At 74.2% G+C, this 57,671-nt stretch carries 49 protein-coding genes and 1 pseudogene (1 of these 50 cut by a window edge); 38 read left to right on the forward strand and 12 right to left on the reverse strand.

Going from position 1 to position 57,671, the window contains the following annotated elements:
* Positions 1–166 precede the first annotated feature (166 nt).
* From ACH4E8_RS13125 to ACH4E8_RS13135, 3 genes are all read left to right on the forward strand, one after another.
* Complete coding sequence (locus ACH4E8_RS13125; protein WP_398447385.1) at positions 167–1,033, forward strand: F510_1955 family glycosylhydrolase; 867 nt, start codon at positions 167–169, stop codon at positions 1,031–1,033.
* 130 nt (positions 1,034–1,163) lie between these two features.
* A complete protein-coding gene (locus ACH4E8_RS13130) occupies positions 1,164–2,102 on the forward strand; it encodes a hypothetical protein (RefSeq protein ID WP_398447387.1) in 939 nt (312 codons plus the stop codon).
* Between the two features lie 183 nt (positions 2,103–2,285).
* Positions 2,286–3,521 (forward strand): LuxR C-terminal-related transcriptional regulator, encoded by a 1,236-nt coding sequence (locus ACH4E8_RS13135; protein ID WP_398447389.1) that lies wholly within the window; start codon positions 2,286–2,288, stop codon positions 3,519–3,521.
* 100 nt (positions 3,522–3,621) lie between these two features.
* Here ACH4E8_RS13135 and ACH4E8_RS13140 read toward each other — a convergent pair whose 3' ends face one another.
* Positions 3,622–5,841: an NADP-dependent isocitrate dehydrogenase gene (locus tag ACH4E8_RS13140; RefSeq protein ID WP_398447391.1), complete on the reverse strand. Its 2,220-nt coding sequence runs from the start codon at positions 5,839–5,841 to the stop codon at positions 3,622–3,624.
* A 234-nt stretch (positions 5,842–6,075) separates the two neighbouring features.
* On the opposite strand from ACH4E8_RS13140, the gene ACH4E8_RS13145 reads away from it, so the two are divergent.
* From ACH4E8_RS13145 to ACH4E8_RS13305, 33 genes are all read left to right on the forward strand, one after another.
* Positions 6,076–6,891 carry an SAM-dependent methyltransferase gene (locus ACH4E8_RS13145; protein ID WP_398447393.1) on the forward strand — a complete coding sequence of 272 codons (816 nt, stop codon included), beginning with the start codon at positions 6,076–6,078 and terminating at the stop codon, positions 6,889–6,891.
* A gap of 238 nt (positions 6,892–7,129) precedes the next feature.
* Positions 7,130–8,329, forward strand: a complete 1,200-nt coding sequence (locus tag ACH4E8_RS13150; protein ID WP_398447395.1) for an alpha/beta hydrolase family protein — start codon at positions 7,130–7,132, stop codon at positions 8,327–8,329.
* 306 nt (positions 8,330–8,635) lie between these two features.
* Positions 8,636–9,814, forward strand: a complete 1,179-nt coding sequence (locus ACH4E8_RS13155) for a chitinase (RefSeq protein WP_398447397.1) — start codon at positions 8,636–8,638, stop codon at positions 9,812–9,814.
* 149 nt (positions 9,815–9,963) lie between these two features.
* Positions 9,964–10,314, forward strand: coding sequence for an NADH-quinone oxidoreductase subunit A (locus ACH4E8_RS13160; protein WP_398447399.1), 351 nt, complete (start codon positions 9,964–9,966; stop codon positions 10,312–10,314).
* Complete coding sequence (locus ACH4E8_RS13165) at positions 10,305–11,435, forward strand: hypothetical protein (RefSeq protein ID WP_398447401.1); 1,131 nt, start codon at positions 10,305–10,307, stop codon at positions 11,433–11,435. Before ACH4E8_RS13160 ends, ACH4E8_RS13165 begins: the two co-directional genes overlap by 10 nt.
* Positions 11,428–12,357 carry an NADH-quinone oxidoreductase subunit H gene (locus tag ACH4E8_RS13170; protein ID WP_398447403.1) on the forward strand — a complete coding sequence of 310 codons (930 nt, stop codon included), beginning with the start codon at positions 11,428–11,430 and terminating at the stop codon, positions 12,355–12,357. The genes ACH4E8_RS13165 and ACH4E8_RS13170 overlap by 8 nt, the downstream gene beginning before the upstream one ends.
* 49 nt (positions 12,358–12,406) lie before the next feature.
* Positions 12,407–12,967 carry an NADH-quinone oxidoreductase subunit J gene (locus ACH4E8_RS13175; RefSeq protein ID WP_398447405.1) on the forward strand — a complete coding sequence of 187 codons (561 nt, stop codon included), beginning with the start codon at positions 12,407–12,409 and terminating at the stop codon, positions 12,965–12,967.
* Positions 12,964–13,269 carry an NADH-quinone oxidoreductase subunit NuoK gene (locus tag ACH4E8_RS13180; RefSeq protein ID WP_398447407.1) on the forward strand — a complete coding sequence of 102 codons (306 nt, stop codon included), beginning with the start codon at positions 12,964–12,966 and terminating at the stop codon, positions 13,267–13,269. The genes ACH4E8_RS13175 and ACH4E8_RS13180 overlap by 4 nt, the downstream gene beginning before the upstream one ends.
* Positions 13,266–15,125 carry a proton-conducting transporter membrane subunit gene (locus ACH4E8_RS13185; RefSeq protein ID WP_398447409.1) on the forward strand — a complete coding sequence of 620 codons (1,860 nt, stop codon included), beginning with the start codon at positions 13,266–13,268 and terminating at the stop codon, positions 15,123–15,125. Before ACH4E8_RS13180 ends, ACH4E8_RS13185 begins: the two co-directional genes overlap by 4 nt.
* A gap of 5 nt (positions 15,126–15,130) precedes the next feature.
* The gene (locus tag ACH4E8_RS13190; protein ID WP_398447411.1) at positions 15,131–16,636 is read left to right on the forward strand and encodes a NuoM family protein; all 1,506 of its coding nucleotides are present in this window, start codon (positions 15,131–15,133) and stop codon (positions 16,634–16,636) included.
* Positions 16,637–16,677: 41 nt separating this feature from the next.
* On the forward strand, positions 16,678–18,078 hold the full coding sequence (locus ACH4E8_RS13195; protein WP_398448284.1) for an NADH-quinone oxidoreductase subunit N: 1,401 nt from the start codon (positions 16,678–16,680) through the stop codon (positions 18,076–18,078).
* Between the two features lie 435 nt (positions 18,079–18,513).
* On the forward strand, positions 18,514–19,167 hold the full coding sequence (locus tag ACH4E8_RS13200) for a hypothetical protein (protein ID WP_398448286.1): 654 nt from the start codon (positions 18,514–18,516) through the stop codon (positions 19,165–19,167).
* Complete coding sequence (locus tag ACH4E8_RS13205) at positions 19,049–19,990, forward strand: zinc-binding dehydrogenase (protein WP_398448287.1); 942 nt, start codon at positions 19,049–19,051, stop codon at positions 19,988–19,990. Before ACH4E8_RS13200 ends, ACH4E8_RS13205 begins: the two co-directional genes overlap by 119 nt.
* Positions 19,991–20,100: 110 nt before the next feature.
* A complete protein-coding gene (locus ACH4E8_RS13210; RefSeq protein WP_398447413.1) occupies positions 20,101–21,123 on the forward strand; it encodes a polyphosphate kinase 2 family protein in 1,023 nt (340 codons plus the stop codon).
* A complete protein-coding gene (locus tag ACH4E8_RS13215; protein WP_398447415.1) occupies positions 21,110–23,857 on the forward strand; it encodes a cation-translocating P-type ATPase in 2,748 nt (915 codons plus the stop codon). The genes ACH4E8_RS13210 and ACH4E8_RS13215 overlap by 14 nt, the downstream gene beginning before the upstream one ends.
* Before the next feature lie 616 nt (positions 23,858–24,473).
* Complete coding sequence (locus ACH4E8_RS13220) at positions 24,474–25,553, forward strand: hydrogenase expression protein HypE (protein WP_398447417.1); 1,080 nt, start codon at positions 24,474–24,476, stop codon at positions 25,551–25,553.
* Positions 25,554–25,615: 62 nt separating this feature from the next.
* Positions 25,616–27,400 carry a nickel-dependent hydrogenase large subunit gene (locus ACH4E8_RS13225; protein ID WP_398447419.1) on the forward strand — a complete coding sequence of 595 codons (1,785 nt, stop codon included), beginning with the start codon at positions 25,616–25,618 and terminating at the stop codon, positions 27,398–27,400.
* Complete coding sequence (locus ACH4E8_RS13230) at positions 27,397–27,891, forward strand: thioredoxin (protein ID WP_398447421.1); 495 nt, start codon at positions 27,397–27,399, stop codon at positions 27,889–27,891. The genes ACH4E8_RS13225 and ACH4E8_RS13230 overlap by 4 nt, the downstream gene beginning before the upstream one ends.
* A complete protein-coding gene (locus ACH4E8_RS13235) occupies positions 27,888–28,556 on the forward strand; it encodes a DUF5947 family protein (RefSeq protein WP_398447423.1) in 669 nt (222 codons plus the stop codon). The genes ACH4E8_RS13230 and ACH4E8_RS13235 overlap by 4 nt, the downstream gene beginning before the upstream one ends.
* The gene (locus ACH4E8_RS13240; RefSeq protein ID WP_398447425.1) at positions 28,553–29,233 is read left to right on the forward strand and encodes a DUF6084 family protein; all 681 of its coding nucleotides are present in this window, start codon (positions 28,553–28,555) and stop codon (positions 29,231–29,233) included. Before ACH4E8_RS13235 ends, ACH4E8_RS13240 begins: the two co-directional genes overlap by 4 nt.
* Complete coding sequence (locus tag ACH4E8_RS13245) at positions 29,230–30,684, forward strand: hypothetical protein (protein WP_398447427.1); 1,455 nt, start codon at positions 29,230–29,232, stop codon at positions 30,682–30,684. The genes ACH4E8_RS13240 and ACH4E8_RS13245 overlap by 4 nt, the downstream gene beginning before the upstream one ends.
* Positions 30,681–31,334: a hydrogenase maturation protease gene (locus ACH4E8_RS13250; protein WP_398447429.1), complete on the forward strand. Its 654-nt coding sequence runs from the start codon at positions 30,681–30,683 to the stop codon at positions 31,332–31,334. Before ACH4E8_RS13245 ends, ACH4E8_RS13250 begins: the two co-directional genes overlap by 4 nt.
* Positions 31,328–31,432 carry a DUF6893 family small protein gene (locus tag ACH4E8_RS13255; RefSeq protein WP_398447431.1) on the forward strand — a complete coding sequence of 35 codons (105 nt, stop codon included), beginning with the start codon at positions 31,328–31,330 and terminating at the stop codon, positions 31,430–31,432. The genes ACH4E8_RS13250 and ACH4E8_RS13255 overlap by 7 nt, the downstream gene beginning before the upstream one ends.
* A gap of 238 nt (positions 31,433–31,670) precedes the next feature.
* The gene (locus tag ACH4E8_RS13260) at positions 31,671–32,042 is read left to right on the forward strand and encodes a hydrogenase maturation nickel metallochaperone HypA (protein WP_398447433.1); all 372 of its coding nucleotides are present in this window, start codon (positions 31,671–31,673) and stop codon (positions 32,040–32,042) included.
* A gap of 27 nt (positions 32,043–32,069) precedes the next feature.
* Positions 32,070–32,954, forward strand: a complete 885-nt coding sequence (gene hypB, locus ACH4E8_RS13265) for a hydrogenase nickel incorporation protein HypB (protein WP_398447435.1) — start codon at positions 32,070–32,072, stop codon at positions 32,952–32,954.
* The gene (gene hypF / locus ACH4E8_RS13270) at positions 32,951–35,374 is read left to right on the forward strand and encodes a carbamoyltransferase HypF (RefSeq protein ID WP_398447437.1); all 2,424 of its coding nucleotides are present in this window, start codon (positions 32,951–32,953) and stop codon (positions 35,372–35,374) included. Before hypB ends, hypF begins: the two co-directional genes overlap by 4 nt.
* Positions 35,347–35,658, forward strand: coding sequence for a HypC/HybG/HupF family hydrogenase formation chaperone (locus ACH4E8_RS13275; protein ID WP_398447439.1), 312 nt, complete (start codon positions 35,347–35,349; stop codon positions 35,656–35,658). Before hypF ends, ACH4E8_RS13275 begins: the two co-directional genes overlap by 28 nt.
* Positions 35,655–36,779 carry a hydrogenase formation protein HypD gene (gene hypD, locus ACH4E8_RS13280; protein WP_398447441.1) on the forward strand — a complete coding sequence of 375 codons (1,125 nt, stop codon included), beginning with the start codon at positions 35,655–35,657 and terminating at the stop codon, positions 36,777–36,779. Before ACH4E8_RS13275 ends, hypD begins: the two co-directional genes overlap by 4 nt.
* On the forward strand, positions 36,772–37,845 hold the full coding sequence (gene hypE, locus ACH4E8_RS13285) for a hydrogenase expression/formation protein HypE (RefSeq protein WP_398447443.1): 1,074 nt from the start codon (positions 36,772–36,774) through the stop codon (positions 37,843–37,845). The genes hypD and hypE overlap by 8 nt, the downstream gene beginning before the upstream one ends.
* A gap of 47 nt (positions 37,846–37,892) precedes the next feature.
* A complete protein-coding gene (locus tag ACH4E8_RS13290) occupies positions 37,893–38,345 on the forward strand; it encodes a hypothetical protein (RefSeq protein WP_398447445.1) in 453 nt (150 codons plus the stop codon).
* Entirely contained in the window at positions 38,342–39,334 is a 993-nt protein-coding gene (locus ACH4E8_RS13295) for an ABC transporter ATP-binding protein (RefSeq protein ID WP_398447447.1), read from the forward strand. Before ACH4E8_RS13290 ends, ACH4E8_RS13295 begins: the two co-directional genes overlap by 4 nt.
* 4 nt (positions 39,335–39,338) lie before the next feature.
* Positions 39,339–40,190: an ABC transporter permease gene (locus ACH4E8_RS13300; RefSeq protein ID WP_398447449.1), complete on the forward strand. Its 852-nt coding sequence runs from the start codon at positions 39,339–39,341 to the stop codon at positions 40,188–40,190.
* A 275-nt stretch (positions 40,191–40,465) separates the two neighbouring features.
* A complete protein-coding gene (locus ACH4E8_RS13305) occupies positions 40,466–44,074 on the forward strand; it encodes a S8 family serine peptidase (RefSeq protein WP_398447451.1) in 3,609 nt (1,202 codons plus the stop codon).
* Between the two features lie 56 nt (positions 44,075–44,130).
* On the opposite strand, the gene ACH4E8_RS13310 is transcribed toward ACH4E8_RS13305, so the two are convergent.
* Together ACH4E8_RS13310 and ACH4E8_RS13315 are read right to left on the reverse strand one after the other, a co-directional pair.
* Positions 44,131–44,358, reverse strand: coding sequence for a hypothetical protein (locus tag ACH4E8_RS13310; RefSeq protein ID WP_398447453.1), 228 nt, complete (start codon positions 44,356–44,358; stop codon positions 44,131–44,133).
* Between the two features lie 290 nt (positions 44,359–44,648).
* Positions 44,649–45,221 carry a DUF4291 domain-containing protein gene (locus ACH4E8_RS13315; protein WP_398447455.1) on the reverse strand — a complete coding sequence of 191 codons (573 nt, stop codon included), beginning with the start codon at positions 45,219–45,221 and terminating at the stop codon, positions 44,649–44,651.
* A gap of 152 nt (positions 45,222–45,373) precedes the next feature.
* On the opposite strand from ACH4E8_RS13315, the gene ACH4E8_RS13320 reads away from it, so the two are divergent.
* Complete coding sequence (locus ACH4E8_RS13320) at positions 45,374–46,651, forward strand: SLC13 family permease (protein WP_398447457.1); 1,278 nt, start codon at positions 45,374–45,376, stop codon at positions 46,649–46,651.
* A gap of 30 nt (positions 46,652–46,681) precedes the next feature.
* A complete protein-coding gene (locus ACH4E8_RS13325; RefSeq protein ID WP_398447459.1) occupies positions 46,682–47,209 on the forward strand; it encodes a universal stress protein in 528 nt (175 codons plus the stop codon).
* Here the strand turns inward: ACH4E8_RS13325 and ACH4E8_RS13330 are convergent.
* The 9 genes and pseudogenes from ACH4E8_RS13330 to ACH4E8_RS13370 form a co-directional block, all read right to left on the reverse strand.
* On the reverse strand, positions 47,196–48,959 hold the full coding sequence (locus ACH4E8_RS13330) for an ABC transporter ATP-binding protein (RefSeq protein ID WP_398447461.1): 1,764 nt from the start codon (positions 48,957–48,959) through the stop codon (positions 47,196–47,198). The two genes, ACH4E8_RS13325 and ACH4E8_RS13330, sit on opposite strands and share 14 nt — an antisense overlap.
* Entirely contained in the window at positions 48,956–50,677 is a 1,722-nt protein-coding gene (locus ACH4E8_RS13335) for an ABC transporter ATP-binding protein/permease (RefSeq protein ID WP_398447463.1), read from the reverse strand. The genes ACH4E8_RS13330 and ACH4E8_RS13335 overlap by 4 nt, the downstream gene beginning before the upstream one ends.
* Positions 50,674–52,008 carry a nitroreductase gene (locus tag ACH4E8_RS13340; protein WP_398447464.1) on the reverse strand — a complete coding sequence of 445 codons (1,335 nt, stop codon included), beginning with the start codon at positions 52,006–52,008 and terminating at the stop codon, positions 50,674–50,676. Before ACH4E8_RS13340 ends, ACH4E8_RS13335 begins: the two co-directional genes overlap by 4 nt.
* Positions 52,009–52,018: 10 nt before the next feature.
* Positions 52,019–53,404 (reverse strand): YcaO-like family protein, encoded by a 1,386-nt coding sequence (locus ACH4E8_RS13345; protein WP_398447466.1) that lies wholly within the window; start codon positions 53,402–53,404, stop codon positions 52,019–52,021.
* Positions 53,401–54,948 carry a CocE/NonD family hydrolase gene (locus ACH4E8_RS13350; RefSeq protein ID WP_398447468.1) on the reverse strand — a complete coding sequence of 516 codons (1,548 nt, stop codon included), beginning with the start codon at positions 54,946–54,948 and terminating at the stop codon, positions 53,401–53,403. Before ACH4E8_RS13350 ends, ACH4E8_RS13345 begins: the two co-directional genes overlap by 4 nt.
* Positions 54,948–55,817 (reverse strand): hypothetical protein, encoded by an 870-nt coding sequence (locus tag ACH4E8_RS13355; protein WP_398447470.1) that lies wholly within the window; start codon positions 55,815–55,817, stop codon positions 54,948–54,950. The genes ACH4E8_RS13350 and ACH4E8_RS13355 overlap by 1 nt, the downstream gene beginning before the upstream one ends.
* A 193-nt stretch (positions 55,818–56,010) precedes the next feature.
* A complete protein-coding gene (amiA, locus tag ACH4E8_RS13360; protein ID WP_398447472.1) occupies positions 56,011–56,169 on the reverse strand; it encodes a streptamidine family RiPP in 159 nt (52 codons plus the stop codon).
* Positions 56,170–56,225: 56 nt separating this feature from the next.
* Positions 56,226–57,096: pseudogene (locus ACH4E8_RS13365) on the reverse strand (ABC transporter ATP-binding protein).
* A 68-nt stretch (positions 57,097–57,164) separates the two neighbouring features.
* Positions 57,165–57,671, reverse strand: partial view of a FecCD family ABC transporter permease gene (locus ACH4E8_RS13370; RefSeq protein WP_398447474.1) — the 3' portion only. It continues 498 nt past the right edge of the window; 507 of the gene's 1,005 nt are visible here — the last part of the coding sequence; its start codon lies off the right edge, out of view; it ends in the stop codon at positions 57,165–57,167.

Genomic DNA, 57,671 nt, shown 5'->3' on the forward strand with positions numbered 1-57,671 from the left:
GGGGCGGCCGGTGTTGGTCTCGACATCATCCCTCTTACGGGGGGGGGGGGGGGGCGGCGGGGGGGGGGGGGGGGGGGGGCGCCGGGGGGGCGCCCCCCCCCCCCCCCCGCCGACGGGCGCCCCTCCCCCTTCCTCCTCCCGCACTCCACAACTTGATCAGGACCCCATGAAGAAGCGCCTCATCGCCCTGTCCGCGTCCACCCTCGCCCTCGCCCTGACGCTCACCGCCTGCGGCGGCGACGGCGACGACGGCGGGAAGTCCGCCGCGTCCGTCGACATCAGCCACATCCACGGCGTCGGCGTCCACCCCACCGACGGCAAGCTCTACGTCGCCACGCACAACGGCGTGTACACCCCGGGCGACAAGAACGCGCCCGTCCTCGTGGGCGACCGCAAGGACGACTTCATGGGGTTCACCATCACCGGCGACGGCGCGTTCCTCGCCAGCGGGCACCCCGCGCCCGGCCGGGACGCCCCCGCCAACCTCGGTCTGATCGAGAGCGCCGACACCGGCAAGACCTGGAAGGACAGGTCCCTCACCGGCGAGGTCGACTTCCACTCCCTCGAATACGCGCACTCCACCATCTACGGCTACGACAGCACCAACGGACTGCTGCGCGTCAGCAAGGACGGCTCCACCTGGGAGACCCGGAGCGAGCTGAAGGCGCTCGACCTCGCCGTCAGCCCCACCGACCCCGAAACCGTCCTCGCCACCACCGAGTCCGGGGTCGTCCGCAGCACCGACGGCGGAATGACCTTCGGGCCCGGAGCCGAGCCGGTGATGGCGTTCCTGTCGTGGTCGGACGCGAAGGCGCTGTACGGCATCGACCCCGCGGGCAAGATCAGCGTCAGCCCCGACGGCGGAAAGACCTGGAAGCAGACGGGCACGGCGCCGGGCGGCCAGCCGCAGGCGCTGACCGCGATCGGCGCGCAGCGGCTGATCGCGGCGACCGGCGACGGCGTGTACGAGTCGCAGGACGGCGGCGCCACCTTCACCAAGCGCCTCGACGTCACGTCGGGTGGCGGGCACTGAGCAGGGGCCCGAGACGGGGCGTCGGACGGGCCGCGCGGATGCGGGGCGGTTGCGCCGGGCGTTGACTGGGAGCGTGGCGCCCCTCGCCCGTCGCACCCCCGGCGCCCGCTTCGAAGGATGACGACCCAAGGTGGCCGAACCGGAGCTCGACCTGCCGCGCTCGCTGCTCCGGGCGGGTCTCGCCGACCCCGAGCACCTGCCCGAGCACCTGGCCCGGTTCGCGCTGCGACACATGGGGCCGGTCGCGGACCGCGCGGTGGCCAGGACCCGGGAGCAGCACCCCGGGGCCGATCCGGCGGAGCTGCGCGCCCTCGTCGTGGCGCGCGGCCGGCGCAACACCGTCACCGAGGGCGCCTTCGTCGGCGGGCCCTTCCTGCTGCTGATCCCGGTGGCGTTCTGCGCGGCGCTGCTGAACCAGGCCCGTACGGTGCTGGAACTGGCCGGTCTCGACGGTCGGGACCCGACGTCGCCCGAGCGGGCGGCGGAGCTGCTGGTGCTGATGGGGGTGCACCCGGACACCGCGAGCGCGCGCACCGCGCTGGCGGCCCCGGCCTCGGCGCGGGCGGGGGCCCGCCGGGCGGTGCTGCGGCCGGGGGCGCTGTGGCGCCTCACGGTGCGCATGGCCCGACTGCTCGGGCTGCTCGACCCGCCGGGCGAGGACGGTCACCAGCGGGTCCGGTGGCGCCAGTGGGCCGTGGTCCTCACACGGTCGGTGACGGTGGGGCTGGTGTTCGTGGTGGGGCTGGTGGCGCCGTTGGTCTGGTTGCCGTACATGGCGGTGTCGTACCACGCGGCGACCGGACGGCTCACCGACCGGGCCGCGCTCTTCTACTTCAGGGAGCCGGCGCCGCAGCGGCGGGGCGACCGCAGCGTGCCGGGGCTCGCCCTCTCGTACGTCAAGGCGCTGGGCTCGATGGCGCTGCCGGTCCTGGCGACGTTCCTCGTGCTGGTGGCGGGGGTGCGCATCGAGCACTCCCGGTGGCCGGTGGTGACCATGGCGCTGGTGCTGCTCTCGGTGGCCACCGGGGCGTTCTGGCAGGCGCGCCGGGGACGGGCGCGCGGGAAGTGAGTGCGCGACGCCCGGCACGGCGCACGCGCTGGGCGCGGGTCCGCACCCGGCCCCCGACGCGTGCGGACCCGCCGAGGGCGGTCCGTCAACTGCGGTGTGCCCCGCCCACGCGAGTACCAAAGTATGCGTGGATCCGTCCGGTTCCCATCCCCGGGATCTGGGGGTACGTCCTAGCCTGCGCGGGTGACCTCGGCTCCCCGCCCCCAACGTGCCGCCGCCCCCGATCCCGCGGTGGCACGGCGCTCGCTCCTCGGCTCCCTCGACCGGTCGTTGCGCGCCCTCGGCCCCGGCTCCGAGGGCGGCGCACCGGTCTTCCTCGACGTGTTGCGGGCCGCCGCAGGAGCGCTGCTGCACGCCGTACCGGCGGACGTGTGGTGCGCCGTGGCCCTCGACCCCGCGACGCTCCTCGACACCGGCGGGTTGCACGAGCACGGGTTCCCGCAGAGCGTGATGCCGCGCCTCTTCGAGATCGAGCACGCCGATCAGGCGGGGGTGGACAACGTCCGGGCGCTGGCCCGCCGCAGCGCCCCGGCCAGTCTCCTGAGCGCCTCCATGCAGGGCCGGGTGACGCGCAGCGTGTACTGGCGGGACGTCCTGCGTCCGGTGGGGCTCGCGGACGAATTGCGGGTGGTGCTGCGGGACGGCGCGCGCACCTGGGGCCTGTTCGTGCTGTGCCGGGGCGCCGACGCACCGCCCTTCACGGCCGCCGAAGTCCGGCTGGCGTCGGCGGTCAGCGCACCGGTCACGGTCGCGCTGCGTCGCTCCCTGCTGCTGACGGGGATCGACCGCGCGGACGTTCCGGACGCGGCGGGGCTGTTGGTGGTCGACGACGCGGGGCGCACCCGGCTGTGCACGGCCACCGCCGAGCGCTGGCTCGCGCTGATCCAGGAGGCCCATCCGCCGCCGGGGCAGCGCTTCCCGTACGCCCTGACGGCGCTGGTCAACCGGGCCCGTACGGCGGGGCTCGGAGTGCAAGTGCGGTCCCGGGCCATCAGTCTGACCGGACACTGGGTCACGCTCAGCGCCTGGCGCGAAGCGTCGTACGACGCCGGGCGCGAGGCGGACGCGGCCGACGGCGAAGCCCTGACCTACGTGTCGCTGGCCGCCAGCCATCCGCGGGAGCTCACGGCCATCGTGCTCGACGCGTACGGACTGACGCCGCGGGAGCGCCAGGTCGCCCAGCACGTGCTCCTCGGCCACTCGACGGCCGAGATGTCGGCCCGGCTGCACATCGCCGAGTACACCGTCCAGGACCATCTGCGGAAGGTCTTCGACAAGGCGGGGGTGCGCAGCCGCCGGGACTTCAGCGGGGAGCTGTTCCAACGCTGCTACCTGCCGCGGCTGGACGACCCGCCGCTGACCACGGACGGTCGGATGCGCGAGGACGACGGGTACGGGCGCGGGGCGCCGGGGGCGTGAACGGGTCCGCCCCGCCTCCGGCAACGGGCTGCCGGGGGCGGGGCGGGGACGTGCACGGGGAGGGACCGCGGGGCGCGCCCCGCGGTCCCGTCACCGATCGTCAGCCGAGGGCCGCGATCGCCTCGTTGAAGGTCCGGGACGGACGCATCACGGCCGCCGCCTTCGCCGGGTCGGGCTGGTAGTAGCCGCCGATGTCCACCGACGCGCCCTGGACGCCGAGCAGCTCGGAGACGATGGTCTCCTCCTGCTCGGACAGCGTCTTGGCGAGCGCCGCGAACGCCTCCGCGAGCTGCGCGTCGTCGGTCTGCTGGGCCAGCTCCTGCGCCCAGTACAGCGACAGGTAGAAGTGGCTGCCGCGGTTGTCGATGCCGCCGACGCGGCGGGTCGGCGACTTGTCCTCGTTGAGGAAGGTGCCGGTGGCCCGGTCCAGGGTCTCGGCGAGCACCTTCGCACGGGCGTTGCCCGTCGAGGTGGCCAGGTGCTCGAAGCTGACCGCGAGGGCCAGGAACTCGCCCAGGCTGTCCCAGCGGAGGTAGTTCTCCTTGACGAGCTGCTGGACGTGCTTGGGCGCGGAGCCGCCGGCGCCGGTCTCGAAGAGGCCGCCGCCCGCCATCAGCGGGACGACCGACAGCATCTTGGCGCTGGTGCCCAGCTCCAGGATGGGGAACAGGTCGGTCAGGTAGTCGCGCAGCACGTTGCCGGTGACGGAGATGGTGTCCTCGCCGCGGCGGATGCGCTCCAGGGAGTAGCTCGTCGCGTCGACCGGCGCCAGGATCTCGATGGTGAGCCCGTCGGTGTCGTGCTCCGGCAGGTACTGCTTGACCTTCTCGATGAGCTGCGCGTCGTGGGCGCGGCCCTCGTCCAGCCAGAAGACGGCCGGGACGCCGGTGGCACGGGCGCGGGTGACGGCGAGCTTGACCCAGTCCTGGATCGGCAGGTCCTTGGTCTGGCACATCCGGAAGACGTCGCCGGCGGCGACCGGCTGCTCCAGGACCGCGTTGCCGGCGGCGTCGACGACGCGCACGGTGCCGGCGGAGGCGACCTCGAAGGTCTTGTCGTGGCTGCCGTACTCCTCGGCCTTCTGGGCCATCAGGCCGACGTTCGGCACGGAGCCCATGGTGGCGGGGTCGAAGGCGCCGTTGGCCCGGCAGTCGTCGATGACGACCTGGTAGACGCCGGCGTAGCTGCTGTCCGGGAGGACGGCGAGGGTGTCGGCCTCCTGGCCGTCGGGGCCCCACATGTGGCCGGAGGTGCGGATCATCGCCGGCATGGAGGCGTCCACGATGACGTCGCTGGGCACGTGGAGGTTGGTGATGCCGCGGTCCGAGTCGACCATGGCCAGCTCGGGGCCGGCGGCGATCTCGGCGTCGAAGGACGCCTTGATCGCGGCGCCCTCCGGCAGCGACTCCAGGCCCTTGAAGATGGTGCCGAGGCCGTCGTTCGGGCTCAGGCCGGCTGCGGCGAGGGCGGCGCCGTGCTCCGCGAAGGTGTTCGGGAAGAAGGCGCGCAGCACGTGGCCGAAGACGATCGGGTCGGAGACCTTCATCATCGTGGCCTTGAGGTGCACGGAGAAGAGGACGTCCTCGGCCTTGGCGCGGGCGACCTGGGCCGTGAGGAACTCGCGCAGCGCCGCGACCCGCATCACGGAGGCGTCGACGACCTCACCGGCGAGCACGGGGACCGACTCGCGCAGCACGGTGGTGGTGCCGTCCTCGCCGACCAGCTCGATGCGGAGCGAGCCCGCCTCGGCGACGACGGCGGACTTCTCCGTGGAGCGGAAGTCGTCGGCGGTCATGTGCGCGACGTTGGTCTTCGACTCCGCGGACCAGGCGCCCATGCGGTGCGGGTGGGCCTTGGCGTAGTTCTTCACCGACGCGGGGGCGCGACGGTCGGAGTTGCCCTCGCGCAGCACCGGGTTCACGGCGCTGCCCTTGACCTTGTCGTAACGGGCGCGTACGTCGCGCTCCTCGTCGGTCTTGGGGTCGTCCGGGTAGTCGGGGAGGGCGTAGCCCTTCTCCTGGAGCTCGGCGACCGCGGCCTTGAGCTGCGGGATCGAGGCGGAGATGTTCGGCAGCTTGATGATGTTGGCGTCCGGCGTCTTGGCCAGCTCGCCCAGCTCGGCGAGGGCGTCCTCGATCCGCTGGCCCTCCTCCAGGTGCTCCGGGAAGTGGGCGATGATGCGGCCCGCCAGGGAGATGTCACGGCTCTCCACGGCGACCCCGGCGGTGGCGGCGTACGCCTTGATCACCGGCAGGAACGAATACGTCGCCAAGGCCGGGGCCTCGTCGGTGTGCGTGTAGATGATCGTTGAATCAGTCACCGGGTGCTCCGCTCCACTCCACGTCTGCAACATTGCTCGATGTCAAGATATCCGATTGCTCGACGTCAAGATATCTGGTGGTCGGCCACCTCCCGACGGGCCCCCGCCATCCGACCCCAGCAGGCCCCTGCCCTGCATGCGGCGGAGCAAGACGTGAGCTGGGTCTCCCGATGGAGATAGCTTCATGGTTCACTGATCAAGAAAAGCTTTTGGCTCGCTGCAGGAGGCGCTTCCATGCCCGACCGTGACCCCCGGTTCGCTTCCACCGCCGACGTGCGCGCCCGAATTGACACGGGTAAGCCGCACTCGGCCCGCTTCTGGAACTACTTCGTGGGCGGCAAGGACAACTACGAGGTGGACCGGGAGATCGGGGACCACATCAAGCAGATCTTCCCGGGTCTGGTGGACGTGGCGCGCACCAGCCGGCACTTCCTGGGGCGCGCGGTGCGCCATCTGGCGACGGAGCAGGGCGTCCGCAACTTCCTCGACATCGGCACCGGGCTGCCGACCGCCGACAACACCCACGAGGTCGCACAGCGCGTCGCGCCGGACGCGCACATCGTCTACGTCGACAACGACCCGCTCGTCCTCGCGCACGCCCGCGCGCTGCTGACCAGCACGCCGGAGGGGAAGACGGCGTACATCGACGCGGACCTGTACTCGCCGGAGAAGATCCTCCAGGAGGCGGGCGGCACCCTGGACCTCTCGCAGCCGGTGGCGCTGATGCTCCTCAACGTGCTCGGGCACGTCGCCGACCACGAGCGCGCCAAGGAGCTGGTGTCGTCGTTGATGGCGGGCCTGCCGTCCGGCAGCTTCCTGGTGATCAGCGACTCGACCTCCACCAGCGACGGCATGGTCGCCGCGTCGAAGGCGTACAACGACAGCGGGGCGGTGCCCTACTACGTGCGCAGCGTGGCGGAGATCGCCGGTTTCTTCGACGGCCTGGAGCTGGTGGAGCCGGGAGTCGCCCAGGTCACCCGCTGGCGGGCGGAGGAGGGCGCGGCGCCCGAGGACGTGGACGCGTACTGCGGAGTGGCCCGCAAGCCGTAATCGCAGCCTCAACGCCCGTACGCCGGGCGGAACTTCTTCGCGGGCCGTAGCCTTTGAGGCGACGGCCCGCGAGCCGTACACCCTCCGTCCTTGCGCATCCGCCCACGGTTGGCCATGGGGCACGGCCACAACCACCCACGGTCGTACGCCGCCCTCCCCCAGCACCTCCGGAAGATGCACGAAGCGACCTCCCACGGTCTGACGCGGAGCGGGAGTTGGACGGCCTAGCGTCTATCGCATGATGCGACTCACCCGCACCGCCACGGCGGTCGCCCTCGCCTTGAGCCTCGCGCTGCCGGTCGCGGTGGCGTCCTCGGCGTCCGCCGCCGATGCGCCGCCTGCCGCCCCGGCGGCGGAGGCCCCCCGCAAGCAGGCCCTGCAACTGCCGCGCCCCACCGGTCAGTACGGGGTCGGCAGCTCCGTCTTCCACCTCGTCGACCGCTCCCGCAAGGACCCGTGGGTGCCGACGGCCGACGGGCGCGAGTTGATGGTGACGATGCACTATCCCGCGGCGCGCCGGGGCGGTGGCGGCGCCCCCGCCCGGTATGCGACCACGGCGGAGGCCAAGGCCCTGATCGAGGGGTTCGGGGTCCGGGGAGTGCCGCCGGAGGTGTTGAGCGCGACGCGTACGCACAGCCGGGTCGGGGCGCGGCCCGCGGCGGGGAAGTTCCCGCTGGTGGTGCTCTCGCCGGGCTTCAGCGCGTCCCGGTTCACGCTCACCAACGCCGCCGAGGATCTCGCCAGCCGGGGCTATGTCGTCGCCCTGGTGGACCATGCCTACGAGTCCTTCGGCATGTCGATGCCGGGCGGACGGACGTTGTCCTGCGTGGCGTGCAAGGCGCTGGACGTGGAGGGGGTGCCCGCCAGCGTGGTCACCTCCACGCGCGCCAAGGACGTGTCGTTCCTGCTGGACCGGCTGACCGGGCGCAAGGCCGAGCGGCAGCACCCGGAGTTGTCCCGGCTGATCGACCGCCGGCGAATAGGCATGGCCGGGCACTCGATCGGCGGCGCCAGCGCCGCGTCGACGATGGCGGGGGACCGACGGGTGCTCGCCGGCGTCAACATGGACGGGGCGTTCTGGGAGGACCTGCCCCCGCAGGGGCTCGACGGCCGGCCGTTCATGTTGCTGGGCACCGACGACGACGTGCACCGGCCCGGCGGCAAGGACACCACGTGGGACCGGATGTGGCCCACGCTGGACGGCTGGAAGCGCTGGCTGACGGTGGCCGGTTCGGACCACGGCTCCTTCTCCGACTTCCCGCTGATCCTGGCGCACTTCGGGCTGCCGCAACCGCCGCTGCCCGCCGCGCGCGCCGCGGACCTGGTGCGCACCTATCTCGCGGCCTTCTTCGACCAGCACTTGAAGGGGGTGGAGCAGCCGGCGCTGGCGGGGCCGTCGGCCCAGCATCCCGAGGTGGTGTTCCACCACCATCGGTGACGGACACCCGCTGGTGGACCGCGCGGGTCCAGGGGGCGACGTTCGGCCGGTCGACAGGGCCCTGAGGCACCGTCTGCGACCTCAACTCCCAGTTGGTCCAGACCTCTTGACGATAGGTCTGGACCAACCTACGTTGTGCCCAACACCCCCACGTACGTCTCCAGGTCCCCCACAGTCCCAGGAGGTGAGCGTGCTCGGCCGCATTCCCCCCACACCCCCCTTCGCCGCGCGCCGCCCCCTGTCCCCGGTCGACCGTCGCCGACCAACCGCTGCGGGCGACCTGTGCGGACAGGAAGGGAGCACAGCATGAGAGGTCGTCTGTCCCGGCTGCTCGGAGCCGGCCTGGCCGCTGCGATCGCCGTACCACTGCTGGCCGCGGTGTCCCCCGGTCAGGCTTCCGGCGCCGGTGTCACGGAGCGCGCCACCGTCCTGCGCGACCGACAGGGCGCATCCTGGACCGCACAGCAGAGCGCAGCCGACGTGCTGCCGCAGACCGGGGTGCGGGCCGCGCCGCGGACTTCGGCGGCGGAGACCTGCCCGGTGAAGTCCAAGCCCGCCGGCAAGGTGCTGCACGGGTACTGGGAGAACTGGGACGGCGCCGCCAACGGCGTCCATCCGCCGCTCGGCTGGATCCCGATCACCGACTCCCGCATCCGGGCCAACGGGTACAACGTGCTCAACGCGGCCTTCCCCGTCATCCGCTCGGACGGCACCGTCCTGTGGGAGGACGGCATGGACAGCACCGTCAAGGTCGCCACCCCCGCCGAGATGTGTCAGGCCAAGGCCGACGGCATGACGATCCTGATGTCCATCGGCGGCGCCGCGGCCGGCATCGACCTGAGCTCCAGCGCGGTCGCCGACCGGTTCGTGGCCACCGTCGTCCCCCTGTTGAAGAAGTACAACTTCGACGGGATCGACATCGACATCGAGACCGGTCTCGTCGGCAGCGGCAACATCAACCAGCTCTCCGCCTCCCAGGCGAACCTGATCCGCATCATCGACGGCGTGCTCGCCCAGATGCCGCCGAACTTCGGCCTGACCATGGCGCCGGAGACCGCGTACGTCACCGGCGGCAGCGTCGTGTACGGCTCGATCTGGGGCTCGTACCTGCCGATCATCAAGAAGTACGCGGACAACGGCCGGCTCTGGTGGCTCAACATGCAGTACTACAACGGGAGTTACTACGGCTGCTCGGGCGACTCCTACCAGGCCGGCACGGTCGAGGGCTTCCGGGCGCAGACCGACTGCCTCAACCGCGGGCTGGTGATCCAGGGCACCACGATCCGGGTGCCGTACGACAAGCAGGTCCCGGGGTTGCCGGCCCAGCAGGGCGCGGGCGGCGGATACATGCCGCCGAGCCTGGTCTCCCAGGCGTGGAACAGCTACGGCGGGTCCCTCAAGGGCCTGATGACCTGGTCCCTGAACTGGGACGGATCGCGGAACTGGACCTTCGGCAACAACGTCAAGGCGCTCCAGGGCCGCTGACGCCCCGATGAACCGGTGGGCCGCCTTCGCTCTGGGGGCCGGGCGGCCCACCGCTCTCCCGACCGCCGCACTCCCCCGCCGTTCCAGGCGGCCGCGTCCACGGGCGCGCCTGCCGCGGCCCGGCGCCCCCAGGCCGCACCATGGGCGCGATGAGTGCATGGGAACCGGTGCTGGTCCTGCTCGGCGTCGTCGCGGCGGGCGTCGCGCTCCTGTACGGCGGGGGCGCCTGGCTCGCCGTCGTGCGCCGGCCCCTGGTCGCGGAACCCTTCAGCGGAGGGCTCGCGCCGCGTGAGCACGCCTTCTCGCGCTACCACGCGCGCTGGTACCCGATCACGATGGTCTTCCTCGCCTTCGACATGGAGATGTTGTTCATGTACCCGTGGGCGACGGTCGTCGTCGACGTGGGGACGAGCGCGGTGGTGGAGATGTTCCTCTTCCTCGGGATCCTGTTCGCCGCCGTCGGCTACGCCTGGCGCGAGGGGGCGTTCCGATGGGCCTGAGGGCGGCGCTGCGGCGGGCGGCCGTGGCCCGGCCGGGCGTGCTGTTGGTGGCCCGGCCCGGCGGGACCGCCGTGCGGTTGGCTGCGGAGGCCGAGGTCCGCCGGCGCGGCTGGCCGCAGGTGTCGGCGCCGGCCGCGGCCAATCTGCTGGTGGTCGCGGGCGACGGCGCGGGCGAGGACGGCTGGGTGGAGGCGGTGTGGCGACAGGTGCCCGCGCCACGGGCCAGGGTCACCCTCCCGGCGCCCTCATCGGTCGCGGCGCGGTTGGACGCGGGAGCGGCGCTGCTGACCCGGGAACCGGTGCCGTCCGCCCCGTACGCCCCCAGAGACCCCGCAGACCCCGCAGACCTCCATGCCGCCGAGCGGGTGATGGCCGACCGTGCCGCCGACCGCGACGGACTGCGGCTGGACGTGCTCCACCTCCCCCTCGGGCCCGCGCTCGCCGACTGGCCGTGCGGGCTGGTGCTGGACACCGCGCTCCAGGGCGACGTCGTCCAGCGCGCCGACGTGCGCTGCCTCCCCGCGCCCGAGGGAACGCAGCCGTACTGGAACGAGCCCTGGTTGCGGGCGCTGCGCGGACGGGCCGTGACCCGGGACGAGGCGGCCCGGCGCCGCTGCGCCGCGCACCTCGACAGCCTCGGCCGCTTCCTCGCCGTCAGCGGTTGGCCGGCCGCCGCCGTCAGCGCCCGCCGACTGCGGGACGGCGTCGTCGCGGGCGCCGCACCGGACCCGGGGCCGTTCGTCCGTCGGGTCTCCCGCTCCCGGACGCTGCGCTGGCTGACCGCCGGACTCGGCCCGTTGCCGTCTTCGCGCGCCCATGAACTGGGGGTGACGGGACCGGCCCTGGTGGCCGACGGGGACGCCCTGGACCGCGTCCACGTCTGGCTCGACGACGTCGTCCGCAGCGCCGCCGACTTCGGCGACCTCCGGCCGCTGTCGCACACCGAAGCGCAAGGGCCCCGGGGCAGGGTGGACCGCGCGCAGCCGCCGTCCGCCGCGCTGCTGCTGGCACTGGAACAGTTGCTGCCCGGGACGGAGTTCGCCGCCGCCCGGCTGATCGTGGCCAGCCTGGACCCGGACGTCGACGAGTTGGCGCCGGCGTCGAGGGCCGCCCGTGGCTGACGTCGCGCCCCTGTGGGCCACCGCAGTCCTGCCCTTCGCCCTGACGGGCGCCGCACTGGCCACCGCCGCCTGCCACGCGGTGCTCGCCGGCCGCCCGACCTCGCCGCGGGCCCTGGCACGCCACGCGGCCGCCCCCGTGCGGGAGGTGCTGCGGCTGCTCGTGCAGCAGCCGCGCCGCACGCCGGCCGCCGACACCGCCTTGTTGCGGGTCGGCGTGGTGTTGGTGCCGGTGGCGGCCGTGCTCGCGGGCGCGGTCCTGCCGCTGGGCTTCACCGCCGTCGCCGACCCTTCCGTCGGCGTGGTGTGGTTCAACGCGATGGAGGCCCTTGCCTGGGCCGCGGTGTGGCTGGCGGGGTGGGGCCCGAACTCGGCGCTGGCGCTGATCGGCGGCTACCGGTTCCTGGCGCAGGGGCTGGCGTACGAACTGCCGCACATGTTCGCCCTCACCACCGCCGCGCTCGGCGCACAGTCGCTGCGCGTGGGGGACGTCGTCGACGCCCAGGAGTCGCTGTGGTTCGTGGTCTGGATGCCGGTGGCGTTCGCGGTCTACCTCGCCAGCGCCCTCGCGATGTCGTTCTGGGGGCCGTTCGACCGGCCGACCGGGGGCGACGTGGCGGGCGGCGTCGCGGCCGAGCTGTCCGGGGTGGACCGGTTGGCGCTGCTGGGCGGCCGGTGGCTGCTGCTGGTGGTCACCGCGGCGTTCTCGGTGCCGCTGTTCCTCGGCGGCGGCCACGGGCCCTGGCTGCCGCCGTGGGCCTGGACGCTGGTGAAGACGGCGGTCGTCCTCGCGGTGCTGGGCGCGGTGCGGGAGCGGCTGCCGGCGCTGCGGATGGACCGGTACGTGGAGTTGGCCTGGTTGGTGCTGGTGCCGCTGGTGCTGCTCCAGGCCCTGGTGGTCGCCGTCCTGGTGCTGATCCCGTGACCCCGCCCCCGGACCTGAGCCCGAACCCGGGGAGCGCGGTGCGGAGTCGATGACCGACGGGATCTTCTGGGCGCTCGCGGTCGTCGCGGTCGTCGCCGCGGTGTGGGTGTTCCGCTTCGACTCGATGGCCCGCGCCACGTACGCGCTGCTGACCTCCCTGCTGTGCACGGGCGGTGTGGTGGTGCTGCTGGGCCTGGACTACCTGGGCGTGGTGATCGTGCTGATGATGACCGTCGAGATGGCCCTGATGGCGGTGTTCATGGTGATGTTCATGATGAACCCGGCCGGTCTGATGCCGATGACGATGGTGCACAACACCCGGGGCGCCGCCGTGATCTGCACGGCGCTGTTCGCCGCGCTCGCCGCCGCCGTCCTGCTCGTCCCCTGGCCCGAGCGGCGCGGCCGGCCCCCGGCCGATGCGACCGAGCAGTTGGGGCTCTCCCTGATGGGCCCGCAGATGTTGACGATGATGACGCTCGGGATGGCGCTGTTCGCCGCCATCGTCGGCACGGTGGTGCTGGCGACCCGACGCGGCCGGTACGACCGCTACGGCGACGACCTGTCCGCGGCCCGGGCGGCGGACCCCGTGCGGGGCGGGGTGGGCCGATGAGCTTGGCAGCCGTTCTGCTGCTCGCCGCCGCGCTGCTCGCGGTGGGGCTGTTCGGCGCGCTGACCCAGCAGTCGGTGGTGATGTTGATGATGGGGCTGGAGCTGATGTTGGGCGGGGTGATCGTGGCCGCCGCCGGCGTCTGGCGCCACGTCGCCCCGGCGTCCGCGGACGGTCAGGTGCTGGTGGTGCTCGCGGTGACCGTGATGGCCGTGGAGATGGCGATCGGCTTCGCCGTGGTCACCGCGCTCTTCCGGGCCCGCGAGGTCGACGTCACCGACGGTGCGACGGAGTTGCGGGGGTGAGCGGGCTCCTGTGGGCGCTGGTCCTCCTGCCGCTGGGCGGCGGGGTGCTGTTGGCGTGCGCGGGGCGCCGTGCCGACCGGCTCGCCGCCCCCGTCGCCGTGGCGCTCGGCGCCGTCGACCTCGCCCTCGGCTGCGTGGCTGCGGTCGTCCGGCCCGCGGCGAAGGCCCCGCTGCTGGCAGGGCTGCCGTTCCAGCTGCGGATCGACGGACTGTCCGCGCTGCTCGTGGTGACGGTCACCGCGGTGGCCGCCGTCGTCCTGCTGTTCAGCGTCTGGAGCATCGGCCCCGGCGAGGCCCGGGCCCGGTTCTTCGGGCTGATGCTGCTCTTCAGCGGCGCGATGCTGACCACGGTCACCGCGGCCGACCTGCTCACCCTGCTGATGGGGTGGGAGGTGATGGGCGCGGTGTCCTGGGCGCTGATCGGCTACTGGTGGCGGGAGCCGCGGCGGGTGCGGGCCGCCGGCACGGCGTTCCTCACCACCCGGACGGCCGACGTCGGGCTGTACGTGGCGGCGGGCGCGGCGCTCGCCGGTGTGCCGTCCGGCTCGCTCGCGCTGGACCGGCTGCACACAGCGGACGAGCCCTGGCTGTCGGTGGTCTGCGCCGGGGTGGTGGTGGCCGCACTCGGCAAGTCGGCCCAACTCCCCTTCAGCCACTGGCTCTCGCGCGCCATGCAGGGACCGAGCCCGGTCTCCGCGCTGCTGCACTCCGCGACGATGGTGGTGGCGGGCGCGTATCTGCTGCTGCGGCTGGAGCCGCTGCTCCGCGCGTCGGGCTGGGGTGCGCCGCTCGTCGCCTGGACCGGTGCGGTGACCGCCCTCGCCCTGGGGCTGGTGGCGGTGGCGCAGCGCGACCTCAAGCAGTTGCTGGCCGCGTCCAGTTGTGCCCAGATCGGTTTCATGGTGCTGGCGGCGGGGGCCGGTGGCCTTGCCGGGGGCACCTTGCAACTGATGGCGCACGCCGCGGCCAAGAGCCTCGCGTTCCTCGTCGCGGGCGCGTGGTTGACGCTGCTCGGCACGCAGGTGCTGCTGGCGCTGCGGGGCGCGGCGCGAGCGGATCGCACCACGGGTGCGGCCTTCGTCGTCGCGGCGCTGACGCTGGCCGGGCTGCCGCCGCTCGCCCTGTGGGCGGCGAAGGACCTGGTGCTCGCGGCGGCGGCACAGCACGGGCCGTGGTTGTACGCGACGGGGCTGGCGGCGGCCGTGGTCTCCGCGGTGTACGCGACCAGGGCGCTGTGGTTCGTCCTGGTCGGGGAGCGCGAGCGGGCCGGGAATCCGCCGCTCTTCGCCCGGCTCGCGCTGGTGCCGCTCGCGGCGGCGTGTCCGCTGCTGACGTTCGTCGCCTTCCCGCCGCTGCGCGACGCGTTCGTCCGGGTGCTGGGCGCCGGTCCGCAGGTCGAGCCGCACGGCGCGGAGTTCGTGCTCTCCGCCGCGCTGGCCCTTCTCGCCTCCGCCGTCTGCTGGCGGTGGGGGGCGGCCGGTGCGCCGCTGCCGCGTCCGGTGCGCGCCTGGTTCGCCGACTGGCTGGGGCTCGCGATGGCGGTGCGCGTGCTGGTGGTGCGGCCGGTGCTGGCGACGGCCGGTGCGCTCGCCGCGTTCGACGACCGGGTGCTGGACCGGGCGGTCACGGCGTCGGTACGAGGTGCGGTGCGGCTGGCCCGCTGGGTCGACGCGGCCGTGGAGCGGCGGGTGGACGGGGCCGTCCACGGCGTTGCGGGCGCGACCGCCCGGCTCGGCCGCCTCGCCCGTCGGCCGCAGACCGGTGAGGTCCACCAGTACCTCGCCCAGGCGGTCTCCGCGTTCGCGGTGCTCTCCGTCGTCCTCGTCCTCTTCGTCGTCCTCACCGGTTCGGGGTGATGCGCGTGCTCACCGTCCTCGTCCTGTTGCCGACCGCCGTCGCGGCGGCCCTGCTGTGTCTGCCGCGCCGCACTCCCCCGCGGGTGTTCCCGCTGGTGTGGACGGCCACCGCCGCGGTCGAGTCGGCGCTGGCCCTCGTCCTGTGGGCGGGGTACGGCCCGGGCGGCGGCATCCAGCACGAGACGCGGGTGCGGTGGATCCCGAGCGTCGGCATCGGCTACCACGTCGGGCTCGACGGGCTCTCGCTGCCGCTGGTGGCGCTGACGTGCGTGCTGTTCCTGGCGTGCGCGGTGTACGCGCTGCGCGAGCGGCGGCGGGCGCGGGAGTTCGCCGCGCTCTTCCTCTTCCTCCAGACGACCTGCCTCGGGCTCTTCGCCGCCCTGGACCTCATCCTGTTCTTCGTCTTCTTCGACCTGTCGATCGTGGCGATGTACTTCGTCATCGCGGGCTGGGGACACCGGGGCGCGGCCCGGGCCGCGCTCCAGTTCTTCCTGTACACGTTCGTCGGGTCGCTGGCGCTGCTGCTGGGGTTCATCGGGCTGTACCTGGCGGCGGCGCCGCACACCTTCGACATCGTGGACCTGACCCGGCAGAACCCGCTGCCGGGCGCGGGGGCGTACGCCACGCTGGTGCTGCTGGCGGTCGGGGTGGGGCTCGCGGTCAAGACGCCGACGGTGCCGTTCCACACCTGGCTGCCGCCGGCGCACACCGAGGCGCCCGCAGCGGGATCGGCGATCCTCGCGGGGGTGCTGCTGAAGATGGGCACGTACGGCTTCCTGCGGATCCTGGTGCCGCTGCTGCCGGGGGCCCTGCGGGCGTACGCGCTCGTCTTCGTCGCGGTGGGCGTGGTGTCGGTGCTGTACGGGGCGCTGGTGGCGCTGGCGCAGCGGGACTTCAAGCGGATGGTGGCGTACACCTCGGTCAACCACATGGGGTACGTCGTGCTGGCGGTCGGTGCGGCGGCGGCCGTCTCGTCCCCCGGGCGCGGCGCCCGGCACCTCGCGGTCACCGGGTCGGTGGTGCAGATGGTCAGCCACGGGCTGCTCACCGGTGCGCTGTTCCTGCTCGCGGGGGTGCTGTACGAGCGGGGGCGCACCCATGACATGGCCGCGTACTCGGGGCTCGCGGGCCCGGCGCCGGTGTTCGCCGCGCTGACGGGCGCGGCGGCCTTCGCCTCGCTCGGGCTGCCCGGGTTCTCCGGTTTCATCGCGGAGTTCCAGATCCTGGCGGGCAGTCTGGGGCCGCGGCCGGTGGCGACCGTGCTCGCGGCCCTGGGGATCGCGCTGACCGCGGGGCTGCTGTTGCGGGCGGTACAGAAGATCCTGTTGGGGCCGCTGCGGCTGCCGCGTGCGCCCGGCGCTGCCCGGCCCTTTCCGGACCTGCGGGCGCACGAGGCGGGGGCGATCGCGCCGCTGTTGGTGCTGGCGGTGGTCATCGGGGTGGCGCCGCGCTTCTTGTTGGACGTGGTGGAGCCGGCGTCCCGGGCCGTGTTGACGTTGGTGGCGCGGTGAGCGGCGCCCTCGACGCGCTGGGGGCTGCGGGCCCGATCGCGATGGCGGGCATGGCGGAGAACCCGCTCGACCTGCTGCCGGAGGTGCTGTTGGCAGCGTCCGCCGTCGGGGGTCTGCTGCTGGGGTGTTGGCTGCCGCGGGCCCGGCAGTGGCCGGTGGCGGCGCTGGGCTGCGGGGCCGCTGCGGCGGGGATCGCGGCCGCGGCGCTCCAGCCGCCGGGCCCCGCCTTCGGCGGCGCGTTCGTGGTGGACGGCGTCACCTCGGCGAGCCGGGTCGTCGTCCTCGGCGGCCTGCTGGTCGTCCTGGCGCTCAGCGTCCGGCCGCTGGCCGCGCACCCGCGGCAGAGCGAGCACGCGGTGCTGCTGCAACTCGCCTCCCTCGGTGCCCTGTTGCTGGCGGGCAGCGCGGACCTGTTGCTGCTCGCCGCCGCGTACCTGCTGGCGAGCGTCCCCTCGTACGTACTCGCCGGCTTCGGCAAGGACGCGGCGGGCACCGAGGCGGCGATGAAGTACTACGTGGTGGGAGCGCTGCTCGGGATCGTGATGCTGGGCGGGATCGTGCTGCTGTACGCGGCCGCGCGCGGGGTGGGCTACCCGGCCCTGCGGGCGGAGTTGCCGGGCGGGCCGCTGGCGCTGGCGACCGGGGGCGTCGTCGCGGTGTCGGCGGGGCTGCTGTTCAAGGCCGGGGGCGTGCCGGGGCACTTCTGGGTGCCGGACGCGGTGCAGGGCAGCGCGGCGCCGGTGGCCGCGTTCTTGACCACGGTGCCGAAGGTCGCGGCGCTCGCGGCGCTGTACCGGCTGGGGGCGGAGGCGGTGGCGGGCGCGGGGGTGCCCTGGGCGGCGCTGGTGGCGGTGGTCTCGGCGGCGTCGATGACCCTCGGCAATCTGGCGGCCTTCTTCCAGCAGGACGTCCGGCGGCTGCTGGCGTACTCGACGATCAGTCAGGTCGGTTATCTGCTGCTGCCGGTGGCGGTGGTGGGGCGCACCGAGTTGGCGCAGCCGGCGCTGCTGTTCTACCTGGCGGCGTACGCGCTGACGAACCTCGGGGCGTTCGCCGTGGTGTGCGCGCTGCCGGGGCTGCGCACGATCGACGCGTACCGGGGGCTCGGGCGGCACAGCCCGGCGCTGGCGGGCGCGCTGGCGGTCTGTCTGTTGGGACTGGTGGGGACGCCGCCGACCGCGGTGTTCCTCGGCAAGGTGACCGCGTTCAGCGCGGCGGTGGACGGCGGCTTCGCGTGGCTCGCGGTGGTGGCCGCGGCGAACACGGTGGCGTCGCTCTTCTACTACCTGCGGTGGATCGCCCCGACGGTGGCGCCCTCCGACGCGCCGGGGCCCTTGGACCGCGTACGGTCTGCCGCGGTCGTCGCGTACGCCGCGGCAGCCGGATCCGTCGCGCTGGGCGTCGCGGGAGGCCCCGTGCTGGCGCTGCTGAAGATCCCCTAGGAGTGTCCGCGAAGTCCGGTGCGTTTCCCTGCGGGTGTGGACGCAACCGCCGTTGCCCTGCGGGAGCGTTGGCTCTGCGACCCGGCGGGAAGGACGGTTGCATTCGGACGCGTTGGGGACACCCGCGGGGCCTTACGGACACGCCGTAGGACCCTAGGACCGGACTCGGGTCGGTCTCGGGTAGGTCTCGACGGGCCGGGTAGGCGGGTGGCCAGGACGTTCTTTCCTGATGGATTATTGGTCCAGACCTTTACGAGGGCGCCGATCGCCTTATAGCGTGTTCGCTGGTGAAACATCCCCCACAAGTTTCATCAACCCCCCACAAGGAGTTATGCGTTGACTGGCATCCTCGATGCCGCCCTGTGTCGTTACCGACGGCACAGCACCACCATCCTCCGGGTCTCGGTCGGACTGGTCTTCGTCTGGTTCGGCGTCATGAAGTTCGTCCCGGGCGCCAGTCCGGCACAGGACGTCGCCACTCAGACGATGGACGTCCTGGCCTTCGGCATGGTGCCCCCGGGGACCTCCCGTCCCCTGCTGGCGCTCTTCGAGACCGCGATCGGCCTCGGGCTGATCACCGGAGTGTTGTTGCGGCTGGTGTTGGCGGCCTTCTTCCTGCACATGGGCGGAGTCTTCTCCGCCCTGCTCATCCTCCCGGACCAGATGTGGAGCGCCGAGGTCCCGGCCCCGACCATGGAGGGCCAATACATCATCAAGAACGTGGTGCTGATAGCCGCTTGTCTGGCGGTGGCAGCCGACGACGGCCGCCGGTCGGTCGTGCGGCGCGGCAGGCACCGGGGTGAAGCGCCCCGGCCGCACGGCCCGGCCCAAGGGAATCAATGCTGGTCCTCGCCCGGTTGCAACGGAGGTGATCGTTCGATCACTGCCGTGGAAGCACCGAAGAAGGGCGAGGCCAACGATGGAGCGGATGCACGCTGTGCTGCATGCGGGGACGAGCGGGCTCTCCGGGGTGACGGTCGCGGAACGACCCGTTCCGTCGGTCGGCCCGGGCGAAGCGCTCATCCGACTGCGGGCGGCCGGGCTCAACCACCGCGACCTGTTCGTGGCGGAGGGCCGCTCTCCGGGTGACGCACCCCTGGTGCTGGGTGCCGACGGCGCCGGAATCGTGGCGGCCGTCGGCACCGGCACGGAGCTGTCGGTGGGCGACGAGGTGATCGTCGACCCCACCGTCGGCTGGGAGCGCGCGGCCGAGGTGCCGGAGCTGCCGGAGATCCTGGGCGGGCCGCGCGACGGCACGTTCGCCCAGTACGTGGTCGTACCGGCGCGCAACGCCCTGCCGAAGCCCGGGCACCTCGACTGGGCAGAGGCGGCGGCGCTGCCGCTCGCCGCGGTCACCGCCTACCGGGCACTGTTCACCCGGGGCGGGCTGCGCAGCGGGGAGCACGTGCTGCTGCCCGGCATCGGCGGCGGGGTCGCGACGTTCGCGCTGGCCATGGCGAAGGCGGTCGGCGCCGAGGTGACCGTCACCTCCCGCAGCGAGGACAAGCTGCGGCGCGCCCGTGACCTGGGCGCGGACCGGGCCGTGGGCAGCGGGGCCGACTGGGGTGCGGAGCTGGGTCGGTCCGTGGACCTGGTCGTCGACAGCGTGGGCTCCGCGACCTTCGACACCGCCCTCGGCACGCTGCGCGCCGGGGGCCGGCTGGTCACCCTGGGCGCCACGACGGGCCCGGACGTCGCGCTCTCGCTGCGGGAGCTGTTCTTCCGGCAGATCAGCGTGATCGGCACCTCGATGGGCAGCGCCGAGGAGTTCTCGGACATGCTGCGGCTGGTCGCCGAGCACCGGATCCGCCCGGTGGTGCACGGAGCCTTCCCGCTGGCCGAAGGGCCGCAGGCGCTGGCAGCGCTGGCGCAGGGCCGCCAGTTCGGCAAGCTGGTGCTGACGGTCGACTGAGCCCGGGCCGCACCGGCCCGCCCACCCGAACGGTCCGCCGCGCTTGCCGGGTCACGCACCCGCGCGGATGCTGGCGGATACCCCTGTGCGGGGAGGAGGGCTGGTCGGCCATGGCGGACAAGAGAGCCAAGCGCATCGCGGACTTCATCGAGCCACTGCGGGTCGACCCCGGTTCGGAGGTCGACCTCGCGGAGGACTTCGACCCCCGCTACCGGGCGCACCTCCAGAAGAGCCAGGGCCTGGAGCTGCTGCGCACCGGGGTCGAGTTGCTGACCGAGTACCAGGCACGCCTGGCGGCACAGGACACGTACGGCGTGCTGCTGTGCCTCCAGGCGCTGGACGCCGGCGGCAAGGACGGCACCATCCGGCACGTGATGAGCGGGATGAACCCGCAGGGCGTGCGGGTCAGCAGCTTCAAGGTGCCGTCCGCGGAGGAGTTGGACCACGACTACCTGTGGCGGTACGGCAAGCAGTTGCCCGAGCGCGGCGGCATCGCCGTCTTCAACCGCTCCCACTACGAAGAGGTGCTGGTCGTCCGGGTGCACCAGGACGTGCTGGACCGGCAGAAGCTGCCGGCTCCCGCTCGGCGCGGCGGGATCTGGAAGCGCCGCTACCGGGAGATCAACAACTGGGAGCGCTACCTCACCGACAACGGCTTCAAGGTCGTCAAGATCTTCCTGAACCTCTCCAAGGAGGAGCAGCGCATCCGCTTCCTGAAGCGGATCGACCTGCCCGAGAAGAACTGGAAGTTCTCCGCGGCCGACGTGCACGAGCGCCGCTTCTGGGACGACTACCAGCAGGCGTTCTCCGAGATGCTGTCGGCGACCAGCACCCCCTGGGCGCCCTGGTACGTCGTGCCGGCGGACCGCAAGTGGTTCGCCCGCATCTGTGCGTCCGCGGTGCTGGTGCACACCCTGATGGAGATCGACCCGCAGTACCCCACGGTCGGCAAACGGGCCCGGGAGGACCTGCTCGCCGTGCGCCGCGAGTTGGAGGAGGAGGCGCCGGAGGGAGCGTCCGCCGACCCGTACGCGGCCGGGCACCCGGACTCCGTGGCCCCGGGCGACGACGGGGGCGCGCGGGGCAAGAAGAAGGGCGGCGGGAAGCGGAGGCACGGCCGTGACCGCGGCTGAGCCGGCGGGAGGCGACGGCACGGCCGCGCCCGCCTGGTACGCGCGCGAGCCGGCCGACGTCGCGGCGGCGTTCTCGGTGGATCCCGCCACCGGGCTGTCGGCGGCCCGGGCGGCCGAGCTGCTGCGACAGCACGGGCCGAACGCGCTGCCCGAGGAGAAGCCGCAGCCCACCTGGCGCCGCTTCCTCGACCAGTACCGCAGCTACATGCAGTTGATCCTGGTCGCCGCCGCGGCCGTCTCGCTGGCGATCGGCGAATGGAGCACCGGCATCCTGCTGGTGCTGCTCACCCTGCTCAACGCGGTCGTCGGGCTGCGCCAGCAGGGCAAGGCGGAGAGCGCGATGAACGCGCTGAAGTCGATGATGAAGGCGACCGCCCGGGTGCGGCGCGACGGGCGGGAGTCCGAGGTCGCGGCCGAGGAGTTGGTCCCCGGGGACGTCGTGCTGCTCGCGGCCGGCGACCAGGTGCCGGCGGACGGGCGGATCGTCGCCGCCAGCGCCCTCCAGATCGACGAGTCCGCCCTCACCGGGGAGAGCGTGCCGGCGCCCAAGGACGCCGGGACCCTGGCGGGCGACCTCGGCCCGGGCGAGCAGTCGAACATGGCCTTCATGAACACCCCGGTCACCCACGGCAGCGGAGTGCTGGTGATCACCGGCACCGGTGCCGGCACCGAACTGGGCCGGATCTCCGGAATGCTGACCACCACGCGCGCCGAGCAGTCGCCGCTCACCCGTCAGCTCGACAACCTGACGCTGTGGATCGCCGGCGCGGCGGGGCTGACGATGATCGTGATGTTCGCGCTGGGCCGCACCCGGGGGCAGGCGTGGGACACGCTCTTCGTCAGCGCCGTCTCGCTCGCCATCGCGGCCATCCCCGAGGCGCTGCCGACGGTGACTCAGGTGATCCTCTCCGTCGGCAGCCTCAACCTCGCCCGGCGCAACGCCATCGTGAAGGACCTGCCGTCCGTGGAGACCCTCGGCTTCACCTCGGCGATCAACTCCGACAAGACCGGCACCCTGACCATGAACCAGATGACCGTGGTCGAGGTGCTCAGTCCGACGGACCGGTACACCGTCTCCGGCACCGGGTACGACCTCCAGGGCCAGGTGCACCGGGCCGCGGGCTCCACCGCCAGCGTCGAGGACGCGATCGTGCCGTTCCTGGTCGCGAGCGACGCCGAGTTGGTGGACGGCAAGGTGGTGGGCGACCCCACGGAGGGCGCCCTCCTCGTCCTCGGTCACAAGGCGGGCCTCGACGTCGCCGCCACCCGGGCGGCCCTGCCGCGCCTGGCCACCTTGCCGTTCGACCCGGACTACAAGCTCATGGCCACCTTCCATGCGGCGCGCGACGAAGCGGGCCGGGAGGTGGTGCGCTGCTACGTGAAGGGCGCTGCGCCCGCGGTGCTGTCGCGGGCCGCGACGGCGCTGGCCGACGGCCGCACGGTGCCGTGGACCGAGGAGTCGGCCGAGCGCGCCCGGCAGGCGATGGAGCGCATGGGCGGCGAGGGCCACCGGGTGATGGCGGCGGCGACGCGGGACCTGGCCCCCGGGGACTTCGACGCCGACGGGAACCTGCTCGGCTACGTCACCGGGCTGCGGATGACGGCCCTGGTCGGCATGGTCGACCCGCCGCGCGAGGAGTCCCGGGCCGCGGTGGCGAGCGCCCAGAAGGCGCACATCCGGGTCCGGATGGTCACCGGCGACGACGTCACCACGGGCGCGGCGATCGCCCGCCAACTCGGCATCCCCGGCGAAGCCGTGCTCGGCGCGGACTTCGCGGCGCTGCCGGAGCGGGAGCAGCTCGACCGCATCGACTCCGTCGGGGTGGTCGGCCGGGTCGCGCCGGAGCACAAGGTGCTGCTGGCGCAGACGTTGAAGAAGAAGGGCGACGTGGTCGCGATGACCGGCGACGGCGTCAACGACGCGCCCGCGATCAAGGCGGCGGACATCGGCATCGCCATGGGCAGCGGCACGGACGTGGCGAAGAACGCCGGGCGGATGATCCTCTCCGACGACAACTTCGCGACGATCGTGTTCGCCGTGGAGGAGGGCCGCAAGCTCTACGACAACCTCACCAAGTACATCCGCTTCGTGCTGCTCCTGCTGGTGACCTTCGTGCTGACGTTCCTGGGCGCGACCGTCCTCAACATCGCCGCGGGCGAACCGTTCACCCCGCCGCAGGTGCTGTGGGTGCACTTCATCGTGAACGCGCCCTTCGGCTTCGCGCTCGGCTTCGACCGGGAGAGCCCCGGGCTGATGCGCCGCCGCCCGCGCCCGCGCGGCGAGTCGGTGCTCACCCCGTCCCTGCTCACGACCGTGGGGCTGAGCGGGCTGGCCCTCACGGTGCTGCTACTCGGGCTGATCGAGTTGGGCGAGCGGCAGTTCGACAGCGTCGCGGTCGGGCAGTCGACGGCGTTCACCGCGTTCGCGCTCTGCTTGATCGTGGCCGCGTTCGAGTGCCGCAGCGAGACGGAGTCGATCCTGCGGGCGTCCACGTTCGACAGCAAGCAGATGAACTGGGCGGCGCTCGGGGAGTTCGTGCTCGCGGTGGTGGTGACCCAGGTGGACGGCTTCCGACGGATCCTCGGCACCACGCAGATCGATCTGCGCCAGTTCGGCTGGGCACTGCTGGCGGCGCTCGTGCTGCTGTGCGCGTGGGAGCTGGGCAAGCTGCTGGCCCGCCGTGCACGGGGACCGGAGACGGCGCCTGGGGAGCCCGCGGTGGTCTCCGCGTAGCACCCGTGCGGGTGGGCGGAGCGGGCGCGGTTGCGCCGTGGTGCGCGAGCAGAGACCGCGGCTGCGGGCCGTCGGTCGCTGGTCGCGCAGTTCCCCGCGCCCCTCATTCCCGCGCCCTGCGGGCGTCGGGCAAGCCCCGGCGCTCCGCCTTCCCCACGCCCTGATGCCCACACGGGTGCCATACGCGGGCGCGCCGTCATGGACCGGGGGCGCTCACGGCTGCTGGCTGATGCACAGTTCCGGCCCCTGTCCCCTGCGGACGCGGGCCCACCGCCCACGCGCCCTGAACGCCCGGCAGGGCGTTGCAGGGGCGCGGGGAACTGCGCGACCAGCCACCCACGGCCCGCAGCCGCCGTCGCCGCTCACGCACCACGGCGTTACCGCGCCCCGCAGCCGCATCGCGCTCCGCAGAACACCCCGATGGAGGCCACGGCGGGGGTGGATCAGGAAGCCTCGTCCGCCGTCCCGTGCAGGGGCCGCGCCACTCCCCCGGCCCCGTACCGCACCGCCTTCCGGACGACCGGGGCGGCCCTTCGACGGCTCGGCCCCGCCGTGCAGTGATATGACCTGCGTGGGACATTTTGCGTGAATCGTCCCTTCCCACGGAGGCATCCTCATGAGCGGGACAGCTACCGCCGACACCGGCTCGGCCGGCGGCACGGACACCGAGCCCGGACCGGTCCACATCCTCTGGATCAACGCGGGGCTGAGCTGCGACGGCGACTCCGTCGCCCTCACCGCCGCGATGCAGCCCAGCATCGAGGAGATCGTGACCGGTGCGCTGCCCGGGCTGCCGCAGGTCGCCGTGCACTGGCCGCTGATCGACTTCGAGTGCGGCCCGGTCCAGGGCGCGGACAACTTCGTCGAGTGGTTCTTCAAGGCCGACCGGGGCGAGCTGGACCCGTTCGTGCTGGTCGTGGAGGGGTCGATCCCCAACGAGCAGATCAAGCAGGAGGGCTACTGGTGCGGCTTCGGCGACGACCCGGAGACCGGCCAGCCCATCACCACCAGCGAGTGGCTGGACCGGCTGGCGCCCAAGGCCACCGCGGTCGTCGCCATCGGCACCTGCGCCACCTACGGCGGCATCCACGCCATGGCCGGCAACCCCACCGGCGCGATGGGCGTGCCGGACTACCTCGGCTGGGACTGGAAGTCCAAGGCCGGGCTGCCCATCGTCTGCGTCCCGGGCTGCCCCATCCAGCCGGACAACTTCGCGGAAACCCTGACGTACCTGCTGTACCAACTCGCGGGCGCGGCACCGATGATCCCGCTCGACGACCGGCTCCGTCCGACCTGGCTGTTCGGGGCGACCGTCCACGAGGGCTGCGACCGGGGCGGCTACTACGAGCAGGGCCAGTTCGCCACCGAGTACGGCACCCCCGAATGCCTGGTGCGGCTCGGCTGCTGGGGGCCGGTCGTCAAGTGCAACGTCGCCAAGCGCGGCTGGATCAACGGCATCGGCGGCTGCCCCAACGTCGGCGGCATCTGCATCGCCTGCACGATGCCCGGCTTCCCGGACAAGTTCATGCCGTTCATGGACGCCCCGCCCGGCTCCCACCTCTCCGCGAACGCCAGCTCGGCCTACGGCGCCGCGATCCGTCGGCTGCGCGCCATCACCACGAAGACGGTCGACAAGGAACCGAAGTGGCGGCACCCGGGCCGGGAGCTGACCACCGGATACCGCTCCCCCTGGTGACCGGCGCCGGCCGCCGCCACCGCCCGCCACCACCCCCGTACGCGAAAGGGCACGACTGACAGATGGCACCGACGACGAAGGCGGCCGGCGACACCAGCGGCCTGGTGGAGATGTCCTGGGACCCGATCACCAGGATCGTGGGCAGCCTCGGCATCCACACCAAGATCGACTTCAAGCAGAAGCGGGTCGCGGAGTGCTACAGCACCTCGTCGGTCTTCCGCGGCTACAGCGTCTTCATGCGCGGCAAGGACCCGCGCGACGCCCACTTCATCACCAGTCGGATCTGCGGCATCTGCGGCGACAACCACGCCACCTGTTCCGTGTACGCCCAGAACATGGCCTACGGGGTGAAGCCGCCGCACCTGGGCGAGTGGATCATCAACCTCGGCGAGGCCGCGGAGTACATGTTCGACCACAACATCTTCCAGGAGAACCTGGTCGGGGTCGACTACTGCGAGAAGATGGTCCGCGAGACCAACCCCGGGGTGCTGGAGCAGGCCGAACGCACCGAGGCGCCGCACGCCGGGGACCACGGGTACCGCACCATCGCCGACATCATGCGCGCGCTCAACCCCATCGAGGGCGAGTTCTACCGCGAGGCGCTCCAGGTCAGCCGGTACACCCGGGAGATGTTCTGTCTGATGGAGGGGCGGCACGTCCACCCCTCCACCCTCTACGCCGGCGGCGTCGGCACGGTGGCCACCGTGCAGCTCTTCACCGACTACCTCACCCGGCTGATGCGGTACGTGGAGTTCATGAAGAAGGTCGTCCCCCTCCACGACGACCTCTTCGACTTCTTCTACGAGGCCCTGCCCGGGTACGAGGAGGTCGGCCGGCGGCGGGTGCTGCTCGGCTGCTGGGGCAGCCTGAACGACCCGGACCACTGCGACTTCACGTACCGCAACATGACGGACTGGGGCCGCAAGATGTTCGTCACCCCGGGCATCGTGGTCGACGGCAAGCTGGTCACCAACGACCTCACCGAGATCAACCTGGGCATCCGGATCCTGCTCGGCTCCTCCTACTACGAGGACTGGGAGGGCCGGGACCTCTTCGTCACCCACGACCCGCTGGGCAACCCGGTCGACCCGCGCCACCCCTGGAACCAGCACACCATCCCGGCGCCGCAGAAGCGGGACTTCGACGACAAGTACAGCTGGGTGATGTCCCCGCGCTGGTTCGACGGCAAGGAGCACCTGGCCCTGGACACCGGCGGCGGCCCCATCGCCCGGCTGTGGTCGACCGCGCTGTCCGGACTCGTCGACATCGGCTACGTCAAGGCCACCGGCCACAGCGTCAAGATCACCCTGCCCCGCTCCATGACCAAGCCGGAGACCACCTTCGAGTGGAAGATCCCCCGGTGGAGCAACGCCCTGGAGCGCAACCGGGCCCGCACCTACTTCCAGGCGTACGCCGCAGCCGCCGCCCTCCACTTCGCGGAGAAGGCACTCGACGAGGTGCGCGCCGGCCGCAGCCAGACCTGGGAGAAGTTCGAAGTGCCGGACGAGTCCATCGGCTGCGGCTTCACCGAGGCGGTGCGCGGGGTGCTCTCGCACCACATGGTGATCCGGGACGGGAAGATCGCCAACTACCACCCGTACCCGCCGACCCCGTGGAACGCCAGCGTCCGCGACAGCTACGGCACCCCCGGCCCCTACGAGGACGCGGTGCAGAACACCCCCATCTTCGAGGAGAACTCCCCGGAGAACTTCAAGGGCATCGACATCATGCGGGCCGTGCGCAGCTTCGACCCCTGTCTGCCCTGCGGGGTGCACATGTACGTCGGCGGTGGCCGCACCCTGAAGCAACTGCACGTCCCCACCGGGCTGAGCGGACTGGGCGGATGACCGCCGAGACCTGCGGGGCGGCGGTCCAAGAGGCCCTGGACCGGCTGGCCGAGCAGGGCGAGGACGCCCTGGCCGCGGGCGAGGCGCTGGCCCGCGAGCTGATGGCGCTGCACACCGAGGGGCTGTCCGCGCTGCTGGCCAAGCTGCCCGCGGGCGCGCTCACCGCGGCGCTCGACGACGCGTCGGCGGCCGGCCTGCTGGTCCTGCACGACCTGCACCCGCAGGACGTGGCCGGCCGCATCGAGCGGGCGCTCGCCTCGGTACCGCAACTGCGCGCCGAACGAATCGACTTCGACGCCGCGACCGGTGCGCTGACCCTACGCAAGCCCGCGGGCGGCGGCGGGTGCGGCTGCGGCGGCACGGGCGAGTCCGCGGTGACGGACGCACTGTCCTGCCACGCCCCCGAGGTCACCTCGATCGCCTGGCGCACCGCGCCGGCCGAACCGCCGCTGCTCCAGATCGGCAGCCGTCCCCGCGCGGCGGTCCGGTGAGCACCCGGCAACCGTCCGGCCCCGGGGCGGCGTTGCTGCGCGCGCTGCGCCGGCCGGCCGAACCGACGGTCCGCCCCGAGCACTGCGCCCTGTGCGGAGCGGGGCTCTCGGGGGTGCACCGGCACCTCGCGGACACCGCCGAACGCTCCCTGGCCTGTGCCTGCACGCCGTGCGCCCTGCTGTTCCAGCGGCCCGGCGCGGCCGGCGGACGCTACCGTCCCGTGCCGAACCGGCTGCTGTACGACCCCGAGGGCGCGCCGGGCCCGGACGCCTGGGCCCGGCTGCGGATCCCGGTCAGCACCGCCTTCCTGCTGCACAACGCCGATCGGGCGCAGCCGGTGCTGTGCTACCCGAGCCCCGCCGGGGCGACCGAGAGCGAGCTGTCCCCCGCGACCTACGATGCGGTCTTCGGCGCCAATCGCCTGGCCGCCGCGCTGGAGCCGGACGTGGAGGCGCTGTTGCTGCGCCGCAGCAAGGGCGGCAGCGGACCTGAGCGGATCCAGTGCTTCCTGGTCCCCGTCGACCTCTGTTACGAGTTGGTCGGCCGGATGCGGCGCACCTGGCAGGGGTTCGACGGCGGCGCCGAGGCGCACGCCGAGCTCGACGCCTTCTTCGCCGCCGTCGACGAGCGGGCCCGACCCCTGAACGAGGAGTTGTCGCCATGACCGAACTCGCCTTCGCCTGCACGGAAGTACGGGCCGACCGGCACGCCGCGGGACCCACGCTGCTGTTCCGGCTGCGGATCACCGGCCCCGAACACGTCCGGGTGCACGCGCTCGCCCTCCGCTGCCAACTGCGCATCGAACCGGCGGGGCGGGAGTACGCGCCGGCCGAGTCGAAGCGGCTGACCGGGCTGTTCGGGGAGCGCGAGCGGTGGGCGACCACCCTCAACCCGGTGCAGTTCGCCGAGGTCTCGACGATGGTGCCGGGCTTCACCGGCGAGATGGACGTCGAACTCGCGGTGCCCTGCACGTACGACCTGGAGATCGCCGCCGCCCGCTACTTCCGGGCCCTGGACGACGGGGAGGTGCCGCTGCGGCTGCTCTTCTCGGGCACGGCGTTCAGCGGGCCGGCCGGCTTCCAGGTCACCCCGGTGCCCTGGGACCGGGAGGCCACCGTACGGCTGCCGGTGCGGGTGTGGCGGGAGATGATCGAGCAGCACTTCCCCGGGTGCGGCTGGCTGCGGCTGCCGGGCGATCTGATGGACGAGTTGCTCGCCTTCCGCGAGCGGCGGGCGCTGCCGTCCTGGGAAGCGACGGTGTGTGCGCTGCTGGAGGCCGCGGACTCGCAGGAGGAGGCCGGGGCGGCGGGCGTGCGGGAGATCGCGGAGGGCGTGCGATGACGGACGCCGCGGTCGACGCCCCCGCGGGCCCCGCCGACGCCGACGCATTCGCCGTGGTGGACTTCCCGCCGGAGTTGGCGGAGCGGTTCACCACCGCGCGGCAGGTCGCCGACGCCGTCCTCTTCGAGGGCTACGTGCTCTACCCGTACCGGGCGTCCGCCGCGAAGAACCAGCTGCGCTGGCAGTTCGGGGTCCTGGTGCCGCCCGGGTACGCGGCGGACGCCGCGGAGCCCGCGCACCAGCGGACCGAGTGCCTGGTCGAGCCGCGGGCCGGGGCCCGGCTCGCCGTCGAAGTGCGGTTCCTGCGCGTCCAGCACCGGACGGTGCAGCGGGCCTCGGGCGAGGGGGCGGGCCGGACGTTCGAGACCGTGCCGGAGTTGGAACTGCCCGACCGGATCCTCGTGCCGTGGGACGAGGGCGTGGTGGAGCGGGTACGGCTGCTGGTGCCGGTGGAGCGGTTGACCGACGGGGACGGCGTGCGCCACGCCTTCGTGCTGCCCGCGTCCCACAGCGAGCAGGACGTCACCGACGGCGCGGGCCGCGTCGTGGGCCGGCTGGCGCGCGAGCGGCAGGAGGTGCGCGCAACGGTGCGGCTGACCGCCCGTCCGCTCCCGGGGCCGTACGGCGCGCTGCGCCTGACCGCCGTGGTGGAGAACGCCTCGGCGTGGCGCCCCGCTGCCGGCGCCCGCCGCGCGGACGCCCTGCCGTACGCGCTGGTGTCGGCGCACCTCCTGCTCGCCGTGGACCGGGGCGCCTTCGTGTCGGTGACCGATCCGCCGCAGTGGGCGGCCGGCACGGTTGCCGAGTTGCGCAACGAACACGTGTGGCCGGTGCTGGCGGGCGCGGACGGCCGGGCCGACGCGGTGCTCTCCTCCCCGATCGTCCTCGCGGACCATCCACGGCTGGCGCCGGAGAGCCCGGGCGCGCTGTACGACGCCACCGAGATCGACGAGATCCTGGCGCTGCGCACCACCGCCCTCACCGACCGGGAGAAGCGGGAGGCCCGCGGCACTGACGAGCGGGCGGGCGCGGCGGTCGACCTCGCGGACTCGCTGCCGGCGGAGGTGTGGGAGCGGCTGCACGGCGCGGTGCGGGCGCTGCGCGAGGTCACCGGCGAGGACGCGGCGGGCGGCGACGGCGGGGCGCTGCCGTGGTGGGATCCGGGTGCGGACCGGGACGTGGATCCGGCGCGGGACCGGGTGGTGATCGACGGCCGGTCGGTCGGGGCCGGCAGCCGGGTGCGGCTCGGCCCCGGGCGGCGCCGCACGGACGCCCAGGACCTGTTCCTGCACGGCCGTACGGGGGTGGTGGAGGCGGTGCTGCACGACGTCGACGGTTCGGTGCACCTGGCGGTCACCGTGGACGGCGACCCCGGCGCCGACCTGTGGCGCGTCCAGGGCCGGTTCCGCTACTTCCAGCCCGATGAGCTCACCCCGCTGGGGGAGGCGTGACGCCCCGCCCGGTGCTGGTCGCCGGGGTCGGCAACGTCTTCCTCGGCGACGACGGGTTCGGGGTGGAGACCGTACGCCACCTGCTGCGGCTTCGGCCGCCCGACGGCGTCGCGGGCTTCGAGGGCGTGGAGGTCGTCGACTTCGGGGTGCGGGGGGTCCATCTGGCGTACCAACTCCTGGACGGCTACCGCACCTTGGTGCTCGTCGACGCGGTCTCGCGCGGGGGCGAGCCGGGCACGGTGTACCTGATCGAGCCGTACGCGGACGGGGACGCGGGCGGTGGCCCGGTGGAGCCGGGCGGGCCGCCGGCCCTCGACGGCCACGGGATGGGGCCGGACGCGGTGCTGGGGCTGCTCGGCGCCCTGAGCGCGGGCACCGGTGGCACGGTGCCGGAGCGGGTCTTCGTGGTGGGGTGCGAGCCGGCTTCGCTCGCGGAGGGCATCGGGCTGTCCCCGCCGGTGGCGTCCGCCGTGCCGGAGGCGGTCCGGCTGGTCCTCGGCCTGCTGGCCGATGCGACCGGGGCGAACGCACCACCGGAGCAGGTCGGTTCGACCACGTCGTCCGGTGCCCGGGCGGGTTCGAAGAGTTCCGGGAGTTCCGGGAGTTCCGGGAGTCGCGAGAAGTACGAGAGAAAGGCGTCGTCATGTTGAAGACCCTGCTCGTCACGGCCGCCGGGGCGGCCGTCGGCGTGGTGATCTGGCAGACGCTGCCGGACCTAAAGCGCTATCTGCGCATCTCCCGCATGTGAGCCGTGCGGACGGCACTGCTGCATACGGCACTGCTGCGAACGGGGTGCGCTCCGGTGTCGCGCCGGCGTGGCACCCCGCCCGGGCCGGCGCGTCCGCGTCCAATGGAGCCCGCGCCCGCGCCGTACGTCCGCGCCGGCCGGGCCCGTCGAGCACCACGGCCGCTGGGAAACCCCCCGCACCTCCGCCGTGGAACCGCCGTCCAACCGCCGTCGAACTGCCGTGGAATGAGGCGCGCCGATGCACGAGATGTCGATCGCGGCGGCCGTGGTCGAGCAGGTGACGCAGGCCGCGGAGGAACACGGCGCCACGTCCGTGCGAACGGTGCGCCTGGACGTCGGCGAACTCGCCGGCGTGGTGCCCGACGCGCTGGACTTCTGCTTCGCGCTCGCCTGCGAGGGCACCGCACTGGCGGGTTCCGTGCTGCGGACCCGGACGGTGCCGGCGCGCGCCCGGTGCGCGCCCTGCGACGTCGAGTGGTCCCCCGGCATACCGCCCGACCTGGGCTGCCCGCGGTGCGCGGGCGGCACCGGGGTCGCCCTGCTGACGGGGCGTGAGCTGCACATCCGCGGCGTCGAGTGGGCCGAGCGACCCACGGGCGCCGACGGCTGATCGACGAGGTTTCAAGGAACGGGTCCCATGTGCCGTACGGCCGATCTCCGACGGGCGGTCCTCGCCCACAACGACGACAGCGCCCGGGCGCTGCGGGCCGCACTGGCCGCCCGCGGCACGGTCGCGGTGAATCTGCTCTCCAGCCCTGGTAGCGGGAAGACGGCGCTGTTGGAGGGCGAGTTGACGCTCGCCCGTGAGCGCGGGGTGCCGGTGGCCGCGCTCACCGCGGACCTGGCGACCGAGAACGACGCCAGGCGGCTGGCGCGCTCGGGGGCGCCGGTGCAGCAGGTGCTCACCGACGGCCTGTGCCATCTGGAGGCCGTGATGCTCCGCGGCTATCTGGCGGGCTGGCTGCCGCAGGACACACAGGTGCTGTTCGTGGAGAACGTGGGCAACCTGGTGTGTCCGGCCGCGTACGACCTCGGGGAGTCGCTGCGGGTGACCCTGGCGTCGGTGACGGAGGGCGAGGACAAGCCGCTGAAGTACCCGACGGCCTTCGGGCTCGCGCAACTCGTGCTGGTGACGAAGGCGGACATCGCGGAGGCCGTCGACTTCGACGAGGACGTCTTCCTGGCGAACGTCGCGCAGGTCAACCCGGGCGTGGAGGTGGTGTTCACCTCGGCCCGCAGCGGCCTGGGCGCGGGGGTGCTGCTGGAGCGGGCCCTCGCCGTGCGCGCCGGCGGGCAGGTGCACCGGCCGGTGATGGCCGCCGCGCCCCCCGCCTCCGTCGACGCCGGTGACCTGGCCGTGGACGGGGTGTCCGACCACGTCCACCACCGGCACGAGGTCCCGCACGAGCACTCCCCCGTACCGGAGCCGGGTCACCACCACGACCACGCCCCCGACCGCGCACCGACGCGCGATCTCCTGGGCGCCGGCGCCCACGAGCATCCAGCCGTGGACGGCCCGTGACGGTCCATCAGGGTGCGGCGCCCCTGCTGCGGCGCCGGGTTTCGGTGCAGGGGCTCGTCCAGGGCGTCGGCTTCCGGCCGTACGTCCATGCGCTCGCCGCCGAGTTGGCCCTGGCGGGCCACGTCACCAACACCGGGGAGGGCGTCCTCGTGGAGGTGGAGGGGGCGCCGGCCGCGGTGGACGGCTTCTGCCGCCGGCTGGCCGCCGAGGCTCCCCCGCTCGCGGACGTGGCCGCCGTCCACCAGGAGGACGTCGCCGCGACCGGAACGACCGGCTTCGCCATCGCGCCGTCGCGCCCCGGCGCCGGGGCGTCCCCGGTCGGCGGGGCGCTGATCCCGCCCGACGTCGCGACCTGCGCGCGGTGCCTGGCCGAGCTGGCGGACCCGAAGGACCGCCGCTACCGCCACCCCTTCATCACCTGCACCGACTGCGGTCCGCGCTTCACCATCGTCACGGCCCTGCCCTACGACCGGGCGCACACCACGATGGCGGACTTCCCGATGTGCGCCGACTGCGCCGGGGAGTACGCCGACCCGACCGACCGCAGGTTCCACGCACAGCCCGTCTCCTGTCACGCCTGCGGCCCGCAACTCGCCCTGGTCGTGCCGGGCGCGCCGGCGCTCGACGGCGCCGCGGCCCTGGCGGGTGCCCGGCGCCTGCTGGCCGGCGGTGCGGTCGTCGCGGTGAAGGGCATCGGCGGCTACCACCTGGTGTGCGACGCCCTCGACGCGGCGGCCGTGACCCTGTTGCGGCGGCGCAAGAACCGTGGCGACAAGCCGTTCGCGGTGATGGCGCGGGACGTGGCGGGCGCGGCGGAACTGGTGCACCTCGACGCGGCGGAGCGGGAGGTGCTGACGGGCCCGGCCCGACCGATCGTGCTGCTGCGGCGACGGGCCGGCGGCGACGGGGGCCCCTCGCCGCGGGTCGCCGCGGCCCTCGACGCCGTCGCCCCGAACGCACCCGACCTCGGAGTGCTGTTGCCGTACGCCCCGCTGCACCACCTGCTGTTCGGGCTGCCCGGCGATCCGCCGGGGCCCGCGCTGCTCGTGATGACCAGCGCCAACCTCGCCGGCGAGCCGATCGTCACGGACGACGCCGAAGCGCTGGTGCGGCTCGCGGGCCTGGTGGACGCCTGGCTGACGCACGACCGGCCGATCCGGGTGCCGTGCGACGACTCGGTCGTGCGCGTCGTGGACGGCGCACCGCTGCCGCTGCGGCGCTCGCGCGGGCTCGTGCCGACCCCGGTACCGCTGCCGGCGTCGGTGCCGCCGGTGCTCGCGGCCGGCGGCGACCTGAAGAACGCGTTCGCGATCGCCGAGGGCCGGCGCGCCTGGCTCTCCGGCCACGTCGGCGACATGGACGACCTGGCGACGCTGGACGCCTTCGACCGGGCGGTGGACCATCTGCGGGCGGTCTGCGGGGTGCGGCCCCGGCTGGTGGCCACCGACCGGCACCCCGGCTACCGGTCCGCGCGCCGCGCCGCGGGACTCGGCGCCGGAGCGGACCCGATCCGCGTGCAGCACCACCACGCGCACGTCGCGGCGGCGATGGCGGAACACCGGCGCGACGGCTCCCGGCCGGTCATCGGGGTCGCCTTCGACGGCACGGGGTACGGCGACGACGGCGCGGTGTGGGGCGGCGAAGTGCTGCTCGCCGACTACGCCGGCTACGAGCGCTTCGCGCGGCTGGCGTACGTGCCGCTGCCCGGCGGGGACGCGGCGGTGGCCCGCCCCTACCGGATGGCCCTGGCCCACCTGCGGGCCGCGGGCATCGCCTGGTCGCCCCGGCTGGCCTGCGTCACGGCCTGCCCGGCGGACGAACGGCTCGCGCTGGAGCACCAGTTGGCGTCGGGGCTGCACTGCGTGCCGACGTCCAGCATGGGACGGCTCTTCGACGCGGTGTCCTCGCTCGTCGGGATCTGTCACCGGGCCGGCTACGAAGCCCAGGCGGCCGTCGAGTTGGAGGGCGCGGCACGGACCCACGGCCCGGCCGCGCAGGGCTACCGCTTCGCGCTGCACGCCGAAGGCGGTGACGCGCGGGACGGGAGTGCGGGCGTCGTGTGTGCCGACCCCGGTCCGGTGCTCGCTGCGGCCGTGGCCGACCTGCGGGCCGGGGCGGACGCCGGGCTGGTCGCGGCCCGCTTCCACGCGGCGGTCGTCGACCTCGTACGACGGCTGTGCGCGCTCGCCCGCGAGCGGCACGGGCTGGCCGAGGTCGCCCTGACGGGCGGCGTCTTCGCCAACGCCGTCCTGCTGTCCGGCTGCGCCCGCGGGCTCGCGGCCGACGGCTTCACCGTGCTGCGGCACCACCGGGTGCCGCCCAATGACGGAGGGCTGGCCCTCGGTCAGCTGATGGTGGCCGCGCACGCCGCGGACCGAGAGGAGAGCGCGCCATGTGCCTGGCAGTGCCCGGCAGGGTGATGGAGATCGGCGAGCGGGACGGCACCAGGATGGCCGTCGTGGACTTCGGCGGGGTGGTGAAGGACGTGTGCCTGGAGTACCTGCCGGACCTGCGGGTCGGCGAGTACGCCATCGTGCACGTCGGGTTCGCCCTCCAGCGGCTGGACGAGGAGTCGGCCCGCAAGACGTTGGAGCTCTTCGGTGAACTCGGCCTCTTGCAGGAGGAGTTCGGGGATCCGTGGGAAGCGGCGGCGGAGCAGGCGGACGCCTCGGATCCGCAGTCGGGATCGGAGGCGCGGCGGTGAAGTACTTGGAGGAGTTCCGCGACCCGGCGCTGGCGTGCCGGCTGCTGGACGACATCCGGGCGACGGTGACGCGGCCCTGGGCGCTGATGGAGGTGTGCGGCGGCCAGACGCACACCATCATCCGGCACGGCATCGACCAACTGTTGCCCGAAGGGATCGAGTTGATCCACGGCCCGGGGTGCCCGGTGTGCGTCACCCCGCTGGAGGTCATCGACAAGGCGCTGGAGATCGCGGCCCGGCCCGGAGTGGTCTTCTGCTCCTTCGGGGACATGCTGCGGGTGCCCGGCAGCGACCGGGACCTGTTCCGGGTCCGCAGCGAAGGCGGTGACGTGCGGGTGGTGTACTCGCCGCTGGACGCACTGCGGATCGCCCGGCAGAACCCGGACCGCGAGGTGGTGTTCTTCGGCATCGGCTTCGAGACCACCGCGCCGCCCAACGCCATGGCGGTCCACCAGGCCCGTCGGCAGGGGGTGCACAACTTCAGCATGCTGGTGTCGCACGTGCGGGTGCCACCGGCGATCGAGGCCATCATGACCTCGCCGGACTGCCGGGTGCAGGGCTTCTTGGCCGCCGGGCACGTGTGCAGCGTGATGGGCACCGACGAGTACCCGGCGCTCGCGGCCCGGCACCGGGTGCCGATCGTGGTGACCGGCTTCGAGCCGCTGGACATCCTGGAGGGGATCCGGCGCACGGTGCGGCAGTTGGAGCGGGGCGAGCACGCCGTCGACAACGCGTACCCGCGTGCGGTGCGGCCCGAGGGCAACCCGGCCGCGCGCGCCATGCTGGCCGACGTCTTCGAGGTCAGCGACCGCGCGTGGCGCGGCATCGGAGTGATCCCGATGAGCGGCTGGCGGCTGTCCGAGCGCTACCGGGACCACGACGCCGAACACCGCTTCTCCGTCACCGACATCACCACCCGGGAGCCCGCCGAGTGCCGCAGCGGCGAAGTGCTCCAGGGCCTGATCAAGCCCCACGAGTGCGCGGCCTTCGGGACCTCGTGCACCCCCCGCACCCCGCTCGGCGCCACGATGGTCTCCACCGAGGGCGCCTGCGCCGCGTACTACCTCTACCGCCGGCTCGGCGCACCGGCCGCTCCCCTGGAGGCGAACCCCGTTGGCTGACACCCTCACCGGCGCCGCGCCGGACTTCTCCGGCTGGAGCTGCCCGCTGCCGCTGCGCGACCACCCACGGGTGGTCATGGGGCACGGCGGCGGCGGCGCGATCTCCGCCGAGCTGATCGAGAACGTCTTCCTCCCGGCCTTCGGCGGCGGTGCGCTCGCCGGCCTCGGGGACTCGGCGGTGCTCCGCGTGGGCGGGGCGCGGATCGCCTTCTCGACGGACTCCTTCGTGGTCCGCCCGCTGTTCTTCCCCGGGGGCAGCATCGGGGACCTCGCCGTCAACGGCACCGTCAACGACCTGGCGATGAGCGGGGCCCGGGCCGCGTACCTGTCGTGCGGGTTCATCTTGGAGGAGGGCGTGGAGACCGCCGTCGTCGGCCGGATCGCCGAAGCCCTCGGGGCGGCGGCGCGCACCGCGGGGGTGGAGGTGGTCACCGGGGACACCAAAGTGGTGGAGGCGGGCCACGGCGACGGCGTCTATCTGAACACCGCGGGCATCGGGCTCGTCCCGGACGGGGTGGACATCCGCCCGCAGCGCGCCCGGCCGGGCGACGTGGTCCTCGTCAGCGGCGGCATCGGACTGCACGGCGTGGCGATCATGAGCATGCGCGAGGGCTTGGAGTTCGGCGTGGAGGTGGAGAGCGACTGCGCGGCGCTCGGCGGGCTGGTCGAAGCGATGCTCGCGGTCGCCCCCGATCTGCACGCGCTGCGCGATCCGACCCGCGGCGGTCTCGCGGCCTCGCTCAACGAGATCGCCGCGGCGTCCGGTACCGGGGTCGTGGTGCAGGAGTCCGCCGTTCCGGTGCCGCCGCAGGTCGCGAACGCGTGCGCGGTGCTCGGGCTCGACCCGATGTACGTGGCGAACGAGGGCAAGCTGGTGGCGTTCGTCGCCCGCGAGGACGCCGATGCGGTCCTGGCGGCGATGCGGGCGCACCCGCTCGGCGCGGACGCCGCGGTGATCGGCGAGTGCGTGGCGCAGCACCCGGGCATGGTGGTCGCCCGCACCCCGCTCGGGGGGACGCGGGTGGTCGACCTGCCGCTCGGCGAACAGCTCCCCCGCATCTGCTGACTCGGCGCCCGTCCGGGGCCGCGCGGCCCCGGACGGGGCGGAGTACGGTGAAGGGAGCCGGGGTCGCCCCGGGCGCCCCGGAGAAGGAGGTGCGCCCGGTCATGGACCAGGACCGCGCCCGCCGTCTGGTGACGGCGCTGCGCAACCGTCGAGTGATGGCCCACGTCGTCGACGCGGGGGTGTACGAGTTCGGCATCCGGGTGGTGCTCGACCAGGACGTCGAAGCGCTGTGGGACGTCGACGGGGCGGCGGGGCTGGACGCGGAGATCGTCAGCGACGGGGTGCTGATCGGCTTCGTGCCGCACGTGCCCGGGTCGGAGGGGTTCAGCGACGAACAACTCGTCGAGGCCATCGCGACGACGCGGTACGACGCGGAGGGGCTGCACCCGCCGGCGGACGCGGCGCCGTCCCCCGCTCCGTCGAGGCCCGTCCAGCCGCCGGAGCCGCCGGTCGCCCGCTACCAGCGCCGGGCCCACTGGTTGAAGCGGGGCGGGGGATGACGCGTCCGCCCGCACCGGACACCGCGGACGCACCTCGCGACGCGATCGACGTCATCCGCACCTCCGGGCTGCGCAAGGTGTACCCGGGTGCGGACTTCGCCGCGGTGGACGGGATCGACCTGCGGGTGCGGCGCGGCGAGATCTTCGGCCTGCTCGGGCCGAACGGCGCCGGCAAGACCACGACCGTGGGCATGCTGACGGGGCGCGTGGTGCCCACCTCCGGGAGTGCGCTGATCGGCGTGGTCGACGTGGTGGCGCAGCCGGCGCGGGCGAAGCAGATCATCGCCGCGGTGACCCAGGAGAACACCCTGGACCGGGCACTGAACGTGCGGGAGAACCTGTACTTCCACGGGCTGCTGTTCGGCATCCCGGCCCGCGCCTCGCGCGAGCGGGCCGACGAGCTGCTCGACGAGTTCCGGCTGGCGCGCTGGGCGCGGTCCTCGGTGTACGCGCTGTCGGGCGGCATGGCGCAGCGGTTGATGCTGGCGCGCGCCGTCTTCCACCGGCCCGCGGTCCTCTTCCTCGACGAGCCGACGGCCGGGCTCGACCCGCAGGGCCGGCTGGCCTTGTGGGAGTCGTTGGCGCAGTTGATGGCCGACGGCCAGACCATCTTGTTGACGACGCACAACATGGAGGAGGCGGACCGTCTCTGCGACCGGGTCGCGATCATCGACCACGGTCGGATCCTGGCGCTGGACACCCCGGCCGCCCTGAAGCGGGGGCTGGGCGCCGACACCACGGTCACGGTGGTCGCGAAGGGGTCGGCCGCCGACCTGGCGGCGGTGCTCTGCCGCGACGTGCCGGGGGTGGTGCGCAGCCGGCTCACCGACGGCGGGGTGGAGCTCCAGGTCAAGGGTGGCGAGCGGCTGTTGGCCCGGGTGGTGGCGAGCGCGGAGGCGGCCGGTTTCGACCTGGTGGACCTGTCGCTGGCGCAGAGCAGCTTGGAGACGGTCTTCATCAGCCTCACGGGCAAGGAGTTGAGGGAGTGATGGCGTGGTGATCGACGTCGTGCCGCCGCGGTCCACCGCCGCGGCGGCCCGCAGCGCGCTGTCCGCGCTGATCCGTCGCGACCTTTTGGTGTTGCGGAAGAACTTCGGCGAGTTCGTGGGCCGGACCGTGATGCAGCCGTTCCTGCTCGTCTTCGTCTTCCTGTACGTCTTCCCCGTCATCGGGCAGGGCGTCGGTTCGGCGGGCGGCACGGCCGGCGAGTCGGCGTTCGCGACCGTGCTGGTGCCGGGCGTGGTGTCCATCGCGGTGATGTTCCAAGGCATCCAGTCGGTGGCCATCCAGATGTCGCAGGAGTTCGGCTACACCCGGGAGATCGAGGACCGGGTGCAGGCCCCCTGCCCCATCTGGCTGGTGGCGGTGGCCCGGGTGCTGTCCGGGGCCGTGCAGGGGGTGATCTCGGCGGTCATCGTGCTGCCGATCGCGGCCGTGGTGCACGCGCCGGGGGTCCGTCCGGACCTGCACATCCACTGGTGGATCGTGCTCACCCTGATCCCGCTGGCGTGCGTGGCGATGACCTCGCTGGGGCTGCTGCTGGGCACCACGTTCGAGCCGCGGAACATCGGGGTGATGTTCGGCTTCGTGATCCTGCCGTTGGTCTTCCTCGGCGGCACGTACTACCAGTGGACCGCGCTCGCGCCCGTAAACATCGGAGGATTCCCCTGGTTGCAGTCGCTGGTGCTGCTGAATCCGCTGATCTACATCAGCGAGGGCATGCGGGCCGGGTTCACCGATCTGTCCCATCTGCCGCTGTACGTCATCTACCCCGTGCTGCTGGCGTTCTGCGCACTCTTCCTGGGGCTCGGGCTGCGCAACTTCCGCCGCCGCGTGCTGTCCTGAGCGTCGCCCCCCGGCCGGTTGCGGGCCCACGCCAGCACGCTTGATGCTGCGTCAGATGTCCCATGCGTGAAGCCTCGCGGGACAGATGCCGAAGAAGGGGGACAAAGGGCAGGGCGTGACACGGATGCCCTCTTGTTGCCTCACGCACCGGTCCCCCACGATGACTAACGGTTCTTGACCCGTCCATGTCGCATGGGCGGGGCTTCCTTCTGCTCCACGCACGTTCCCTGCACCTTTACTCCGCGGCCGGGCGCCGCCAGCGCTAGGGAGACTTCGTGGCACAACGGACCAAGGGCACCAGACGCGCCAGACGCACCCCTCGAACCGGTCGCAGTGCGGCCGCGCGTTCGCTGCGGCTGCTGGGCGCCGCCCTCACCGCACTCGTCCTGTTACCCGTCGGCCAGGGGACGGCTGCGGCCCTCCCGGCAGCCGACCCCTCGCCGCCGGACAGCCGGGCGGCAGCCGAACGCAAGATCGAGCCCGAGCTCAGGGCGCGGCTCGACAGCGGCAAGGCCGCCTTCTGGGTCCAGCTCGACGGCGCCGCCGACTTGACCGCCGCCTCCCGGGCCCGCACCAAGACCGCCAAGGCCGCGGCCGTCCTCACCGCCAAGCGCGAGCACGCCGACCGCAGCCAGGCGGGGGTCGTCAAGGCCCTCGAATCCCTGCGGGTGGAGCACACCCCGTACTGGATCGTGAACGCGGTGCGCGTGGTCGCCGACCGCAAGGTGGCCGAGTCCCTCGCCGAGCGCTCCGACGTCACCCGGATCGACGCCGAGGACCGGCTCGCGCTGCCGAAGCCCGCGCCGGGCGGGCCCGAGAACACGGTGAACGCCGTCGAGTGGAACGTCGACCGGATCGGTGCACCGCAGGTCTGGTCCGAACTCGGGGTGCGCGGCGAGGGCGTCGTCGTCGCCAACATCGACAGCGGCGTGGACTTCCAGCACCCCGCGGTCGCCAACCAGTACCGGGGCCGGGCCGCCGACGGCAGCGTCACCCACGACTACAACTGGTTCGACCCGGCGAACGTCTGCCCGACCGAGGCGCCGTGCGACAACAACAACCACGGCACCCACACGATGGGCACGATGGTCGGCGACGACGGCGGCGAGAACAAGATCGGCGTGGCGCCCGCGGCCCGCTGGATCGCCGCCAAGGGCTGCGAGACCAGTTCCTGCTCCCAGGCGTCGCTGATCGCCTCCGGCCAGTGGATCGTGGCGCCCACCGACGCCGCCGGGGCCAATCCGCGCCCCGACCTCGCGCCCGACGTCGTCAACAACTCCTGGGGCAGCGCCGCCCACAACCCCTGGTACAAGGAGATCGTCGCCACCTGGCGGGCGGCCGGGATCTTCCCCGCGTTCTCCAACGGCAACAACGGCCCGGCCTGCGCCAGCAGCGGTTCGCCGGGCAACTACGTCTCCTCGTACAGCTCCGGCGCGTTCGACGCCAACAACGCCATCGCGAACTTCTCCTCGCGCGGCGCCGGCGACGAGGGCGGCATCAAGCCGAACCTGGCCGCGCCCGGCGTCAACGTGCGCTCCGCGATCCGGGCCGGCGGCTACGGCTCCCTCTCCGGCACCTCCATGGCCTCGCCGCACACCGCGGCCACCGTCGCCCTCGTCTGGTCCGCCGCCCCGGCGATCCGCGGCGACATCGCGCAGACCGAGGCGCTGCTCGACCAGAGCGCGATCGACGTCGACGCCACGAACTGCGGCGGCACGCCCGCCGACAACAACGTCTTCGGCGAGGGCCGGCTCGATGCGCTGGCCGCCGTGCGCGCGGCCCCGCGGGGTCCGGTCGGCGCCCTCGACGGCACGGTCACCTCGGCCGGCGCGCCCGTCGCCGGCGCCCGGGTCGTCGCCAAGGGCCCGATCGACCGGAGCGCGGTGACCGCGGCCGACGGACGCTTCTCCTTCCCCGCGCTGTCCGCGGGCGACTACGCGCTCACCGTAGGCAAGTTCGGGTACACGTCGGCCACCGGCACCGCCACGGTCACCGAGAACGCCACCGTCACCCGGGACTTCGGCCTCGACCAGGCCGCATCGGCGAAGGTCACCGGCACGGTCGTCGGCCCCGCCGGGCCGGCCGCCGGCGCCGCCGTCACCGTCGTGGACACCCCCGTGACCGCGACGACGGACGCCGCGGGACGCTTCGAGGTCACCCTGCCGCACGGCGCCTACGACCTGCGCGCGAGCCACCCCTCCCGCTGCCTCACCGAGGGCACCAGCCGGCTCGCCGTGGCCGGGGACACCACCGCGACCGTGACGCTGCCGGAGCGCACCGACGCCTTCGGCCACGCCTGCACCACCGGTGACCGCGCCTTCGTCGCCGGCACCACGGCGCTCGCGCTGACCGGCGACAACACCACCGAGCGGGTGGAGTTGCCCTTCCCCGTACCGCTGTACGGGAAGAACCACACCGTCGCCCACGTGGGCACCAACGGCACCCTCAGCTTCGGCGGCCCGCACACCGCGGACGGCAACACCTCGATCCCGAACGCGGCCACCCCGAACGCGACGCTGTACCCCTTCTGGGACGACCTGGTGGTCAACGGCGGGGACTCCGCCGTGCACACCGGCGTCATCGGCACCGCGCCGAACCGCGCGTACGTGGTGGAGTGGCGCAACGTCGTGCACTGGTCCGCACCGGGCGAGAAGTTCTCGTTCTCCGCGGTCATCGGCGAGGACGGCAGGGTCTCCTTCCACTACAAGGGCACCGGTGGCGCCGGCTTCAAGAACGGGGCCAGCGCCACCGTCGGGGTGGAGAACGCCACCGGCACCGACGCGTTCCTCTACTCCTTCAACGCCCCCGTCGTCACCGACGGCCTGTCGATCTCCTTCCGCACCACCAAGCACGGCGTGGTGCGCGGCCAGGTGTTGGACGCCAACGACGGCAAGGGCGTCGGCGGCGCCGACGTCACCGTGGGCACGGGCGCTTCGGCGGTCACCGTCACCACCGGGTCCGACGGCGGGTACCTCGCCCAGGCCCCGCAGGGCGCCCAGCCCCTCGCGGTGAGCGCACCCGCCTACGAGCCCGCGCAGGGCACGGTCACGGTCGCCCCGGACGCGATCGTCCGGGACACCCGCTCCCTGCGCACCGGCAAGGTCACCCCGGCGCTGCCGGCGCTCGACGTCGTCGCCCCCGGGGAGCAGCGGCGCACCCGCTCGCTGGAGCTGATCAACCCGGGCGCCGCGACCTCCTTCGCGGTCGCCGAGGACGCGCCCTGGCTGTCCGTCAGCCCGGCGTCCGGTGAGCTGGCGACCGGTGCGAAGCAGCCCCTGTCGCTCACGGTGGACACCGCGGGGCTCGCCCCCGGCACCGTGCTGAAGACGGACGTGCGCGTCGAGTCCCGCAGCGGGCGCACCCCGGTGCTGTCGGTGCCGGTGACGGTCGTGGTGCCGCGTTACCAGGCGGCGTTGGACATCGGCGCGAGCGCCGCCTCGGTGGACGCGCTGGGCGACTCCTGGGTCCCGGACCGCAAGTACGCCAGCGGCTCCTACGGCCACCAGGGCTCGTCCGGGGTGCGCTCCACCGGTCGCACGATCGCCGGCACGAGCGACCAGGCGCTGTTCCGCACGGCCCGGGAGGGCATGTACGAGTACCGCTTCGACCAGGTGCCGAACGGGGTCTACACGGTCGAACTCGGCTTCGCCGAGGTCTCGACCACCCGCCCGAACAAACGGGTCTTCGACGTCATCGCGGAGGGCACGCAGGTGCTTCCCGCGCTGGACGTCGCCCTGGAGGCCGGCTCGTACGCGGCGGTGCAGCGCTCGTACCAGGTGACCGTCACCGACGGGACGCTGAACGTGCGCTTCGTCGCACGCGCCGGCTACGGCAAGCCGATCGTCAACGCGCTACGGGTGACGGACCGGCCCGACAAGGGCTGACCGCGCCGCAGGGTGACGGCGGTCCCGTGCGGCTCGACGGCCGGACGGGACCGCCGTCACCCCTCGATCCACGCCCTGAATCCGCGGGAGGCGGGCGCGAAGTGCCCGACGCCCGGCCGGGGTGAGATGCCCGCGGCTTCCCCGCCGCCGTTCGCTGACGGCGAGGACGCCGGGCCACCGCTGCCGCCGTGTTCGTTCTCCTTCCGGAACGCATCGGCGGCGGCCGTGGCCGTGGCCGCCGCCCGTGCACCGTCGAGGGCGAACAGGGGTGTTGCGCATCGCATGGGTGACGCCTTCCTACGTTGCCTCGTCCGCAGCGGGCTGCTGCTGCCGCCGCGCCGCTGGGAACCGTAGGACGGCCGCGTCAGCGAACGCTCAACGAACCGTCAACGCGCCCGCTTCACCCGTCGCCAACGCGGTTGCACCGTGCGGTGTGGCAACGTTGGCGGCTGCGGGCCGTCTGTGGCTTGGCGCGCAGTTCCCCGCGCCCCTGTTTCGCTTCGCCCGTCACTTATCTGCGGGCGGATGTTTAGGGGCGCGGGGAACTGCGCGACAAGCACACCACCGGGCCCGCTCAAGCAACCGGGTCCGCGGAGAGGGGCGCGCCGATGCTCGCCGGGAGGGGATAGATCCGCTCCGGCGGGAGGAGGCGCTGGGCCTTCGCGGACTGGCCCGACTGCACCAGTCGACCGATCTTGACGGCCTGCGCGGTGATGTCGGTGATCTCGGTGACCCACTCCTCGGCGTAGGTGCGCACCAGGGAGCGGCCCACGCCGACCTGGATGCTGTAGTGGTTCAGCGCGGCCCCGCGCAGGGACCGCTCCGGGTCCCACTGGACGTGCACCTCGGCGTCGGCGAGGCGGGCCGGGTCTCCCGTGGTCAGTGCGGCCCGGGCGAGGGCCTCCTCCCAGCCCTTGCGGGTGATGCGCACCGCGAGGATGCGGGTCTGCCCTGACTTGCCGGCCCAGTTGCTGCGGTGCATCAGCCAGCGGAAGGAGGGCTTGATCCAGGTCATCCGGGAGAACGAGAACGGGGGCACGAACCGCTGGGCCCGCACCGCGGGCTCCGCGACGGCCGGCGCGTACGCCTGGTAGACGACGATCGTCCGGGCATCGAAGTCGGCTCGTATCTGACGCTGTGACACCATGCGCCGCACCTTGCCAGCGGACGTTCCACCGGGGCGAACGAATTTCGCGACCGGCGCCGCGACGGCGGGCGGTGCAGCCCTTAGGGTCACCGCGTGACGGGAACATTTCTGCCGTCGTCGCAGGTGGCGGCGGGCCGAGGGAGAGCGGGCCGATGAGCGACGGCTTCGCGTGTGCCGTGTCCGTGGTGCTGCTGGCCGTGGTCCTCGGCTGGGCCGTGGTGCGCCCTCGGGGGTGGCCGGAGGCGGTGGTCGCCGTGCCCGCGGCGGGTGTGGTGATCGCGGTCGGGGCGCTCTCGCCGGCCGAAGCCGCCGCGGAGGTGGCGGAGTTGGGGCCGGTGGTGGGCTTCCTCGCCGCCGTGCTGGTGCTGGCGCACCTGTGCGACGAGGAGGGGTTGTTCCGGGCGTGCGGGGCGTGGGCGGCGCGTGCCTCGCGGCGGCGGGGGTCCTTGCTCGGGCAGGTGTTCGTGCTGGCGTCGGCGGTGACGGCGGTGCTCAGTCTGGACGCGACGGTGGTGTTGCTGACGCCGGTGGTGTTCGCCACCGCCGCCCGGCTGGGCGCCCGGCCGAAGCCGCACGTGTACGCCTGCACGCACCTGGCGAACACCGCGTCCCTGCTGTTGCCGGTGTCGAATCTGACGAACCTGTTGGCGTTCACCGCGAGCGGGCTGTCCTTCACCCGGTTCGCCGCGCTGATGCTGTTGCCGTGGCTGGTGGCGATCGCGGTGGAGTACGCGGTCTTCCGCCGGTTCTTCGCCGCGGACCTGGGCGCTCCCCTGACGGGCCCCGCGTCGGTGGCGGACGAGCAGGTGCCGGTGCCGCGCTTCGCGCTGTTGACCGTGGTCGCCACGCTGGCCGGCTTCGTGGTCTTCTCGGCGCTGGGCGTCGAGCCGGTGTGGGCGGCGGCGGCCGGGGCCGCGGTGCTCGCCGTCCGGGCGCTCGTCCGGCGCCGCACCACCCCGCGCGCGCTGGTGGGGGCCGCGGCCCTGCCGTTCCTCGCGTTCGTCCTCGCGCTGGGCGTGGTGGTGCGCGGCGCGGTGGAGAGCGGGCTCGGGGACGTACTGGGCCGGCTGGTCCCTTCGGGCACGGGTCTTGCCGCGCTCCTCGGCCTCGCCGCCCTCGCCGCCGTCCTCGCGAACGTGCTGAACAACCTGCCGGCGACGCTGGTCCTGCTGCCGTTGGTGGCGCCCGCGGGCCCGGCCGCGGTCCTCGCGGTGCTGCTGGGGGTGAACATCGGCCCCAACCTCACCTATGCCGGGTCGTTGGCGACCCTGCTGTGGCGGCGGATCGTCCAGGCGCACTCCGCGGCGAGCGGGGTGCCGGCCGACGCGGGCCTCGGGGAGTTCACCCGACTGGGGCTGCTCACGGTCCCCGCCGCGCTCGTACTGTCGACCGTGGCCCTGTGGGCGTCGCTGGCCGTGCTCGGCCCGTGATCGGTGACCGGAAGCTGATCGGAGCCTGGTGTGACCGTCGTCCTCGTCTGGGTCGTGGAGGGCACCTGGCCGGCGTGCGTGGACGCCGCGCGGACGCCCGCGGGTGCCGCGGAGCGGACGGTGTTGCTGCACGTCACCGATGCGCAGACGGCGGGGGCGGCCCGCGGTGCGTACGCCGGTCTGCTGGGTCGCACCCCACCGCCGGGGCATCTGCCGCCGGGGCCCGCCGAGGAGGTCGCGGAGTTGGCGCTGGCCTCGTCGCGGCGGTTGCTGGCAGCGGCGCGGGAACGACTGGGCGTGCCCTGCGCCTTGGTGTCCCGCACCGGCCGGCCCGAGCGGGAGGTGGTGGCCGCGGCCGAGGAGGCCGACCTGCTCGTCTGCGCGCGGGACGGCGGCCGGGACCGGCCCGGTCCGCACAGCCTCGGCCCCGCCACCCGGTTCGTGGTCGACCACGCGCCGTCGGCCGTCCTGTTGGTGTGGCCGGACCCCCCACCGGACCCCCACCCGGGCACCCCACCAGGCACCCCACCGGGCCGGCCACCCGTCAGCCCCGGTTGACGACGTTGGTGAACGGGCCCGGGCGGGCCGCGAGTTCGCTCCAGGTGCCCTGCTGCACCACCCGGCCGTCGGCGAGGACCGCGATCCGCTCGGCCCGTCGAATGGTGGCGGGCCGGTGGGCGATCAGCAGTACCGTGCAGTGCGGCAGCGCCGCCAGGACCTCCGCGTCGCCCACCCCGTCGAGCATGGCCGTGGTCTCGTCCAGGACGAGCACCCGGGGCCGGGTGAGCAGGGCGCGGGCGAGGGCGACCCGGGCCCGCTGGCCCCCGGAGAGGGTGGCGCCGCGCTCGCCGACGACCGTGTCGTAGCGCTGCGGCAGCTCCCGGGCGATCCGGTCGACACCGGTGGCGACGGCGACGGCGCGCAGCTCCGCGTCGTCCGCTCCGGGGGCGGCGAGCCGTAGGTTCTCGGCGAGGGTGCCGTGGAAGAGCGGGGCGTCCTGCCCCACGACGGCGACCGTGCGCCGCAGGTCGGCGTCGGCCAGCTCGCGCACGTCGACGGCGGTGCCGTCGGCGGCGACGAGTTCGACGCGGCCGCGCGCCGGGTCCCAGAACCGGGCCAGCAGGTGCGCACAGGTCGACTTGCCGGCGCCGGACGCCCCGACCAGGGCGAGCCGCTGCCCCGCGGGCACGTGCAGGTCGACGCCGTCGAGGACCGTGCCCGTGCCGTACCCGAAGTGCACCCCGCGCAGCCGTACGCCGAGCGGTCCGGCGGGTACGGGACGGGGCCGCGGCGCCTCGGGGGCCAGCGCGGGCGCGCTGACCGCCGCCCGCACCCTGCTGGCGGCGGCGCGCAGTCCGCTCGCCTGGCCGAGTGCGGCGCTCGCGTCGGCGACCGGCGCGAGGCAGCCCAGGGCGAGCGCCATCGCGGCCGGCGCCCAGGCGGTGCCGGCACGGGCATCGGCGGCGACGGCCACGACCGCGACGACCGCGGCCACCACCAGCAGGTCGCGCACGGCGCCCGCCTTCGCCTCCCAGGACTGTTCGGAGCGCTGGGCCGCGCCGAGGGCGGTGCCGTCGGCGCGCAGCCCGTCCCGCATCCGTCCGAACGCACCGAAGGCGAGGAGTTCCCGCAGGCCGTCGACGGCCTCGACGGCCCGGGCGGAGAGCCGGGCCGCCGCGGCCCGGGTGCGGGCGGCGCGGGCGGCCCGCCCGGCGCGCTCGTCGACGAGCGGCAGGAGCGCCAGCACCGCGGCGGCGAGCAGGACGGGCGGCACCAGGCCCGGTTCGACGGCGGCGATCACGCCCACTCCCCCGCCGAACACGGCGACGGTTGCCGCGAGTTGGGCGACGGCGTGGGCGTAGAAGAACTCCAGCGCCTCCACGTCGGCGAGCGCGGCCGACGCCAGGTCGCCGCTGTCGCGCCCGTCGACCCGCGCCGGGGCGCTGCGGGCGAGCCCGTCGAAGACCCGGATGCGCAGTTCGGCGAGGACGCGGTAGGCGAGGTCGTGCGAGAGGTCCATCTCCCACCAGGTCGCCACGGCCCGCAGGAGGACCAGGCCGATCAGGGCGAGCACGGTGGCGGCGGCGGGCGGCTCCCGGTGGGCCACGGCGGTGCCCACGGTGTGGGCGGCGAGGGTGACCAGGGCGACGAGCGCCGCTTGGCCGAGCAGGGCGGCCAGCGCGGTGCGGGCGGTGGTGGCCCGGTGGGCGAGCAGGACGGGCAGCAGGAAGCGGAGCGAGCCGCGCTGCGGAACCGGATCCGCCGAGTTCGTCGCCGGAGCCTCGGCGGGGGCGATCGGGTGCGTCATGCCGCCTGCCCCGCCTTCGCCAGCCGGGCGTACACGCCGCCGGCCGCCAGCAGCCCGGTGTGCTCGCCGGTGGCCTCCACGGTGCCCTCGTCGAGGACGACGATGCGGTCCGCGTGGCGCACCGACGCCAGCCGGTGGGCGACGACCAAGCAGGTGCGGCCCCGGGCCGCGGTCAGCAACTCCCTGACGATCCCGGCCTCCCGGCGCTCGTCGACGGCGCTGGTGGCCTCGTCGAGCACCAGGACCGGCGCGTCGGCGAGCAGGGCGCGGGCGAGCGCGACGCGTTGGCGCTGCCCGCCGGAGAGCGTGGCGCCGCGTTCGCCGACCACGGTCGCGTACCCGTCGGGCAGGCGCAGGATCTCTTCGTGGACGCCGGCGGCGCGGGCCGCCGCGTGCAGTTCGTCGTCGCCGGCGAAGGGCCGCGCCAGGCGGAGGTTGTCGGCGACGGAGGCGTGGAAGAGGTAGGTGTCCTGGGAGACCACGGCGATGCCGCGGCGCAGTTCGTCGAGGCGGTAGGCAGTGGTGGGCGCGGAGCCGACCAGGACGCGGCCGCGGTCCGGGTCGCGGTGGCGCACCAGCAGGCCGAGGAGGGTGGACTTGCCTGCCCCGGAGGGTCCGACGATCGCGGTGGTGCGCCCGGCGGGGGCGGTGAAGCTGACGCCGGCCAGGGCGGGGCGGGCCGCGCCCGGGTGGGTGACGTGCACGTCCTCGAAGCGGACGGCCGGTGCGCCGGTCCAAGTGGCGGGTCGGGTGCCGGCGTCGGGCACTTCGGCGGTGGCGGTGCGCAGCGCCGCGATGCCGTCGGCGGCGGAGACGCCGAGGTAGCCGGAGTGCCATTCGCGGGTGAGGTCGCGCACCGGTCGGAAGCACTCGGACGCCAGCATCAGCAGTAGGTAGGTGGCGGTCGCCGTGGTCTGCCCGGCGGCGGCGGACCAGCAGGCGACGAGGGCGGCGGCCACGGTGCCGCCCTGCACCGCGAGGTCCGTGATGCCGGTGTCGACGAGGGAGACCCGGAGTTTGGCGACGGTGGCCCGGTGCAGGGCGTCCGAGCGGCGGGCGAGCCGGGCGCGGGTCCGCTCGACGGCGCCGGCCGCCCGCAGCGTGGGCATGCCCTGGAGGGCTTCCAAGTAGTCGGCGGAGAGCGCCTCGTACGCCCCCCAGTGCTGCTGGCCGCGGCGCGCGAGGAGGCCGTCCCACCAGCGGGGCGCGAAGAGCGCGAGGACGAGGGCGGGGCCGAGTGCGAGGGCGGCCCACGGCTCCACGGCGGCGACGGCGATCAGCAGCAGCGGCGGCACGGCGAGGGTGACGGCCAGTTGCGGCAGGTAGCGGGAGACGTACGCGTCGACGCCTTCGACGCCGTCGACGAGGACGGCGCGCAGCGCCCCGGCCCGGTCGTCGGCCGTGCGCGCCGGGCCGAGCGCGCCGAGGCGTTGCAGCAACTGGTCGCGCAGGGTGGTCCGTACGGCCGCGCCGGCGGTCAGCGCCAGGTGCCGCTGCGCCTGGGTGAGCAGGGCCCGCAGCAGCACGCTCGCCCCGACGCCGGCCAGCAGGACGGGCAGGCGTCCGCCGCCGCCGCGGGCGATGTCGGCGAGCGCGAGGGCGAGCAGCACGGCCTGGGCGACGTGGGTGGCGACGACCGCCACCAGCAGCGCCGTGGCCCGGGCGAGCGGGCGGCCCGCGGTGCGGGCGGCGCGGACGAGTTCTGGGTGGAGCATCATGCGGCGTGGTGTTCCTCTGCGGTCCGGGGGCCGGGCACGACGGGGCCGTCGCGCCGGCTGGTGTCTGGGGCGGGCGCGGGCCGGCGCCGCGGCGGGGGCGCGCCGACGGCGAGGGCGTGCAGCACCCAGCCGTCGCCGGCGGGCCCGCCGATGGCCGCGCCGAGGTCGGCGCACTGCCACGATCCGACGGGGCGGGCGGACAGGCCGAGTGCGGTGGCGGCCAGTTGGGCGTGACCGACGCCGTAGCCGGCGAGCAGGTGGTCCCGGCGGATGCGGGCGGGCGGTGCGCCAGTGGGGCAGCCGACGGCCAGCAGCACGGCGCCGGTCCGCGCGAGCCACCCCTGTCCTGCGGCCCAGGCGGCGAGCGTCGGCAGGACGGGGCCGGTGGCGACGGTGCGCAGCCCGGCCGCTCCCCTGGTGCGGGCCGTCAGCAGCCCGGGTCGGTCGCCGCCGACGGCTACGTACCACCGCGGCCCGCCCGCGGCGGCGGCCCGGGCGGTCGCGAGTACCTGCCCGAGGGCGTCGTCGTCGGGCCGGGTGGCGGCGGCGAGGGTGGTCAGCGGGGCGCTGCGGCGGCGCAGGACGACCGAGAGCGGCGCCCGCGACGGCACGGTGCGCCAGGTGCCGTGCCGGCTGCCGGCCGCGGCCACCAGCGACAGGGCGTGCCGGGCCTGGGCGAGGTCCGGGTGGCGGGGGTCGGCCGGATGGTGCGCGGCGCCGGCGCGCCCGTGCGCGGCCCGGCGCGGCCAGGCGCTGAGGATTCCGGTGCGGGTGAGGCGTACGACGGCCAGCGGTACGGCACCTGCGGTCTCCGCCAGGACGTCACCGGCTCCGACGGCCCGGGGCGGATCGGCGGCCGGCAGGCCGTCGGCGGCCAGGTCGAGGCAGTACGCGGGGGCTCCGGCGGCGACGAGCGAGGCGACCGCGTGCCCGGCGTCGAGCAGCGTCAGCGGCCAGGCCCGGTGGCGGTAGTGCGCGACGGTGGCCTCCGGTGCGACGCCGACGACCGCGAAGGCGCCCGGGGGCGCGGGCCGGGGTGCCGGCCCGATGGGGTGCAGGCGGTGGGTGCGCGGGTCGTACGCGTACTGCCCGGGCGGCACTCCGGATCCGGTGCCGGCCAACAGCCTTACGCGGACGGGGTGCAGCGCGCCCGCCGACGGCACGGGCCGCCGCCGGCCGCCGGCCAGGGAGTGCCGCAGCAGCGGGTCCAGGGCGAGGGGCACGGGCAGCCCGCGCAGGGCGGGCCCGGCCGCGGGGCGGTGCGGCAGGTCCGGTCCGGGTGCCTCGTCGGAGCGGGCCCGCAGCAGCGCGGCGGCGAGCGGCGTCGGCATCGTCGTCACCTCACATGTGGGGCGGTGGTACGAGGGTGAAGTCCGCGGGTGCGATGGGGCCTTCGGTGCGCCAGCCGCGGTCCCGTGCGGCGGTGGCGAAGCGCGGGCAGCCGAAGTACCCGAACGCGGCCGGGGCGTTGGGCACCAGCCCGGTGACCAGGACCCGGGCCACCCGCAGTTCGGTCAGGGCGACGTCCTCGGTGGTCAGGTCGAGGGTGAGGACGCGGTGTCCGGCGTCGGCGAGTCGGGCGTCCAGCCGGGCGCGGCTGCCGGGCTGCACGGCGTCCACGGGCACGGTGCCGAGGGCGGGCGCGGTGAAGCGGCGGGCGAGCGGCGCGGTCCGCGGGTCGAGCCACACCTGTACGTGGGCGCCGAGGTCGCGGACGGCACCGAAGTCGTCGCCGCACGCGTCGAGGTAGCGCCGGTCGGGCCGGTGGTCGAGGTACAGGCCGCGGGCGAGCAGCCCGGCTTCGACGGCCTGGAAGACCCAGCCGTCGGGTTCGGTGGTGCCCTGGGTGAACACCCAGGTGTGGACGGCTTCGAGGACGGCCTTGCGGACGGCTTCGGCGGGGTCGTAGCGGCAGGCGAACCCGGCCGCGTACAGGCCGCGTTCCCGGTCGTGGACGAGGGCTGCCATGCAGGGCGCGTACTCGGACGGCATTTCGACGGCGTGCACGTCGAGGTCGCACCCCGCGAGGTCGTCGAGGAGCCCGGGGACCGAGGCGAGGTCGATGCCGCGGGTGGGTCCGTCCAGGTGCCACCACAGCTCCAGCGCGTCCCGCTCGACGACTTCGAGGAGGCCGCGTTCGACGGCGTCGGCGAAGCCGGCTCCGGTGGCGATGCCGGCGTAGTTGAGGTGGTGGGTGCGCGGCAGGCTGCGCCACTGGCCCTGGCGCCAGTTGAGGTGGGTGAGGGAGACCGGCGCCCAGCAGGGCTCCCCGGCGTCGTCCGCGAGCGCCCACAGGGCCTGCGTGTCGGAGGTGAGGGGGCGGTAGGGGAAGCCGGGCCTGCGGTGTTGCCAGTCGGCGTACCCGGGGACCTCGCCGGGCCCGTACACCCGGGCCCCTTCGGCGGCGAGTTCGGCGGCGGTGGCGAGCCGGGGTGCGGCCGGGTGGCCCGGTGGTGCCAGGCGGTTGCCGCAGTAGCGCTCCACGGCCTCCGCGACGGCGGCGAGCCGGGCGCCGTCGGGGTCGCCGAAGGTGGTGCCGAGGGACACCCGGTCGGCGGGCCAGCCGCCGAAGCGGCGCGCGTCGGAGACGTTCGCGGTCATCGCGGTGTAGCGGGGCGGCGCGCCGTCCGGGTGCGGTACGGGGGCGACGTCGCGGACGATGCCGCAGACGGGGTCCACCAGGTGGTCGACGGGCAGCGGCGGGGGCACGGGCGTGGTCGTCGTCATGTGCATATCTCTTCGATGGGGTCGGCTACGGCGTCGGTGCGGTGCAGTCGCGCGGCGGGCAGCAGCAGCGCGCTGCCGCCGGTGTGCACGGTGCGCCGGGAGGGAGCGAGCCGGACGGCGGTCACGGGGTCCTCCCCGGTGTGCGGGTTGCGGGCGTGGGCCGGGAAGTGGTGTCCGGTGACCTCGATCCGCAGCCGGGTGCCGATCGGCAGCCGGCGGGCGAGGAACCCCAGGTCGACGCGGAGCGCGGCGTCGTCGCGCACGGGGCGTGCGGTGCGGGCGCTGCCCACGGCGACCGGTTCGGCCCGGCCGTCGGCGTCGAGGGCGACGAGGCGGACGAACCAGTCGGCGCACGCCGTGGTGGCCTCGGCGCGCAGCGTCGCGGACGCGGGCCCGAGCAGGTCCAGGGGCCGGGCGAGCGGTTCGGTGAGGAGCAGGGTCCGGTCGGCGCGGTCGGGGTCGATCCGCAGGTCGTCGGAGCGGACCGGGCGGTCGGGGTCGGCGACGAACTCGGCGCCGTGCAGCAGGCGTACGCAGCGGTCGTCGTCGAAGCGGTACGCCCGGGCTTCGCCCGCCGGTACGGCGCTGTCGACCCGGTGCCAGCGGGGGGTGCCGGCGAGCGCGACGACGCCGCGGGCGGTGTGCTCCAGGGTCCCGTCGCACGCGGCCCGCGCCCAGCGCGCGTACGTCTGCCCCACCGCGATGTGGTGCTGTGCGCCGGGCCCCGGATCGGCGGTCAGCGCGTGCCCCCAGGGGCCGACGAGCAGCCGCGCGGGCCCGCCCCAACGGCGCCACAGGGCGAGGGTGTCGACGGCGAACGGGTCGTGGGTGCCGCCGACGGCGAGCAGGGGGACGCGGGCGACGCCGGCGCGGGCGATCACGAGGTCTTCGCGGGGGGCGTGCCACACGCCGCGCCAGGACGGCAGGGGCCGGCCGAGCCGGTCGGGCAGCGTCGCCACCGGCAGGTGCGCCAGCAGCTCCGGGGCGCGGGCCAGCCGTGCGTCCAGCGCGGTGGGGTCGGAGTCGCTGCGGTCGCCGTGCGCCGCCCACCAGCCGGCGCGCCCGAGCAGCCGTTCCACGCCGGAGCGTTCGCGGGCGACCTCGGCGGTGCCGAGCGCGGGCACGGCCGCGATGACCGCGTCGGGCGCCTCCGCGGGCGGCGGGGCGGGCGCGGCCCGGTCCCCGGTGACGGCGACGAGCGCGCAGTAGGCGGCGTACGACGCCCCGACGGCGACGACCCGGCCGTCGCTCCAGGGGCGTTCGCGCACCCAGCGCACGGTGGCAGCGCCGTCGGCCGCCTCGTGTGCGTACGGGCGCCACTCCTCGGGGGCGCCGCGACGGGCGGAGCCGTGTCGGCCCCGGACGTCCTGGACGACGACGGCGAAGCCGCGCGCCGCCCAGGCGCACGCCTCCGCGGTGTGACTGCCGCGGCCGTAGGGAGTGCGGATCACGACGGCGGGGTGCCGGCGCGCCCGCCCTGCCGGCGGCAGGTGGACGTCGGTGGCGAGCCGGCTGCCGTGCACGGGCAGGTGGACGGTGCGCATCACGGCGCCGCCGCTGGGGTGGGCATCGGGGTGCAGGCGGGCACCGGGAGGATCGGGTGGGTGGTGAGGGCGAGGTCCCGCAAGTCCAGCCGGCGCAGCAGGAACCGGTGCGGTCCCATCGTGCGCCGCGCCCGGTCGCCGAGGCCGTCGACGAGGTCCCCGACGAGCAGGGCGGCCGTGTACGCCGCGGTGACCGCGCTGTGCCCGGCCGCGTCGCCCCCGTGCCGCGCGGCCCAGTAGGCGTTCAGTTCACGGTGCGCGGGCGTCGCCGCGAGCCTGCGCAGGCGTACGTCGGCGGAGGTCACCCCGTCGGCGTCCAGGGCCGGTGGCTCCACCCAGGCGTGGGCGCCCTCCCGGTGGCAGCGCAGCCAGGCGACGCCGTTGCGGGCGAGCGCGTCCGCGGCGTCCCACAGGCCGGGAGGCACGGGCCGGTCCAGGCACCAGACGACGGCGCTACGGGAGCCGGCCGCGCGGGCGCGTTCGGTGAGCCGTTCGGCGTCGACGGCCTCCGATCGCGCTCCGGCGTCGGCCGCGAGCCGGGCGACGGGCTCGGTCAACACCCGGTCGCCCAGCAGCAGGACGGTGGTGCCGGCGAGCGGCGGTCGGGGCGCGGTGGGCTCGCGGGGCGGGTGCGCCGTGGCGTACCCGGCGTCCTGGAAGGCTCGGACGAGATCCTTGAGGGCGCCGGTCGCGGCGCGCCGCGCGCCGGGGTCCACGGCGGCGCCGCCGTCGAACAGCCGCAGCAGCTCCGCCGCGGGCACCTCGCCGGTGTCCACCCGCAAGAACGCCCCCTCGGGCGTCCGCAGCGCGAGACCCCGACCGGGCACGGCGACCAGGGCGGCACCGGGGACGAGACGGGGCGTGTTCAACTCGGGACTCCTCAACTGACGGCGGGGCGGAACTCGACGGCGTACGTAGGGGCGGGGCGGGGGAACCGGGGCCGCCCGGGGGGAAGCACGAGCAGGGGCGGCCCCGGTGGGTGCGGGCCGGGACGCCGTCACCGACGTCGGTGGGGTCCGAGGTCATCCGGCTGGCCTCGAAGGCGTCCCGGCCCGGCGGCCGTTACTTGGCGGCGTTCGCCTCGACGGCCGCGTCCGCCGCGTCGACACCGTCCACCGCGTCGCCGAACGGGTTCTCCACGAGCGCGTTGGAGTGGGTGGCGGACAGGTGGGCGAGCTGGGCCGGGTCGGCGACCGGGGCGAACACCTTGTGCTGGTCCATGAGATGGATCCCTTTCCGTAGTTCGGGTGCCCGCGGTTGCGAGCACCCCTCAGACATTAATGAATATGATTTTCATTCCGCAATAGCTGTCGAGGGCTCGACGGCGTGATCCGGGTAACACACCGGCCACCCACCGCCGGGGTCCGTGCCCACCCGGCCCACGACGCCGAAGACTTCGGCCAACAACTCGGGGGTGACGACCTGCGCCGGGGGCCCGTCGGCGTGCACCCGGCCGTCGCGCAGGGCCACGATCCGATCGGAGAACCGCGCCGCCTGGCCGAGGTCATGGAGGACCATCACCACCGTGAGGTCCCGCTCCCGGCGCAGCCGGGCCACCGTCGACAGCACGTCGAGTTGATGGCGCAGGTCGAGATAGGTGGTGGGCTCGTCGAGCAGCAGCACCCGGGTGTCCTGGGCCAACGCCATGGCGAGCCGTACGCGCTGGCGCTCGCCGCCCGACAGGGACTCCACCAGCCGCTCCGACCAGTCGGCCACCCCGACGTCGGCCAGCGCCCGGGCGCACACCCCGTCGTCGCCGTCGCGCAGCATCCCGAGCGGCCCGCGGTCCGCGTACCGCCCCTGGCGCACCAGTTGGCGCACCGTCATCCCGGCCACCGGCGGGGACGACTGGTGGAGCAGCGCGACGCGGCGGGCCGCCGTGCGCCGGGAGAGCCGGGCGAGGTCGTCGCCGCCCAGCAGGATCCGGCCGCCGGTGGGGCGCAGCAGCCCCGCGCACAGCCGCAGCAGGGTGCTCTTGCCGCAGCCGTTGAGCCCGACGAGGGCGACGGACTCGCCGGTCCGTACGGACAGGTCCACACCGCGCAGGACGGCGCGGCCCGGGTAGCCGAACTCCACGTCCTGCGCGCGGATCACCGCGGTTGCGTCCGACTCGTGCGGCCCGTCCACGTCCGGCACTTGCTGGTCCATCGTCACGTTCTTCCGTACGGTCTTCGGCCGATTCGTCGCGGCCCGCGTCTCAAGGGCCCTGCGTTCGTTCACGTCCCCTCCCCCGTCGTGCGGCGGGCGACCACCAGCAGCACCAGTGCGCCCGCGAACGTCGTCAACGCACCCGTCGGCACGCTCAGCCGGTCCGCGTCCAGGGCGTGGGTCAGCACCCGCGACAACCCCTGTGCGACGGCGTCCGCACCGGTCACGACGGCGGCGCCCAGCAGTGCCGCACCGGGCAGCGCGGTCCGCAGGTCCGCGCCGAACAGCGCGAACGCCAGGTGCGGCACGAGCAGTCCGACGAAGCCGAGCGCTCCGACGGCGGCGACCGCGCCCGCGGTGAGGGCCACCGCGCAGGCCAGGGCGGCCAGTCGGGCGCGACCGAGCCGCAGCCCGCAGGCCGCGGCCTGGTCCTCGCCCAGCCGCAGCAGGTTCAGCGGCGCCGCCAGCGACCAGGCGGCGAGCAGCCACAGCGCGGCCCACGGCCACAGCAGCGTCCAGTGGTCCCAGACCCGGCCTTCCGTGGAGCCGACGAGCCACTGCACCACGCTGCCCAA

Origin of the sequence: Streptomyces sp. NPDC017979 (assembly GCF_044328175.1) — a bacterium.
In the GTDB taxonomy this organism is placed as follows: domain Bacteria; phylum Actinomycetota; class Actinomycetes; order Streptomycetales; family Streptomycetaceae; genus Streptomyces.

Bases quoted from the DNA above. Each gene is read 5' to 3' on its own strand.
- ACH4E8_RS13125 (WP_398447385.1), top strand. From the start codon at position 167: ATGAAGAAGCGCCTCATCGCCCTGTCCGCGTCCACCCTCGCCCTCGCC.
- ACH4E8_RS13145 (WP_398447393.1), top strand. From the start codon at position 6,076: ATGCCCGACCGTGACCCCCGGTTCGCTTCCACCGCCGACGTGCGCGCC.
- ACH4E8_RS13150 (WP_398447395.1), top strand. From the start codon at position 7,130: ATGATGCGACTCACCCGCACCGCCACGGCGGTCGCCCTCGCCTTGAGC.
- ACH4E8_RS13155 (WP_398447397.1), top strand. From the start codon at position 8,636: ATGAGAGGTCGTCTGTCCCGGCTGCTCGGAGCCGGCCTGGCCGCTGCG.
- ACH4E8_RS13160 (WP_398447399.1), top strand. From the start codon at position 9,964: ATGAGTGCATGGGAACCGGTGCTGGTCCTGCTCGGCGTCGTCGCGGCG.
- ACH4E8_RS13165 (WP_398447401.1), top strand. From the start codon at position 10,305: ATGGGCCTGAGGGCGGCGCTGCGGCGGGCGGCCGTGGCCCGGCCGGGC.
- ACH4E8_RS13175 (WP_398447405.1), top strand. From the start codon at position 12,407: ATGACCGACGGGATCTTCTGGGCGCTCGCGGTCGTCGCGGTCGTCGCC.
- ACH4E8_RS13180 (WP_398447407.1), top strand. From the start codon at position 12,964: ATGAGCTTGGCAGCCGTTCTGCTGCTCGCCGCCGCGCTGCTCGCGGTG.
- ACH4E8_RS13195 (WP_398448284.1), top strand. From the start codon at position 16,678: ATGGCGGGCATGGCGGAGAACCCGCTCGACCTGCTGCCGGAGGTGCTG.
- ACH4E8_RS13200 (WP_398448286.1), top strand. From the start codon at position 18,514: ATGAAGTTCGTCCCGGGCGCCAGTCCGGCACAGGACGTCGCCACTCAG.
- ACH4E8_RS13210 (WP_398447413.1), top strand. From the start codon at position 20,101: ATGGCGGACAAGAGAGCCAAGCGCATCGCGGACTTCATCGAGCCACTG.
- ACH4E8_RS13220 (WP_398447417.1), top strand. From the start codon at position 24,474: ATGAGCGGGACAGCTACCGCCGACACCGGCTCGGCCGGCGGCACGGAC.
- ACH4E8_RS13225 (WP_398447419.1), top strand. From the start codon at position 25,616: ATGGCACCGACGACGAAGGCGGCCGGCGACACCAGCGGCCTGGTGGAG.
- ACH4E8_RS13230 (WP_398447421.1), top strand. From the start codon at position 27,397: ATGACCGCCGAGACCTGCGGGGCGGCGGTCCAAGAGGCCCTGGACCGG.
- ACH4E8_RS13240 (WP_398447425.1), top strand. From the start codon at position 28,553: ATGACCGAACTCGCCTTCGCCTGCACGGAAGTACGGGCCGACCGGCAC.
- ACH4E8_RS13245 (WP_398447427.1), top strand. From the start codon at position 29,230: ATGACGGACGCCGCGGTCGACGCCCCCGCGGGCCCCGCCGACGCCGAC.
- ACH4E8_RS13255 (WP_398447431.1), top strand. From the start codon at position 31,328: ATGTTGAAGACCCTGCTCGTCACGGCCGCCGGGGCGGCCGTCGGCGTG.
- ACH4E8_RS13260 (WP_398447433.1), top strand. From the start codon at position 31,671: ATGCACGAGATGTCGATCGCGGCGGCCGTGGTCGAGCAGGTGACGCAG.
- hypB (WP_398447435.1), top strand. From the start codon at position 32,070: ATGTGCCGTACGGCCGATCTCCGACGGGCGGTCCTCGCCCACAACGAC.
- ACH4E8_RS13275 (WP_398447439.1), top strand. From the start codon at position 35,347: ATGTGCCTGGCAGTGCCCGGCAGGGTGATGGAGATCGGCGAGCGGGAC.
- ACH4E8_RS13295 (WP_398447447.1), top strand. From the start codon at position 38,342: ATGACGCGTCCGCCCGCACCGGACACCGCGGACGCACCTCGCGACGCG.
- ACH4E8_RS13310 (WP_398447453.1), bottom strand. From the start codon at position 44,358: ATGCGATGCGCAACACCCCTGTTCGCCCTCGACGGTGCACGGGCGGCG.
- ACH4E8_RS13315 (WP_398447455.1), bottom strand. From the start codon at position 45,221: ATGGTGTCACAGCGTCAGATACGAGCCGACTTCGATGCCCGGACGATC.
- ACH4E8_RS13320 (WP_398447457.1), top strand. From the start codon at position 45,374: ATGAGCGACGGCTTCGCGTGTGCCGTGTCCGTGGTGCTGCTGGCCGTG.
- ACH4E8_RS13330 (WP_398447461.1), bottom strand. From the start codon at position 48,959: ATGACGCACCCGATCGCCCCCGCCGAGGCTCCGGCGACGAACTCGGCG.
- ACH4E8_RS13335 (WP_398447463.1), bottom strand. From the start codon at position 50,677: ATGATGCTCCACCCAGAACTCGTCCGCGCCGCCCGCACCGCGGGCCGC.
- ACH4E8_RS13340 (WP_398447464.1), bottom strand. From the start codon at position 52,008: ATGCCGACGCCGCTCGCCGCCGCGCTGCTGCGGGCCCGCTCCGACGAG.
- ACH4E8_RS13345 (WP_398447466.1), bottom strand. From the start codon at position 53,404: ATGACGACGACCACGCCCGTGCCCCCGCCGCTGCCCGTCGACCACCTG.
- ACH4E8_RS13350 (WP_398447468.1), bottom strand. From the start codon at position 54,948: ATGCGCACCGTCCACCTGCCCGTGCACGGCAGCCGGCTCGCCACCGAC.
- amiA (WP_398447472.1), bottom strand. From the start codon at position 56,169: ATGGACCAGCACAAGGTGTTCGCCCCGGTCGCCGACCCGGCCCAGCTC.